Source organism: Brevundimonas fluminis (assembly GCF_003934285.1).
In the GTDB taxonomy this organism is placed as follows: Bacteria; Pseudomonadota; Alphaproteobacteria; order Caulobacterales; family Caulobacteraceae; genus Brevundimonas; species Brevundimonas fluminis.
Genome location: NZ_RQWJ01000004.1, coordinates 106,550 through 162,084, shown reverse-complemented (window position 1 = coordinate 162,084; position 55,535 = coordinate 106,550). Strand labels below are relative to the sequence as shown.

General features: G+C 69.8%; 52 protein-coding genes and 1 tRNA gene (2 of these 53 running past the window's edge). 19 read left to right on the top strand and 34 right to left on the bottom strand.

Annotated elements, in window-relative coordinates:
• On the top strand, positions 1 to 1,366 hold the 3' portion of the coding sequence (gene glnA / locus EFJ44_RS09640; protein WP_125257010.1) for a type I glutamate--ammonia ligase. 41 nt of this gene lie to the left of the window's left edge; only the last 1,366 of its 1,407 coding nucleotides appear in the window; its start codon lies off the left edge, out of view; its stop codon occupies positions 1,364 to 1,366.
• Positions 1,367 to 1,440: 74 nt separating this feature from the next.
• Here the strand turns inward: glnA and EFJ44_RS09635 are convergent, their stop codons facing one another.
• The 5 genes from EFJ44_RS09635 to clpX all read right to left on the bottom strand — a co-directional run bounded on the left by EFJ44_RS09635 (position 1,441) and on the right by clpX (position 6,081).
• A complete protein-coding gene (locus tag EFJ44_RS09635) occupies positions 1,441 to 1,695 on the bottom strand; it encodes a hypothetical protein (protein ID WP_125257009.1) in 255 nt (84 codons plus the stop codon).
• A gap of 64 nt (positions 1,696 to 1,759) precedes the next feature.
• Positions 1,760 to 3,409 carry a CTP synthase gene (locus EFJ44_RS09630; protein ID WP_125257008.1) on the bottom strand — a complete coding sequence of 550 codons (1,650 nt, stop codon included), beginning with the start codon at positions 3,407 to 3,409 and terminating at the stop codon, positions 1,760 to 1,762.
• A gap of 91 nt (positions 3,410 to 3,500) precedes the next feature.
• The gene (gene secG, locus EFJ44_RS09625) at positions 3,501 to 3,935 is read right to left on the bottom strand and encodes a preprotein translocase subunit SecG (protein WP_241209744.1); all 435 of its coding nucleotides are present in this window, start codon (positions 3,933 to 3,935) and stop codon (positions 3,501 to 3,503) included.
• A gap of 79 nt (positions 3,936 to 4,014) precedes the next feature.
• A complete protein-coding gene (gene tpiA, locus EFJ44_RS09620; RefSeq protein ID WP_125257006.1) occupies positions 4,015 to 4,764 on the bottom strand; it encodes a triose-phosphate isomerase in 750 nt (249 codons plus the stop codon).
• 48 nt (positions 4,765 to 4,812) lie between these two features.
• The gene (gene clpX, locus EFJ44_RS09615; protein WP_125257005.1) at positions 4,813 to 6,081 is read right to left on the bottom strand and encodes an ATP-dependent Clp protease ATP-binding subunit ClpX; all 1,269 of its coding nucleotides are present in this window, start codon (positions 6,079 to 6,081) and stop codon (positions 4,813 to 4,815) included.
• Between the two features lie 191 nt (positions 6,082 to 6,272).
• Here clpX and EFJ44_RS09610 point away from each other — a divergent pair, with 191 nt between their 5' ends.
• Positions 6,273 to 6,917, top strand: coding sequence for an HAD-IB family hydrolase (locus tag EFJ44_RS09610; protein ID WP_125257004.1), 645 nt, complete (start codon positions 6,273 to 6,275; stop codon positions 6,915 to 6,917).
• Positions 6,918 to 6,923: 6 nt separating this feature from the next.
• On the opposite strand, the gene EFJ44_RS09605 is transcribed toward EFJ44_RS09610, so the two are convergent.
• From EFJ44_RS09605 to tig, 4 genes are all read right to left on the bottom strand, one after another.
• A complete protein-coding gene (locus tag EFJ44_RS09605; RefSeq protein WP_125257003.1) occupies positions 6,924 to 7,874 on the bottom strand; it encodes a hypothetical protein in 951 nt (316 codons plus the stop codon).
• Between the two features lie 52 nt (positions 7,875 to 7,926).
• Entirely contained in the window at positions 7,927 to 8,568 is a 642-nt protein-coding gene (locus EFJ44_RS09600) for an ATP-dependent Clp protease proteolytic subunit (RefSeq protein WP_125257002.1), read from the bottom strand.
• A gap of 101 nt (positions 8,569 to 8,669) precedes the next feature.
• Complete coding sequence (locus EFJ44_RS09595; RefSeq protein WP_125257001.1) at positions 8,670 to 9,593, bottom strand: hypothetical protein; 924 nt, start codon at positions 9,591 to 9,593, stop codon at positions 8,670 to 8,672.
• Positions 9,594 to 9,677: 84 nt separating this feature from the next.
• Entirely contained in the window at positions 9,678 to 11,021 is a 1,344-nt protein-coding gene (gene tig / locus EFJ44_RS09590; protein ID WP_125257000.1) for a trigger factor, read from the bottom strand.
• A gap of 191 nt (positions 11,022 to 11,212) precedes the next feature.
• On the opposite strand from tig, the gene EFJ44_RS09585 reads away from it, so the two are divergent.
• The 4 genes from EFJ44_RS09585 to EFJ44_RS09575 all read left to right on the top strand — a co-directional run bounded on the left by EFJ44_RS09585 (position 11,213) and on the right by EFJ44_RS09575 (position 12,873).
• On the top strand, positions 11,213 to 11,578 hold the full coding sequence (locus EFJ44_RS09585) for a hypothetical protein (protein ID WP_125256999.1): 366 nt from the start codon (positions 11,213 to 11,215) through the stop codon (positions 11,576 to 11,578).
• Between the two features lie 52 nt (positions 11,579 to 11,630).
• Complete coding sequence (locus EFJ44_RS09580; protein WP_125256998.1) at positions 11,631 to 12,302, top strand: MBL fold metallo-hydrolase; 672 nt, start codon at positions 11,631 to 11,633, stop codon at positions 12,300 to 12,302.
• An 82-nt stretch (positions 12,303 to 12,384) separates the two neighbouring features.
• On the top strand, positions 12,385 to 12,528 hold the full coding sequence (locus EFJ44_RS13860) for a hypothetical protein (protein ID WP_164511898.1): 144 nt from the start codon (positions 12,385 to 12,387) through the stop codon (positions 12,526 to 12,528).
• Positions 12,529 to 12,648: 120 nt separating this feature from the next.
• Positions 12,649 to 12,873, top strand: a complete 225-nt coding sequence (locus tag EFJ44_RS09575) for a con-10 family general stress protein (protein WP_241209743.1) — start codon at positions 12,649 to 12,651, stop codon at positions 12,871 to 12,873.
• Positions 12,874 to 12,876: 3 nt separating this feature from the next.
• Here the strand turns inward: EFJ44_RS09575 and egtB are convergent, their stop codons facing one another.
• The 6 genes from egtB to EFJ44_RS09545 all read right to left on the bottom strand — a co-directional run bounded on the left by egtB (position 12,877) and on the right by EFJ44_RS09545 (position 18,510).
• Positions 12,877 to 15,030, bottom strand: coding sequence for an ergothioneine biosynthesis protein EgtB (gene egtB, locus EFJ44_RS09570; RefSeq protein ID WP_125256996.1), 2,154 nt, complete (start codon positions 15,028 to 15,030; stop codon positions 12,877 to 12,879).
• Positions 15,031 to 15,156: 126 nt separating this feature from the next.
• On the bottom strand, positions 15,157 to 16,368 hold the full coding sequence (locus EFJ44_RS09565) for an acyl-CoA dehydrogenase family protein (RefSeq protein WP_125256995.1): 1,212 nt from the start codon (positions 16,366 to 16,368) through the stop codon (positions 15,157 to 15,159).
• A gap of 79 nt (positions 16,369 to 16,447) precedes the next feature.
• Positions 16,448 to 16,753, bottom strand: coding sequence for an SCP2 sterol-binding domain-containing protein (locus EFJ44_RS09560; protein ID WP_125256994.1), 306 nt, complete (start codon positions 16,751 to 16,753; stop codon positions 16,448 to 16,450).
• Positions 16,754 to 16,826: 73 nt separating this feature from the next.
• The gene (gene tatC, locus EFJ44_RS09555) at positions 16,827 to 17,711 is read right to left on the bottom strand and encodes a twin-arginine translocase subunit TatC (protein WP_125256993.1); all 885 of its coding nucleotides are present in this window, start codon (positions 17,709 to 17,711) and stop codon (positions 16,827 to 16,829) included.
• Positions 17,708 to 18,262 carry a Sec-independent protein translocase protein TatB gene (tatB, locus tag EFJ44_RS14100; protein ID WP_125256992.1) on the bottom strand — a complete coding sequence of 185 codons (555 nt, stop codon included), beginning with the start codon at positions 18,260 to 18,262 and terminating at the stop codon, positions 17,708 to 17,710. Before tatB ends, tatC begins: the two co-directional genes overlap by 4 nt.
• A 29-nt stretch (positions 18,263 to 18,291) precedes the next feature.
• Positions 18,292 to 18,510 carry a twin-arginine translocase TatA/TatE family subunit gene (locus EFJ44_RS09545; protein WP_125256991.1) on the bottom strand — a complete coding sequence of 73 codons (219 nt, stop codon included), beginning with the start codon at positions 18,508 to 18,510 and terminating at the stop codon, positions 18,292 to 18,294.
• Between the two features lie 104 nt (positions 18,511 to 18,614).
• Here EFJ44_RS09545 and rnhA point away from each other — a divergent pair, with 104 nt between their 5' ends.
• Positions 18,615 to 19,055 (top strand): ribonuclease HI, encoded by a 441-nt coding sequence (gene rnhA / locus EFJ44_RS09540; RefSeq protein WP_125256990.1) that lies wholly within the window; start codon positions 18,615 to 18,617, stop codon positions 19,053 to 19,055.
• Here the strand turns inward: rnhA and EFJ44_RS09535 are convergent.
• The 4 genes from EFJ44_RS09535 to EFJ44_RS09520 all read right to left on the bottom strand — a co-directional run bounded on the left by EFJ44_RS09535 (position 19,052) and on the right by EFJ44_RS09520 (position 21,381).
• Positions 19,052 to 19,420 (bottom strand): hypothetical protein, encoded by a 369-nt coding sequence (locus EFJ44_RS09535; RefSeq protein WP_125256989.1) that lies wholly within the window; start codon positions 19,418 to 19,420, stop codon positions 19,052 to 19,054. The two genes, rnhA and EFJ44_RS09535, sit on opposite strands and share 4 nt — an antisense overlap.
• Positions 19,417 to 19,875: an NfeD family protein gene (locus EFJ44_RS09530; protein ID WP_125256988.1), complete on the bottom strand. Its 459-nt coding sequence runs from the start codon at positions 19,873 to 19,875 to the stop codon at positions 19,417 to 19,419. Before EFJ44_RS09530 ends, EFJ44_RS09535 begins: the two co-directional genes overlap by 4 nt.
• Before the next feature lie 4 nt (positions 19,876 to 19,879).
• Entirely contained in the window at positions 19,880 to 20,887 is a 1,008-nt protein-coding gene (locus tag EFJ44_RS09525) for an SPFH domain-containing protein (protein ID WP_164511906.1), read from the bottom strand.
• 77 nt (positions 20,888 to 20,964) lie between these two features.
• Positions 20,965 to 21,381: an NUDIX hydrolase gene (locus EFJ44_RS09520; protein WP_125256986.1), complete on the bottom strand. Its 417-nt coding sequence runs from the start codon at positions 21,379 to 21,381 to the stop codon at positions 20,965 to 20,967.
• Positions 21,382 to 21,436: 55 nt separating this feature from the next.
• Here EFJ44_RS09520 and EFJ44_RS09515 point away from each other — a divergent pair, with 55 nt between their 5' ends.
• The 3 genes from EFJ44_RS09515 (at position 21,437) to EFJ44_RS09505 (ending at position 24,670) form a co-directional block, all read left to right on the top strand.
• Positions 21,437 to 22,885 (top strand): FAD-binding oxidoreductase, encoded by a 1,449-nt coding sequence (locus EFJ44_RS09515; RefSeq protein ID WP_125256985.1) that lies wholly within the window; start codon positions 21,437 to 21,439, stop codon positions 22,883 to 22,885.
• Between the two features lie 78 nt (positions 22,886 to 22,963).
• Positions 22,964 to 23,731 carry a peroxide stress protein YaaA gene (gene yaaA, locus EFJ44_RS09510; protein ID WP_125256984.1) on the top strand — a complete coding sequence of 256 codons (768 nt, stop codon included), beginning with the start codon at positions 22,964 to 22,966 and terminating at the stop codon, positions 23,729 to 23,731.
• 150 nt (positions 23,732 to 23,881) lie between these two features.
• On the top strand, positions 23,882 to 24,670 hold the full coding sequence (locus tag EFJ44_RS09505) for a 3-hydroxybutyrate dehydrogenase (protein WP_125257451.1): 789 nt from the start codon (positions 23,882 to 23,884) through the stop codon (positions 24,668 to 24,670).
• A gap of 442 nt (positions 24,671 to 25,112) precedes the next feature.
• Here the strand turns inward: EFJ44_RS09505 and EFJ44_RS09500 are convergent, their stop codons facing one another.
• On the bottom strand, positions 25,113 to 26,030 hold the full coding sequence (locus tag EFJ44_RS09500) for an L-threonylcarbamoyladenylate synthase (protein ID WP_125256983.1): 918 nt from the start codon (positions 26,028 to 26,030) through the stop codon (positions 25,113 to 25,115).
• Positions 26,027 to 26,578: a cytochrome b gene (locus tag EFJ44_RS09495; protein WP_125256982.1), complete on the bottom strand. Its 552-nt coding sequence runs from the start codon at positions 26,576 to 26,578 to the stop codon at positions 26,027 to 26,029. Before EFJ44_RS09495 ends, EFJ44_RS09500 begins: the two co-directional genes overlap by 4 nt.
• Before the next feature lie 84 nt (positions 26,579 to 26,662).
• Here EFJ44_RS09495 and EFJ44_RS09490 point away from each other — a divergent pair, with 84 nt between their 5' ends.
• Both EFJ44_RS09490 and EFJ44_RS09485 read left to right on the top strand, forming a co-directional pair.
• Positions 26,663 to 28,447, top strand: a complete 1,785-nt coding sequence (locus EFJ44_RS09490) for an acyl-CoA dehydrogenase (protein WP_125256981.1) — start codon at positions 26,663 to 26,665, stop codon at positions 28,445 to 28,447.
• A gap of 88 nt (positions 28,448 to 28,535) precedes the next feature.
• Positions 28,536 to 28,988 carry a hypothetical protein gene (locus tag EFJ44_RS09485; protein ID WP_125256980.1) on the top strand — a complete coding sequence of 151 codons (453 nt, stop codon included), beginning with the start codon at positions 28,536 to 28,538 and terminating at the stop codon, positions 28,986 to 28,988.
• A gap of 20 nt (positions 28,989 to 29,008) precedes the next feature.
• Here the strand turns inward: EFJ44_RS09485 and EFJ44_RS09480 are convergent, their stop codons facing one another.
• Complete coding sequence (locus EFJ44_RS09480) at positions 29,009 to 31,294, bottom strand: glycoside hydrolase family 3 N-terminal domain-containing protein (protein ID WP_125256979.1); 2,286 nt, start codon at positions 31,292 to 31,294, stop codon at positions 29,009 to 29,011.
• Positions 31,295 to 31,375: 81 nt separating this feature from the next.
• Positions 31,376 to 31,975, bottom strand: a complete 600-nt coding sequence (locus EFJ44_RS09475; RefSeq protein WP_125256978.1) for an ATP-binding protein — start codon at positions 31,973 to 31,975, stop codon at positions 31,376 to 31,378.
• Between the two features lie 138 nt (positions 31,976 to 32,113).
• Between EFJ44_RS09475 and EFJ44_RS09470 the strand changes: the two genes are divergently transcribed.
• Positions 32,114 to 32,569, top strand: coding sequence for a response regulator (locus EFJ44_RS09470; protein ID WP_125256977.1), 456 nt, complete (start codon positions 32,114 to 32,116; stop codon positions 32,567 to 32,569).
• On the opposite strand, the gene gor is transcribed toward EFJ44_RS09470, so the two are convergent.
• Together gor and rpiA are read right to left on the bottom strand one after the other, a co-directional pair.
• Positions 32,566 to 33,951, bottom strand: a complete 1,386-nt coding sequence (gene gor / locus EFJ44_RS09465; RefSeq protein WP_125256976.1) for a glutathione-disulfide reductase — start codon at positions 33,949 to 33,951, stop codon at positions 32,566 to 32,568. The genes EFJ44_RS09470 and gor overlap by 4 nt on opposite strands.
• A 433-nt stretch (positions 33,952 to 34,384) precedes the next feature.
• Positions 34,385 to 35,068, bottom strand: coding sequence for a ribose-5-phosphate isomerase RpiA (gene rpiA, locus EFJ44_RS09460; protein ID WP_125256975.1), 684 nt, complete (start codon positions 35,066 to 35,068; stop codon positions 34,385 to 34,387).
• Positions 35,069 to 35,134: 66 nt separating this feature from the next.
• On the opposite strand from rpiA, the gene EFJ44_RS09455 reads away from it, so the two are divergent.
• Positions 35,135 to 35,665: a hypothetical protein gene (locus tag EFJ44_RS09455; protein ID WP_125256974.1), complete on the top strand. Its 531-nt coding sequence runs from the start codon at positions 35,135 to 35,137 to the stop codon at positions 35,663 to 35,665.
• Between the two features lie 6 nt (positions 35,666 to 35,671).
• Here EFJ44_RS09455 and glmU read toward each other — a convergent pair whose 3' ends face one another.
• On the bottom strand, positions 35,672 to 37,009 hold the full coding sequence (gene glmU, locus EFJ44_RS09450) for a bifunctional UDP-N-acetylglucosamine diphosphorylase/glucosamine-1-phosphate N-acetyltransferase GlmU (RefSeq protein WP_125256973.1): 1,338 nt from the start codon (positions 37,007 to 37,009) through the stop codon (positions 35,672 to 35,674).
• Between the two features lie 65 nt (positions 37,010 to 37,074).
• Between glmU and EFJ44_RS09445 the strand changes: the two genes are divergently transcribed.
• From EFJ44_RS09445 to EFJ44_RS09430, 4 genes are all read left to right on the top strand, one after another.
• A complete protein-coding gene (locus EFJ44_RS09445; RefSeq protein ID WP_125256972.1) occupies positions 37,075 to 37,797 on the top strand; it encodes an HAD-IA family hydrolase in 723 nt (240 codons plus the stop codon).
• A gap of 8 nt (positions 37,798 to 37,805) precedes the next feature.
• A tRNA-Val gene (locus EFJ44_RS09440) sits at positions 37,806 to 37,880 on the top strand.
• Between the two features lie 88 nt (positions 37,881 to 37,968).
• Positions 37,969 to 39,882 carry a DEAD/DEAH box helicase gene (locus tag EFJ44_RS09435; RefSeq protein ID WP_125257450.1) on the top strand — a complete coding sequence of 638 codons (1,914 nt, stop codon included), beginning with the start codon at positions 37,969 to 37,971 and terminating at the stop codon, positions 39,880 to 39,882.
• 66 nt (positions 39,883 to 39,948) lie between these two features.
• Complete coding sequence (locus EFJ44_RS09430) at positions 39,949 to 41,034, top strand: ABC transporter ATP-binding protein (RefSeq protein WP_125256971.1); 1,086 nt, start codon at positions 39,949 to 39,951, stop codon at positions 41,032 to 41,034.
• 36 nt (positions 41,035 to 41,070) lie between these two features.
• Here EFJ44_RS09430 and EFJ44_RS09425 read toward each other — a convergent pair whose 3' ends face one another.
• From EFJ44_RS09425 to EFJ44_RS09390, 8 genes are all read right to left on the bottom strand, one after another.
• Positions 41,071 to 44,286, bottom strand: coding sequence for a discoidin domain-containing protein (locus tag EFJ44_RS09425; RefSeq protein ID WP_125256970.1), 3,216 nt, complete (start codon positions 44,284 to 44,286; stop codon positions 41,071 to 41,073).
• A 46-nt stretch (positions 44,287 to 44,332) separates the two neighbouring features.
• Positions 44,333 to 45,160, bottom strand: a complete 828-nt coding sequence (locus EFJ44_RS09420) for a carbohydrate ABC transporter permease (RefSeq protein WP_125256969.1) — start codon at positions 45,158 to 45,160, stop codon at positions 44,333 to 44,335.
• Positions 45,157 to 46,095, bottom strand: a complete 939-nt coding sequence (locus EFJ44_RS09415; RefSeq protein WP_125256968.1) for a carbohydrate ABC transporter permease — start codon at positions 46,093 to 46,095, stop codon at positions 45,157 to 45,159. The genes EFJ44_RS09420 and EFJ44_RS09415 overlap by 4 nt, the downstream gene beginning before the upstream one ends.
• Positions 46,092 to 47,357, bottom strand: coding sequence for a sugar ABC transporter substrate-binding protein (locus EFJ44_RS09410; RefSeq protein WP_125256967.1), 1,266 nt, complete (start codon positions 47,355 to 47,357; stop codon positions 46,092 to 46,094). The genes EFJ44_RS09415 and EFJ44_RS09410 overlap by 4 nt, the downstream gene beginning before the upstream one ends.
• The gene (locus EFJ44_RS09405; protein ID WP_125256966.1) at positions 47,354 to 48,781 is read right to left on the bottom strand and encodes a glucoamylase family protein; all 1,428 of its coding nucleotides are present in this window, start codon (positions 48,779 to 48,781) and stop codon (positions 47,354 to 47,356) included. Before EFJ44_RS09405 ends, EFJ44_RS09410 begins: the two co-directional genes overlap by 4 nt.
• A 96-nt stretch (positions 48,782 to 48,877) precedes the next feature.
• On the bottom strand, positions 48,878 to 51,877 hold the full coding sequence (locus tag EFJ44_RS09400) for a TonB-dependent receptor (protein ID WP_241209742.1): 3,000 nt from the start codon (positions 51,875 to 51,877) through the stop codon (positions 48,878 to 48,880).
• Between the two features lies 1 nt (position 51,878).
• Positions 51,879 to 52,940 carry a LacI family DNA-binding transcriptional regulator gene (locus EFJ44_RS09395; protein WP_125256964.1) on the bottom strand — a complete coding sequence of 354 codons (1,062 nt, stop codon included), beginning with the start codon at positions 52,938 to 52,940 and terminating at the stop codon, positions 51,879 to 51,881.
• Between the two features lie 214 nt (positions 52,941 to 53,154).
• The gene (locus EFJ44_RS09390) at positions 53,155 to 54,675 is read right to left on the bottom strand and encodes a carboxylesterase/lipase family protein (protein ID WP_241209741.1); all 1,521 of its coding nucleotides are present in this window, start codon (positions 54,673 to 54,675) and stop codon (positions 53,155 to 53,157) included.
• A gap of 110 nt (positions 54,676 to 54,785) precedes the next feature.
• On the opposite strand from EFJ44_RS09390, the gene EFJ44_RS09385 reads away from it, so the two are divergent.
• Positions 54,786 to 55,535, top strand: the beginning of a protein-coding gene (locus EFJ44_RS09385; protein WP_241209740.1) for a sensor histidine kinase. Its footprint extends 762 nt past the window's final position; only the first 750 of its 1,512 coding nucleotides appear in the window; it begins with the start codon at positions 54,786 to 54,788; its stop codon lies off the right edge, out of view.

Below are 55,535 nucleotides of genomic sequence, written 5' to 3'. Positions count from 1 at the left end.
CGTCCAGTACGTCGACCTCCGCTTCACCGACACCAAGGGCCGGATGCAGCACGTCACGTTCGACGTCGATCTGGTCGACGAGGAATTCCTCGAGGACGGCACGATGTTCGACGGGTCGTCGATCGCGGGCTGGAAGGCCATCAACGAGTCCGACATGCTGCTGAAGCCGGACCTGAACGGCTTCTGGATCGACCCCTTCTACCAACAGACGACGCTGTTCCTGTTCTGCGACGTGCTGAACCCCGACACCGGCGAGCCCTATAACCGCGACAGCCGCTCGATGGCCAAGAAGGCGCTGGCGTACGTCCAGTCCTCGGGCGTCGGCGACACGGTCTTCTTCGGGCCGGAAGCCGAGTTCTTCATCTTCGACGACGTGCGCTGGTCCACCGCCCCGCACGAGACCGGCTACGCCTACGACTCCATCGAGCTGCCGGCCAACACGGGCGCCGAATACTCCGAAGGCAACATGGGCCATCGGCCGACGCACAAGGGCGGCTACTTCCCGGTCAATCCGACCGACAGCGCCCAGGACCTGCGCGGCGAGATGCTGTCCGTCATGCGCGATCTGGGCATGCAGCCCGAGAAGCACCACCACGAGGTCGCGCCGGCCCAGCACGAGCTCGGCCTGAAGTTCAGCGACCTGCTGACCATGGCCGACCGCCTGCAGCTCTACAAATACGTCATCCACAACGTCGCCGCCGCCTACGGCAAGTCGGCCACCTTCATGGCCAAGCCGACCTTCGGCGACAACGGCTCGGGCATGCACGTGCACCAGTCGATCTGGCGCGACGGCAAGCCGCTGTTCGCCGGCGACAAATACGCCGGCCTGTCGGACATGTGCCTGTGGTACATCGGCGGCATCATCAAGCACGCCAAGGCCATCAACGCCTTCGCCAACTCCACCACCAACTCCTACAAGCGGCTGGTGCCCGGCTATGAAGCCCCCGTGAAGCTGGCCTATTCGGCCCGCAACCGATCGGCCTCGATCCGCATCCCCTGGGTCAACTCGCCGAAGGCCAAGCGCATCGAGGCGCGTTTCCCGGACCCGATGGGCAACCCCTATCTGACTTTCGTCGCCCTGCTGATGGCGGGGCTCGACGGCATCGAGAACCGGATCGATCCGGGCGCCGCCGCCGACAAGAACCTCTACGACCTGCCGCCCGAAGAACGCGGCAACATCCCCGAGGTCTGCGGCTCGCTGCGCGAGGCGCTCGAGAATCTCGACAAGGACCGCGCCTTCCTCAAGAAGGGCGGCGTCATGGACGACGACTTCATCGACAGCTACATCGAGCTGAAGATGGAGGAGGTGATGCGCCTCCAGCTGCATCCCCACCCCGTCGAGTTCGACATGTACTACAGCTGCTGATCGGCGGCTGGGTCCATGAAAGGAAGGCCCCGGGCGGGGAACCGCCCGGGGCCTTCTTCATTTTGCCGGGGCGATCAGCGGTTGGTCGTCTCGACCTCGATGCCGTCGCGGCCGGCGCGCACCGTGGTGCTGTCGCCCTCGCGCTCGACGACCACCGGAGGCGCCGGGGTTTCGACGACCACCGGCGGCGCCTGCTTCTCGACGACGACCGGCGCGGGCGTCTCGACCACGGTCGTGGTTTCGGCCGGTTCCTCGGCGGCGGGCTGGCACGCGGCGGCCATCAGGGCGGCGCCGCCGACGGCGGCCAGGGTCAGGATCGAACGGGCCATCTGGGCCTCCTCGGGTGAATGGTCGAGCTGAAACGGCCAAGCCGTCCCGCCGTTCCGTTCCGCCCTAAACCAGGCGGCTCTGCACGACCGCCGCGCCGATGAAGCTGGCGAACAGGGGATGCGGCGCGAACGGCCGGCTCTTCAGCTCCGGGTGGTACTGCACGCCGATGAACCAGGGATGGTCCGTCCGCTCCACCGTCTCGGGCAGCACGCCGTCCGGCGACAGGCCGGCGAACACCAGCCCCTTCGCCTCGATCGCCTCGCGATAGTTGATGTTGACCTCATAGCGGTGGCGGTGCCGCTCGCTGATGGTCGTGGCGCCGTAGGCCTCGGCGATCTTCGACCCCGGCTTCAGCACCGAGTCATAGGCGCCCAATCGCATCGTCCCGCCCAGGTCTCCCCCGGCCATGCGCTGGACCCGCTCGTTGCCCTGGGTCCACTCGGTCATCAGGCCGACCACGGGCTCGTCCGTCGGGCCGAACTCCGTCGAGGAGGCCCTGGGGAAGCCGGCCAGGTTCCGCGCCGCCTCGATCACCGCCATCTGCATGCCGAAGCAGATGCCGAAATAGGGGATGGCGTTCTCGCGCGCGAACCGCGCCGCCTCGATCTTGCCCTCAGAGCCCCGCTCGCCAAAGCCGCCGGGCACCAGGATGGCGTGGGCGCCCTGAAGGCGCGCGTTGCAGGCTTCGCGATCGCCCTCGAAGGTCTCGGATTCGACCCAGTCGATGTTGACCTTGACCCGGTTCGCCACGCCGCCGTGGTGCAACGCCTCGATCAGGGATTTGTAGGCGTCCTTCAACACCGTGTACTTGCCGACCACGGCCACGGTCACCTCGCCGTCGGGGCGCAGGCGACGGTCGACGATCTCCCCCCACCCGGTCAGGTCAGGCTCCGGCGCGTCGGTCAGGCCGAAGTGCGCCAGCACTTCCCGGTCCAGCCCCTCGCGGTGATAGTCCAGCGGCACGGCGTAGATGTCGGCCGAGTCCATGGCCTGGATGACGCCGCTTTCGCGCACGTTGCAGAACAGGCCGATCTTCCGCTTTTCCTCCGGCGGGATCGGGTATTCGCAGCGGCACAGCAGGATGTCGGGCTGGATGCCGATCGACCGCAGCTCCTTCACGGAATGCTGCGTCGGCTTGGTCTTCATCTCGCCGGCCGTCGGGATGAACGGCAGGAGCGTCAGGTGCACGAAGCACGACTGTCCGCGCGGCAGGTCCTGCCCCAGCTGGCGGATGGCCTCGAAGAACGGCAGGCCCTCGATGTCGCCGACGGTGCCGCCGATCTCGACGAGCACGAAGTCGACGTCCTGGCCGTCGTCGGTCAGGGCCTTGGACAGGCAGAACTGCTTGATCTGGTCGGTGACGTGCGGAATGACCTGCACGGTCGCGCCGAGGTAGTCCCCGCGGCGCTCCTTCTCCAGAATCGTCTGGTAGATCCGGCCCGTGGTGATGTTGTCGGACTTCGCCGCCGACACGCCGGTGAACCGCTCATAGTGGCCCAGGTCGAGATCGGTCTCGGCGCCGTCGTCGGTGACGAAGACCTCGCCGTGCTGATACGGGCTCATCGTGCCCGGATCCACGTTCAGATAGGGATCGAGCTTGCGCAGGCGGACCTTGTATCCGCGCGCCTGCAAAAGGGCGCCCAGCGCCGCCGAAGCGAGCCCCTTCCCGAGGGAAGAAACCACGCCGCCCGTGATGAAGACATACCTGGCCACGGGGGACCAACCTACTGCTGATTCGGTCCGCCGGGCGGCGGAGACTTTGAGGGCGGGAGAGGAAGGCGGGGATGAATCTCCCCGTTCACTCTCAGTTGGCCGGGGCCGGGTTGGCCGGCGTGGTGGCCGGGGCCGGAGCGGCCAGATCGGCTTCCAGATCGCCCAGCGACGGCGTGGCGGACGGCGCGGCCGGGGTCGCGGCGGCGGCCGGGGCGCCCTCGACGCCCGCTTCCGCGGCCGGGGCCGTCGGCGCGGCCAGGGCGCCCACGGCGTCGGCGTCGATGATCGAGCCCGTGCCGCGGCTCATGTTGCCGACGATCGTCAGGCTGATGGCGCAGATGATGCCCAGCGCGGCCAGCCACCACGTCGTCGTGGTCAGCAGGTTGCCCGCGCCGCGCGCCGTCATCATGCCCGACGGCCCCCCGCCCATGCCGAGGGCGCCGCCCTCGGAGCGCTGCAGCAGCACCACCGCCGTCAGCGACAGCGAGATCAGGATCATGGCGACGAGGAGAATGGTCTGGAGCATGGCCGCATTCAGATGTGGCGCAGGGGTGCGCCGATCAAGCGGGGGCTGTTAGCACCCTTGTCGACCTGCGGCAAACGGATCACGCCGCGCGGACGATCCCCAGGAAATCCGCAGCCTTCAGCGACGCCCCGCCGACCAGCGCCCCGCCCACTTCCGGCACGGCCAGGATGTCCCGGGCATTGTCCGGCTTGACCGAGCCGCCGTACAGGATGGGAGCGGTCTCGCCGCCCTGCCCCAGCCTCTCGACCATGGCGGCGCGCACCGCGCGGTGCACCTCCTCGATCTGTTCAAGGGTCGGCGTCAGGCCCGTGCCTATGGCCCAGACGGGCTCGTAGGCGACGGCGAAGGCCGCCGTTCCCGCAGAATCCGGCAGCGAGCCCAGCACCTGCGCCCGCACCACCTCGACCGCCTTGCCGGCCTCGCGCTGATCCAGCGTCTCCCCGACGCAGACGATCGGCTCCAGCCCCGCGGCGATCGCCGCCTCGGTCTTGGCCGCGACGTCGGCGTCGGTCTCTCCGAATCCCTGGCGCCGCTCGGAATGGCCGACGATCACCAGGCCCGCGCCGGCGTCCTTGAGCATGGGCGCAGACACCGAGCCCGTGAACGCCCCCGAAGCCTTCGCATGACAGTCCTGCCCGCCGATCTCAACCGCCCCGCCTCTCAGCGCCCAGGCCATCTGCGCGATCAGGGTCGCGGGCGGACAAAGGGCGACCCGGTGCGCCGACGGTTCGCCGTCCAACGCCTCTCGCAGGGCCTTGGCCTCCGCCAGAGAGGCGGACAGCCCGTTCATCTTCCAGTTCCCGGCGATCAGCTTCACGGATTGTTTCATGGCGACGCTTCTAGCGCCGCCGTCGTCCGTCTCACAAGTCCGCGGGCGTCAGGCCGCGCCGTCGGCCTTCTTCTTGCCGGCCTCGGAATAGATCAGCAGCGGCTGCGCCTTGCCCTCGATCACCTCGGCGTTGACCACGACCTCCTCGACCCCCTCGAAGGTCGGCAGCTCGAACATGGTCTCCAGAAGGATGCCTTCCAGGATCGACCGCAGGCCGCGCGCGCCGGTCTTGCGGGTGATCGCCTTCTTGGCGACCGCCGACAGGGCGTCGTCGGTGAACGTCAGCTCGACGTTCTCCATCTCGAACAGGCGCTTGTACTGCTTGACGAGGGCGTTCTTGGGCTCGGTCAGGATCTTGACCAGGGCGACCTCGTCCAGATCCTCCAGCGTGGCCAGCACCGGCAGACGGCCGATGAATTCCGGGATCAGGCCGAAGCGCATCAGGTCGTCCGGCTCGACCTGCTTCAGGATGTCGCCCGTGCGGCGCTCGTCCACTTCCTTGACCTTGGCGCCGAAGCCGATCGAGGCCCCCTCGCCGCGCGCCGAGATCACCTTCTCCAGCCCCGCGAAGGCGCCGCCGACGATGAACAGGATGTTGGCCGTGTCGACCTGCAGGAACTCCTGCTGCGGATGCTTGCGGCCGCCCTGCGGGGGCACCGAGGCGACGGTGCCCTCCATGATCTTCAGAAGCGCCTGCTGCACGCCCTCGCCGGACACGTCGCGCGTGATCGACGGGTTGTCCGACTTGCGCGAAATCTTGTCGATCTCGTCGATGTAGACGATGCCGCGCTGCGCCCGCTCGACGTTGTAGTCGCTGGCCTGCAGCAGCTTCAGGATGATGTTCTCGACGTCCTCGCCGACGTAGCCGGCCTCGGTCAGCGTCGTGGCGTCGGCCATGGTGAAGGGCACGTCGATGATGCGCGCCAGCGTCTGCGCCAGCAGCGTCTTGCCCGAGCCGGTCGGCCCGATCAGCATGATGTTCGACTTGGCCAGTTCGACGTCGTTGGACTTCGTCGCGTGGTTCAGACGCTTGTAGTGGTTGTGGACCGCGACGCTCAGCACCTTCTTGGCGTGGGCCTGGCCGATCACGTAGTCGTCGAGGACCTCGCGGATCTCCTTCGGCGTCGGAACGCCGTCCTTGGCCTTCACGAAGCCGATCTTGTGCTCCTCGCGGATGATGTCCATGCACAGCTCGACGCACTCGTCGCAGATGAACACGGTCGGTCCGGCGATCAGCTTGCGCACCTCGTGCTGGCTCTTGCCGCAGAAGCTGCAGTAGAGCGTGCTCTTGGCGTCGGTTCCGGCGGCTTTGGTCATCGACCCTTCTCACTCTCGCGTCCGTCCCGCTTGGGACTCAACGCGTCTCCTGCGCGTTTGATTCCCGAACGATGGGCGCGAAGGTCTTCAAAAAATGACAATCACCCATCCCGAACCGGGTCACAACCCCCGCGAAGGGGCCGACTCGGAAGGAAGGGCGATCAGGATGGCATGCGGGATCACGGTGGCGAATGTCTGACATGGGGACGGAGCAAGGAACGCGCCAGTCGGTCGAGGGGCGCCCCGTCGTGGCCTTCGACTTCGACGGCACCCTGACGGTCCGTGACAGCTTCACCGCCTTCCTGCGTTGGCGGGCGGGCCGGCGCGGCTGGGCCGCCGGTCTGGCCCGGATGACGCCGGATCTGGCCGCCTATGTTCGCGATCGGGACCGCGGCGCGCTGAAGGCCGCCTCCGTGCGGCGCTTTCTGCTCGGCGTCCCGAAACAGGATCTGGAGCGCGACGCCGAGGACTTCGCCGCCGAGGTCTGGGATCGCTTCATGCGCCCCGACGCCGTCCGGACATGGAACGACTGGGGTGAGCGCGGGGCCCGGCGGGTCATCGTCACGGCCAGCCCCGACCTGACCGTCGCCCCCTTCGCCCGACGCCTCGGCGCGGAGATGCTGCTGGGCACCCGGCTGGCCTTCGACGGCCGGGACCGGGTCGCCGGCGCCTTCGCCACGCCCAACTGCCGCGGCGAGGAGAAGGTGCGTCGTCTCAACGCCGTCTTCGGCCCCGACCTGCGTCTGGCCGCGGCCTACGGCGACACCTCGGGCGACCGCGAAATGCTGCGGATCGCGGACGTGGCGGGGTTCCGCGTCTTCACCGGCCGGCCCTGACGGTCCTCAGCGGTCCTCGGCCCCCGCGGTGTAGGCGTCGAGGATGGCGCGGCTCAGGGCCGACGCCTGGGCGTTGCGGCCCACATGGCCGTGCCGCACCGCGTAGAGCCCCTCCAGATAGGCCGCGTCCCACGGCGACAGGCCGGGAACGCCCCTCCCCTCCGGTTCGAACAGGTTCAGGATGGAGTCGAACCGGCGCAGGTCCGCGTCGGGATCCACCTGGGCCAGCGCGACGAAGCCGACGTAGTCGGCCAGCTGCTCCAGGGTCGCGCCGCCCAGCTGGTCCACGTCGACGATGACGAACGACCGCTTCATCACATCCCGCAGCGGCTCCCGCAGCCGCGACGCGAAGTTCCGCCGGACCTGCGGGGCGTGATGCTCCTCCATCAGCCGGTTCGGCTCGGTGGAGGGCCGTATGCTGTGCATTCCGGGAAGCCGCACCGCGATCTGCCCCGTCTCGTCGTCGACCGGCACGCTGACGTGCCACCAGCGCACCGGCGCGTCTCCGGTCTGGAAGGCCGCCAGATCGTCGCGGCCCCGATCCATGCCCGAACCGCCGACGATGAACAGCTTCGGCCGGCGCGACACCAGTTCCCGCGCGAACCCGGCCCCGTCGGTCGTGCCGATGATCAGGACGGACGGGTGGCACGGCGGCTCGTGGGCGCGCAGGCCCAGCGAACGGACCAGGTCGGACACGTGGTCGACCAGGTACTGCGCCACCTCCGGCGTGAAATTGGCGGCGCCCACGCAAACGCCGTCGTCCCAGCGGGCCGCGCCCCGGTCCCCCGCCGGGGCCGCCACCTCGTCGACGAAGGCCCGCGCAGCCTGATCCAGACGCCGACCTTCGACGACCAGATCCTCGACGCGATAGACCTCATCGGACTGCTGGGCCGCCGCTGCCGTGACCGACAGAGCCAGAACGGCGCCGGCAAGTCCGGCGATGATCGTATTGCGCATGGTGGGCCTCCCACACGCATGAGGCGCGCGGGCGGCCCGTTCGTCAACTGCGTCAGACGGTCTTCACGCCGTCGCCGTCGGCCTGTTCGCGACGGTCGTAGACGTGGTCGACGATGCCCCAGGCCTTGGCCTCCTCGGCCGACATGAAGTGGTCGCGGTCCAGCGTCTTCTCGACCTCTTCATAGGTCCGACCGGTGTGATGGACGTAGATCTCGTTCAGGCGGCGCTTGGTGTAGCGGATGTCCTCGGCGTGGCGCTCGATGTCCGAGGCCTGGCCGCGGAACCCGCCCGAGGGCTGGTGCACCATGATGCGCGCGTTCGGCAGCGCCACCCGCTGGCCCGCGGCGCCGGCCGTCAGGATCAGCGAGCCCGCCGACGCCGCCATCCCCATCACCACCGTCGAGACCGGGCTCTTGATGTACTGCATGGTGTCGTAGATCGCGAGCGCCGACGACACCTGACCGCCGGGGCTGTTGATGTACATGCTGATCTCCTTCTTCGGGTTCTCCGACTCCAGGAACAGCAACTGGGCGCAGATCAGGCTGGCCATGCCGTCCTCGAACGGTCCGGTCAGGAAGATGATCCGCTCGCGCAGCAGACGCGAGAAGATGTCGAAGGCCCGCTCGCCCCGGCTGGACTGCTCCACCACCATGGGGACCAGGTTCATGTTCATCAGGTCGATCGGATCGCGCATTCGGGGCCTTCTCGGGATGCGGGGCGCGACTCAGCGCACGCCCTCTCGGACACCAGGATATCGCGTCCCGCAGGCCACCGCGCAAGGCGGCCGCCGTGCCGTCACTGCGGCGACGACTGTCGCATCGTCCGGGCGACCTCGTCGGCCACGCCGTTCGCCACGGCGCGGCGATCCGTCCGCATCGGCGCGCCCGGTCGATACAGGGCGCGCAGATAGGCCATGTCCCAGTCGCTGAAGCCGGGGCTGGAGGCCGGATCCTCGAACACGTTCAGCACGCTGGCCTGCCGCGAGACGTCGCCGCGGGGATCGACCTGCGCCAGGGCCACGAAAGCCAGATAGTCGGCCAGTTGCTGCGGGCTCACGTCGTTCACCCGGTTCACGTCGACGATCACGTAGATGCGCGCCAGATCGTCACGGACCTGGCTGTTCAGGCGCGAGGCCGAGGTGCTGAAGATGTAGGGCGCCGCCGGATTTCCGTCGGCGTCCACGTCTCCCGGCAGGCGCGTCGCCCGCTGCCCGGTTTCCGAGTCGATCGGAACGCTGGTGGTCCACCACCGCACAGGGCGGTCGCCGTCCAGAAAGTCGTCGCGGAAGTCGGAACTCAGGTGATAGGTCCTGCCGCCCAGCCGGAAGCCCCGGGGATCTGCCTCCACCATGGCGCCCGCGACGGCGCGCGGGTCGTCGGTGAAGACGACGATGACGTTGGGGCGGCATCCGACGTCGCCCGACCGGACGCCCAGATCTTCGGCGACGGCCGAGATGTGATCGATCAACGGTTGCGCCGCCTCGGGGCGAAGGTTGACCGCGCCGACGCAGATCGCCCGGTTCCAGCGCGCCAGGCCCCGGCCGCGCGGCGCCTCGCCGACGTTCTCGACGAACTCCTCCGCGACGGTCGTCAGCGGACGGCCGTCCACGATGATGTCGTCCACCCGGGTCGCCGGCGGATCCTGCGGCGGTGGATCCTGCACCGGAGGATCCTGCTGAACGGCCGTGACGAGGGCCAGGGACATGACGGCGGCCAGCATGGAGGGCGCTCCTGAACACGCCCGGATCGGGCGCGATCAGCTTGCCTCAGACAACCTTCGCTGGAAAGCCCCGCCGAACGGCGGTCAGCCCTCGTCCTCGTCCTTCAGCAGGTCTTCTTTGCTGATCGGCGCGTCCTTGACCTCGGCCTGGCCGAAGATCAGCTCGCACACCTTCTCCTCGTAGACCGGCGCGCGCATCTGCGCGGCGGCGTTCGGGTTCTGGCGATAGAAGTCCAGCACCTGACGCTCCTGGCCCGGATAGTTGCGGGCCTCGGCCATGATCGCGTTGTTCAGCTCCTGATCCGTGACCTGCACGTTGTTGGCGCGGCCGATCTCGGCCAGCACCAGACCCAGGCGGACGCGGCGCTCGGCGATCTTGCGGTATTCCTTCTCCAGCGCCTTTTCGGTCTTCTTGGCGTCGGCCTCGTCGAGGCGTCCGGCCTCCTTGTCGGCCTTCACCTGGCGCCAGATCGCGTCGAACTCCTGCTCCACCATCTTCGGAGGCAGGTCGAAGCTGTGCTTGGCGTCCAGCTGGTCCAGCAGGCCGCGCTTCAGCTTGAAGCGGGCGGCGTTGGCATACTGCTGGTTCAGGTTCTGGCGCAGCAGGTCCTTCAGCTTGTCCAGCGATTCCAGCCCCAGCCGCTTGGCGAACTCGTCGTCGATCTTCGCCTCCGCCTCGGCCTTGATGGCCTTGACGGTGACGTCGAACGTCGCGGCCTTCCCGGCCAGATGCGCGGCGCCGTAGTTCTCGGGGAAGGTGACGTTCAGCGTCTTCTCGTCGCCGACCTTCACGCCCTTCAGTTGCTCCTCGAAGCCGGGGATGAAGCGGTTGGAGCCGATCACCAGGTCGGCGTCGGTGGCCGAGCCGCCCTCGAAGACCTCTCCGTCGACCTTGCCGACGAAGTCGATGGTGACCTGGTCGCCCTCGGCGGCCTTCACCGTCTTGCCGGTCTTGTCCTCATAGGTCTTGGCCTGACCGGCCAGATCCTTCAGCGCCTCGTCCAGATCGGCGTCGGTCGCTTCATAGACCGGGCGCTCCAGCTTCAGCGTCTTGGGGTCCACCGGCGTGAAGTCCGGCATGACCTCCAGCGACATCTCATAGGTCAGGTCCTCCTGACCGGCGACGACCTTGTCCATGTCGCTGACCAGCTTCATCTCGGCCGGGGCGGCCGGACGCAGCTTGGCCTCGTCCAGCGCCTTCTGGCTGGAGGTGTTCAGGGCGTCGTTGACGATCTCGCCCATCAGGTCGCGGCCGTAGGTCTTCTTGACGTGCGCGGCGGGCACCTTGCCGGGACGGAAGCCCTTCAGCTTCATCTGCGGCGAGACTTCCTTGATCTTCGCGTCCAGCTTCTCGTTCAGCTCGGCGGCGGGGATGGTCACCGCGATCGTGCGGCTGAGACCTTCGTTCGACTTTTCGACGACTTGCATGGGCGGGACGATCTGACGCTCTGGGGCGCGGACGGACGGGCGGACGCGCGATGGGAAAAGCAAGAAGGGCCGCCCTTGGCCAGGGCGGCGCCTCGAAGCCCGCCCTTATGTCGAGACGGGGCGCAAAGGTCAACGCGGGCGGCGTCCGATCCCGGCTTTGCAATCCGGCGCCCCGATGCGATCCTCGCGCCGTGAACACCTCGTCCGATCCCGCCTTCGCCGCGATCCAGTTGCTGGTCATGTTCGGCGTCGTGCTGTGGTGGGCCTACGTGGCCGGCGTAGTGTTCGCGGCCGTCGTCGTCGTCCGAAGCCGGACCTGGCTCCGCGCCACGGCCTGGTGGTCGTTGCGCGCCCAGATCGCCCCGCTCGCCGCCCTGGCCGTGCTCGCCTTGATCTGCGTCCTGCAGCTCGCCCTCGACCGCGCCCTCATCTCGGAGGGCGCGGGCGCGGCGCTCGTCATGACATCTCTCGCGGCAGGTCCGATCCTGAGCCTCTGGTTGATCGGAGCCCTCCTCGTCGGCCGCCTCCGCGCGGCCCCGGCGAAGCCGTCGACCTGAGCACGCCCTCGACGGCTATCCCCGGGCCGGACGGCCGACTATCTCTCCGCTCATGACCGACGCCCCCTCCCCCCTCGGCCTGTTCGTCGCGCCGGTGACGGCCTTCCAGCAGAACTGCACGACCGTATGGTGCACGAAGACGAACCGGGCCGCCGTCATCGATCCCGGCGGCGGCGTCGATCCGATCCTCGCCGAGGTCGCCCGACGCCGCCTCACGCTGGACCAGATCTGGATCACCCACGGGCACCTCGACCACGCCGGCGGCGCCGCCGAGATGGCGGAGAAGTCCGGCGCGCCCATCATCGGCCCGCATCCCGAGGATCAGTTCTGGATCGACGGCATCCCGGCCCAGGCGGCACAGTACGGGCTGGAGCCGATGCGCAGCTTCACCCCGACCCGCTGGCTGGCCGACGGCGACGTCCTGACGCTGGGCGAAACCACCTGGGAGGTGTTCCACACCCCCGGCCACACGCCCGGCCACGTGATCTTCTTCTGCCGCGCCGCGCGCTTCGCCCAGGTCGGCGACGTCCTGTTCCAGGGCTCCATCGGCCGCACCGACTTCCCGCGCGGCGACCTGCGGACCCTGATCGACTCGGTCACGACCAAGCTCTGGCCCTTGGGCGACGACGTCCAGTTCGTCCCCGGGCACGGACCCGGCTCCACTTTCGGGGCAGAACGTCGCACCAATCCCTTCGTGTCGGATCAGGCGCTGGGGCGGACGTAACCGCCTTCTCCCCCCGGGGGACAAAGGCATCGAACCGGGTCCGCCGCGCGTTGGCCTCCTGACCCAGCGTCAGGAGCACGTCATGCACGACCCCATGCCCGAACCCGTCTCGCCCCCCGAGGTGCCGGACACCACCCCTCCGGGTCCCGAGATCGATCCGCCGCCGCCGTCGCCGGACGGCCCGCCCATGCCCGAACCGGGAAACCCGGGCCGACCGGCGGCGTGAGTGATTCGCCCAAAAGTCAGCGGTTTGCGGCTCGCGCGCCTGTGACCGGAGGCGGGGAACGGAAGCCCCGCACACGGATTGTGACTGCAACGCAACGCCACAGTGAGGATGGACCGCCCCATGTCCCTTCAGCCCCCCAAAGCGTCCGGTGTCTCCAAGCGGGGCTTCGCCTCCATGGACCCCGAGCGTCAGCGTGAGATCGCCCGCAAGGGCGGAGCCAGCGTGCCCAGCGAGAAGCGCAGCTTCTCGCAGGACCGCAGCCTGGCCGCCAAGGCCGGTCGCAAGGGCGGCGAGGCCTCCCACGGCAGCCGCAAACCCGGCGAACCCGCCACCCGCGTGAACTGAGGCTCAGGCCGCCAGCAGGGCCAGGGCGACGGACGGGTCGGGGCTCACGTCCAGTCGTTCCAGCGTCCAGCCGGCGGCCGACGCCGTCTCGCGCAGGCTCGCTTCGGTGAACTTGCGCGAGCTCTCGGTGTGGATCGTTTCCCCGGCGTCGAAGCCGAACGCGCGGCCGCCGACGTGAACCGTCTGCGGCCGCGTCGACTCCAGATGCATCTCCACGGCCGACCGCGCGGGATTCCAGATCGCGCGATGGCGGAACGCCGCCAGGTCGAAATCCGACTTCAGCTCGCGGTTCGCCCGGGCCAGCAGGTTCAGATTGAACGCCGCCGTCACGCCCTCGGGATCGTCATAGGCGCGCTCCAGCACCTCGACGTCCTTGACCAGATCGACGCCCAGCACGAACAGGGCGTCCGGCCCCAACAGGTCGCGCGCGCCCTTCAGGAACCGCACCGCCTCGTCCGGCTCCAGATTTCCGATCGTCGAGCCGGGAAACAGGCCCACGCGCCGCCCTTCCGGCAGATCGGCCGGCAACGTCAGCGGCGACAGGAAGTCTCCCGCCACGGTCCGGATGACCAGATCGGGGTACGCCGTCTCCAGCCGCGCCTTCGCCTCCCTGAGCGCGTCCGGGCTGATGTCGATCGCGACGTAGGCGGCCAGGTCGTGGGCGGCGTCCAGCACCTTGCGCGTCTTCTCGCTGGCGCCCGACCCGAACTCCACCAGCACCGCGCCCGGCCCGAAGCTCTCGGCCAGCCGCGGCGCGGTCCGTTCCAGCAGGGCCGCCTCCTGCCGCGTCGGGTAATAGGCCTCCAGCCGCGTGATGTCCTCGAACAGCTCGCTGCCGCGCGCGTCGTAGAACCACTTGGGCGAGGTCGCCTTGCGCGGCCGGCTCAGCCCCTCGATCATCGCCTCCCGGAACGCCTGGGTCTGGACCGGTTCCAGCGGCCGCTCCGCCAGGGCGGGCTCGTCCGCCAGACGCACGCCCGAGAAGGCCCATCGGGCCGACGGCGGGAAGAAGTTGCGGTACGTCGCGCGCTCATGCCCCGCCGGCGTCGCCCAGGACGACCCGCGCAACACCTGCTGCCCGCTCATGAACTTGCCGTTGTATTCCGAAGCCGTCCCCGGAGTGGGCCGGAAGCGCGGGTACGCCAGGTAGGCGCTGGCGGTCCACTGCCACACCTCGCCGAAGCCGTCCGACAGCAGTCCCGCCTGGGCCGCGACCTCCCACTCAGCCTCGCTCGGCAAGCGTTTGCCCGCCCACCGCGCGAAGGCGTCCGCCTCGTAGAAGCTCACATGGCGCACCGGCTCCGACGGGTCCACCGCCCGGCGGCCGGCCAGCGTCATCGTCGTCCACAGACCGTCCGCCTCGCGTCGCCAGTACAGCGGCGCGCTCCAGCCCTCGGCCCTCACCGTGGCCCAGCCGTCGGACAGCCACAGCTCGGGCCGCTCATAGCCGCCGTCCTCGATGAAGGTGAGCCAGCGCCCGTTCGTCGCCAGCCCGCGCGAGACGGCGAAGGGCTCGACGAAGACCTGATGCCGCGGCTTCTCGTTGTCGAAGGCGAACCCGGCGTCTCCCGCCCCGATCTCGACCAGCCCGCCTTCGACGCGCGCGAAGCCCTGTCCCGCCTCGGGCGCCGCCGCCTGCCGCGGCTCCGCCTCATAGGCCGCCGGCTCCAGCGGAGACCGGCTCATCAGGTGCAGCAGGTCCATCAGGAACAGCTCGCAGTGCTGCTCCTCGTGCGCCAGTCCCAGCTCGAAAAGATACCGCTCGTGCTCGTCGCGCAGACCGTCGGCCAGCAGGCTCTCCATCCGGCGGTCCACCTCGGCGCGATAGGTCATGATCTGGTCCAGCGACGGCCGCGTCATCAGCCCGCGCTCCGGCCGCGCCACCCGCTCGCCCAGCGCCTCGTAATAGCTGTTCAGGATCAGCGTCAGCTCCGCGTCGACCGGCGCATAGCCCTCACGACGGCCCAGCAGCATCGTCTCGAAGAACCAGCTGACGTGACCCAGATGCCATTTGCCCGGGCTGGCGTCGGGCATGGACTGCGCCTGCAGATCCTCCGCGGTCAGCCCCGCCGCCAGCGCCGGCATCCGCCCACGCACCTCGCGATAGCGTGCGGCGTCGTCCGCCGCGGGACAGGCGGTCTTCGGTGACGCTTTCATGAGGTGCTCCCGTGGCGCGCGCCGCCGCCCCGATGTCGACCGCTTCACACAGAACACCTCGGGTCGCCGTCCGTTGCCTTCAAGGCCGCGGAAACGGCACAGCTGCCACCGGGCGTCAGCAGTCCGTCACCGGACCGGCTTCCCGCCGTGCTTCGCATACTCCAGCCGCGCGATGGTCCGGTTGTGCACCTCGTCCGGCCCGTCGGCGATGCGGAGGGTGCGCACCGTGGCGTACAGCTCCGCCAGCGGGAAGTCGCCCGACACGCCCGCCCCACCGAACGCCTGGATGGCGTCGTCGATGACTTTCAGCGCCATGCGCGGCGCGGCGACCTTGATCTGGGCGATCTCCGACTTGGCGTTCTTGGCCCCCGCCTCGTCCATCATCCAGGCCGCCTTCAGCACCAGCAGCCGGCACATCTCGATGTTGGTCCGCGCCTCGGCGACGCGCTGCTCCCAGACGGAGTGCTCGGCGATGGCCTTCCTGAACGCCGTGCGCGACAGCAGCCGCTCGACCATCAGGTCCAGCGCCCGCTCCGCCGCGCCGATCACGCGCATGCAGTGGTGGATGCGCCCCGGCCCCAGCCGCCCCTGGGCGATCTCGAATCCCCGGCCCTCGCCGGCGATCAGGTTCGCAACCGGCACCCGCACGTTCTCCAGCACCACCTCGGCGTGGCCGATCGGCAGCTCCTGATAGCCGAACACGGAAAGCATCCGCTCGACGCGGAAGCCGGGCGTGTCGACGGGCACCAGGATCTGGCTCTGCTGCTGGTGCGTCGCCGCCCCGAAGTCGGTCTTGCCCATGACGATGGTGATGGCGACGTTCGGGTGCGCCATGTTGGTCGACCACCACTTGCGGCCGTTGATGACGTAGTGGTCGCCGTCGCGCTCGATGCGCGTCTCGATGTTGGTCGCGTCCGAACTGGCCACCGCAGGCTCGGTCATCAAAAAGGCCGAGCGGATTTCGCCCGCCATCAAGGGCTTCAGCCACCGCGCCTGCTGTTCGGCGTTCCCATAGAGGTGCAGCACCTCCATGTTGCCGGTGTCCGGCGCGTTGCAGTTGAACACCTCGGCCGACCACAGCCGCCGCCCCATCATCTCGGCCAGCGGCGCGTATTCCAGATTGGTCAGCCCGGCCCCGTGCTCGCCCGGCAGGAACATGTTCCACAGCCCCGCCTCGCGCGCCTCGGCCTTCATCGCCTCCATGACCGGCGGCTGGCGCTTCGGGTTTTCGTGGACCTGCGCCCAGTACTCCGCCTCGCGCGGGATCACGTTCGTCTCGAGGAAGCGCGCCACGCGCTCCTGCCAGCGCAGACCGCGGTCGGAATGACGAAAGTCCATGGAAAGGCTCCGGCTCAAAAGGAAACGGCGCGACGTTTCTGGAGCGCCGCGCCGTCGTCGTCTTCGATCTGCGTCAATCTCAGCGCTTCAGCAGCGGCGCCAGACGCTGGGCGATCATCATGTCGCCGGCCACCTTCAGCTTGCCCTGCATGAAGGCCATCATCGGGTCCAGCCGGCCTTCCGACAGGGCCATGAAGTCGTCCCACGACATCGACACCGTGGCGTCGGCCGGCTTGTCCTCGTTGGTCACCGAATTCGGGACCGAGGCGCCGTCGATGTAGATCTTGCCGACGTCGCCCAGGTCGATCTTCACGGTCTTGCCCAGACCGGAGTTGTCGCCCACGGCGCCGCGGATGTGTTCGGTGACGGAAGCCAGGTCGGCCATGGTCGTCTCTCCCTGAGAACAAGTTGGCGTCCGGCCTAGCGCGCCCCCGGGGCGGCGCCAAGATCACGCGGGGTCAAGTTGCGGCGAGCGCGTCGGCGTCGTCCGCCTTCTTCCGCCGCAGCTCGATCAGCCGCACGCACCAGATCGAGATTTCGTAGAGCAGCACCAGCGGCACGGCCAGCATCAGCTGGCTGATCGGATCCGGCGGCGTCACCACGGCGGCGACCACCACGACGGCCACGATGGCGTACCGCCGCCCCTCGGCCATGAACTTCGACGAGATCAGCCCGGCGAGCCCCAGAAGCGTCATCACCACGGGCAGCTGGAAGCACAGGCCGAACGCCAGCAGCAGCGCCGTCACCAGGTTCAGGTACTCCGAAATCTTCGGCAGCAGCGCCACCGACACGCCGTCGCCCACCACCTGCTGGCCCAGCGAGAACCACATGACGAACGGCAGCATGACGAAATAGACCAGCGCGCCACCCAGCAGGAACAGCACAGGCGCGGCCAGCAGGAAAGGCAGGAAGGCGCCCTTCTCGTTGCGGTACAGGCCGGGCGCGACGAACCGGTAAAGCTGGAAGGCCAGCACCGGAAAGGCCAGCACCACGGCGCCGAAACCGGCGATCTTCATCTTGGTGAACAGCTGCTCCAGCGGGGCCGTGGCGATGAGCTGCACCACCTCCTGCCCCCCGTCCGGAACGGGCTTCAGACCGGCGGTCACCGCGATCAGATCGAAGGGGTTCACGTGGTGCCCCTGCGCCGCGTGCATGGCGGCCGCGGCCTGGAACGGCTGGATCAGGATCAGCTGGATCTGCGCGGCGAAGAAGAAGCAGACGATGAAGGCCGCGATGAAGGCCACCACGCACACCAGCAGTCGCCCGCGCAGCTCGACCAGATGGTCCATCAGGGGCGCGCGCGACGCCTCGATCTCGGCCTCGTCGCGTTCGTCGCGGGTCACAGGTCCACCGCCTTCTTCCGGGTGACCTTCGGCTTGGCGGCCGGTGCCTTGACCTTGTCGGGAGCCGGCTTCGTCGCCGCCTTGGGGCGAGCCTTGCCGACCGACGCGACGGCTTTCGTCGCCTTCGTGCGAGGCGTCGCCGCCTTCGTTTCCACCGGCGCGACCTCAACCGCCTCCATGGGCGTCGGCCCCGGATCGGCGAACTCCTCCGGCCCCGTCAGCAACGGCTGGGGCGCGGGCGCGGGCGATTCCACCGGGCGGTTCAGGTCGGCGTTGATCTCGCGGAAGGTCGCCTCGGCCTCGGCGCCCAGCGGCACCATCTGGGTGCGGCGCAGCGCGTCGACCTCCTTGCGCAGTTCGTCCAGCTCGGACTGGCGCGCCATCTCGTCGAAGCTGGCGCGGAAATCGTTGGCCATGGCGCGCGCGCGGGCCATGGCCTTGCCCAGCTTGCGCATCATCACGGGCAGGTCTTTCGGTCCCACGACCAGCAGGGCCACGAGTCCGATCACCAGAATTTCAAAGCCGCCGATGCCGGGGCCTAGGCCACCCATCCGTCAGGGTCTCCGACGCAGGTTGGCGGTCAGCGGTTCAGCTGGTCTTTTTCGGCGTCCGTGCGCGGCAGCGAGCTCACGCCCTCGGCGGGGCCGTCCTTCTTGTCGTCGTCCTTCAGGCCGTCCTTGAAGGCGCGGATGCCCTTGGCGGCGTCGCCCATCAGGCCCGACAGCTTGCCGCGCCCGCCGAACAGAAGGGCGATCACGGCGATCACGATCACCCAGTGCCAGATGCTCATCGCGCCCACGGCGTACTCTCCTCATGCGGACCGGTTCGTCGGCCTGATCTTCTAGCGCCGCATATAGGCGCTCCGGTGGCGCCAAGCCAAGCGGACCTGTAGTCACGGCGCCAATGAGTCACGTCATCATCCACACCGACGGCGCCTGCAAGGGCAATCCCGGGCCCGGCGGCTGGGGCGCGGTCCTGCAGACCGGCGCCGGCCACGAGAAGGAGCTGTGGGGCGGAGAACCGCTGACCACCAACAACCGCATGGAGCTGACGGCCGCCATCATGGCGCTGGAGGCGCTGAACCGCCCCTGCCGCGTCGATTTGCACACCGACAGCCGCTACGTCATGGACGGCATCACCAAATGGATGCCCGGCTGGAAGTCGCGCGGCTGGCTGACCGCCGACAGGAAGCCGGTCAAGAACGACGACCTGTGGAAACGTCTCGACGCCGCCCGCGCCCGGCACCAGGTCAAGTGGCACTGGGTCAAGGGCCACGCCGGGCATGAGTTGAACGAACGCGCCGACGCTTTGTCGAACAGGTGGATCGAGGAACGCCGGGGCTAGGGCTGGGCGTAAAGGCCGTAGGTCCAGCCGCCGTCGGCGTCGCGCTTCAGCGTGATCCAGCTCGCTTCGATGCAGAGCGCGGCGGTTAGCTCGCCGGTCGTCGATTCGGGCAGCTGGACCAACCGGTCACGAAACGCGTCGGAAGGTCCGCGCCCGGCCACGATCTTCTGCAGGATCCACTCGCCGTCGGTGTGGTACTCCACGCCGGCCCCATCTCGGCCGGTGCAGCCGTCGTCATCACACCGAACCGACGCGAACCGGGCGTCGTCCCGCGTCAGCCGCTCGTCGAACGCGATGTCGCCGAAAGCGTCGGCCTGCGCCAGCGGCACGCAGGCCAGCGCCCCGGCGAGCGCCAGGCCGATCACCCCGCCCGCACCTTCAGCGTCGCACCCGACGCATCGGCCACCACCACGCTCTGGCCCGGCAGGGGGGCATCGCCGTCGATCTCGGCCGCCCATTCGGCGCCCGAGACGAAGACCCGCCCGCGGCCGTCGACGAACGGCTGAACCACCTGGGCCCGCTGACCGACCAGCCGGCTGGTGCGGTCGTTGACGTCGGCGACCTCACCCGGATTGACGCGCTGGATCAGCCGTCGCGACAGCAGGGTCGCCGCGGCGGTCAGCAGGGCGAAGACGGCGATCTCCGCCGTCAGGCCCAGCCTCAGGCCCAGCGCCGTCAGCACGGCCACCACGCCGGCGGCCACCGCCGGCCACAGCAGCCACTCGCTCGAGATGGCGGCCTCGACCGCCAGCAGGGCCACGCCGATCGCCAGCCAGATCCACCACGGCTGCGAGGCGTGAAGGCTCAGGATCGCGTCCATCGTCCTACTCCGTCACGGGAACCGAGCCGGCGGGGCGGCGCGGCGGGCGCGGGGGCGCGGGGGGCGCGCTGCGCGGCGCGGGCGGCGGGGTCGATCCGCCCGACTGCTGCCGGCCGGCCAGGCCCACCAGTTCGCCGATGCCGGCGATGGAGCCGACCAGCGCCCCCATCTCGGCGGGCACGATGACCGTCTTCTGCTGCGGGCTGTTGGCCAACTGGGCGAAGGCCTCGACGTACTTCTGCGCCACGAAATAGTTGATCGCGTTCACGTCGCCGCGGGCGATGGCTTCAGACACCATGGCCGTGGCGCGGGCCTCGGCCTCGGCTTCGCGCTCGCGCGCCTCGGCGTCGCGGAAGGCGGCTTCCTTGCGGCCCTCGGCCTGCAGGATCGCCGACTGCTTGGCGCCCTCGGCTCGGGCGATGGCCGCCTGTTTCTCGCCCTCGGCCTCGGTGATCACCGCACGGCGCTCGCGCTCCGCCTTCATCTGCCGCGCCATGGCGTTTGTGATGTCCACCGGCGGCGTGAGATCCTTGATCTCGATGCGGTTGACCTTCACGCCCCACGGCTCGGTCGCCGCGTCGATGACCGTCAGCAGGCGCGAGTTGATGTTGTCCCGCTGGAACAGAACCTCGTCCAGGTCCATCGAGCCGACCACGGTCCGCAGGTTGGTCGAGCACAGCTGGGTGATGGCGTACGGCAGGTCTTCGACCCGATAGGCCGCCGCCGCCGCGCTCATCACCTGGATGAAGACGATGGCGTCCACCTTCACCATGGCGTTGTCCTTGGTGATGACCTCCTGCGTCGGGACGTCCAGAACCTGCTCCATCATGTTCATCCGACGGCCGATTCTCTCGACGAACGGCGTCAGCAGATGGATCCCGGGGGCCAGGGTCTTGGTGTATTTCCCGAAGCGCTCGACCGTGAACTCGCGCCCCTGCGGCACGATCTTCACCACGCTGAACAACAGCACGATCGCGAAGGCGACCAGCACCAGAACGAAAATCGTAGGCAGTTCCATCGACGTCCTCCTATGGCCTCGAAGGCTAGGGCGCCCGCGACCGCCGTTCCATCGAAACCGGACGGCGAAGATTACATCGGCGTAAGAAACCGCGCGGCGGCCAGCCGGATCACACGCCGGGTCTCGTCCCAGTCCACCCGTGCGCAGGCTTCCTCGACCGGCACGAACTCCGCCTCGGAGGCGTCGTCGCCCGCGACCGGCTCGCCCGCGACCCACCGCGCCGCATAGTCGATCAGCACATAGTGCCGCCCGTGCTCCGGAAACACGCCGTCGACCACGTCGACCAGCCCCAGCAGCTCGGCCTCGACCCCCGTCTCCTCGCGCAGCTCGCGCAGGCCGGTCTCCTCCAGCCGCTCGCCGGGTTCGACCCGTCCGCCCGGCAGGCTCCACTGCCCCCGCCGCGGCTCGCGGCCCCGCCGGATCAGCAGCACCTCCGCCCCGCGGAAGCAGATCACGCCGACGGCGGGCACGGGGGCTGACAGGGTCATGCTCCGGCGTAACTCGCCCCTTCCCACCCCGGCAAGCCTTTGGGACAAAGGGCGCATGGACAGCGCCCTTCCCCGCCCGCCCGATCGCCTCAAGGCCGCCCTCGACGGCCTCGCCGAAGGCCTCGCCGAACTCAAGGCCGCGTTGGGCCCCGGCGGCTGGACCGACGACCCGCAGGAGATCGCGCCCTGGCTGGAGGAATGGCGCGGCCGGTGGCACGGCCACACCCCGCTGATGCTCACGCCTCGTTCCACCGAAGAGGTGGCGAAAGCGGTGAGGATCTGCGCCGCCCGTCGCATCCCGATCGTGCCCCAGGGCGGCGCCACGGGTCTGGTGGGCGGTCAGGTCCCCTTCGGCGAGGTCCTGCTGTCGCTCCGCAAGATGCGCGCGATCCGCGCCGTCTCCCCCTTGGACGACGCCCTGACCGTCGAGGCCGGCGTGACGCTGAAGGAGGCCCAGGACGCGGCATTGGCCGCCGGCCGCCGTTTCCCCCTGTCGCTCGCCGCCGAAGGCACCGCCACCATCGGCGGAGTCGTCTCCACCAACGCCGGCGGCGTCCAGGTCCTGCGCTACGGCATGATGCGGGATCTGGTCCTCGGCATCGAGGCCGTCATGCCCGACGGCCGCGTCTTCGACGGGCTGAAGACCCTGCGCAAGGACAACACCGGCTACGATCTGAAGCAGCTCCTGATCGGCGCCGAGGGCACACTGGGCGTCGTCACCGCGGCCACCCTGAAGCTGGTCCCCCTCCTCCGCTCCCGCGCGACGGCCATGGCCGGCCTGTCCCGCGCCGCCGACGCCGTCGAACTCCTCGCCCGCGCCAGGGCCGAGACCGGCGGCGGGGTCGAGGCCTTCGAACTGATGCGCCGCGTCGGCGTGGAGATGGCCGTCCGCAACGTTCCCGGCGTGCGCGAGCCGCTGGAGACCGTCACCCCCTGGATCGTCCTGATCGAACTGGCGTCCGGCGAGGACGGCGCCGCCGAGGCCGCCCTCCAGCGCCTGCTCGAATCCGCCTTCGACCAGGGCCTGATCCTCGACGCCGCCGTGGCCACGAACGAGGCCCAGCGCGCCGCCTTCTGGAAGCTGCGCGAGGAGCAGTCCGCCGCCCAGAAGCCCGAGGGGCCCGGCTGGAAGCACGACGTCTCCGTCCCCGTCTCGCGCATCGCCGAGTTCATCGACGCCGCCGAGACCGCCGTCCTCGCCTTCGAGCCCGGCGCCCGCATCAGCGCCTTCGGCCACGTCGGCGACGGCAACCTGCACTACGACGTCATGCGGCCCTTGGACGCGGACCCCGCCGCCTTCATGGCGCGCCAGCCGCAGGGGTCGAAAGTCGTCCACGACCTCGTCGCCGCCTTCGACGGCTCGATCAGCGCGGAGCACGGTCTGGGCCGCCTCAAGACCGACGAGGCGCGCCGCTACAAGTCCGACGTGGAGCAGGACGCCATGCGCGCGATCCGCGCCGCGCTGGATCCGCATCGCATCATGAATCCCGCGGTGCTGTTCTAGGCCGCCGGTTCAAATCGTCGCCGAAGCGGCCTATCTGGCGCCCACCCCGTCCGATCGGGCGTTCCCGGGAGACCGCCTTTGCTGTTCGTCCTGTCTCCGGCCAAGCGGCTGGATTTCACCGAAGCCCCCGCCGGTCTGCCCGCCACGCGTCACCGGTTCGGGGACGACCTGAAGAGCCTGTCGGTCACCGCGCGGCGCCAGACCCAGGCCGAGCTTCGCCGCCTCATGGGGATCTCCGACGATCTGGCGAAGCTGAACCAGCAGCGCTTCAAGGCCTTCGACCCGGAGTCCGATCAGGGCCTGCAGGCCGTCCTGGCCTTCGCCGGCGACGTCTACCAGGGCCTCGACGCCCGCTCCCTGTCCGCCGCCGACCTGGCGTGGGCCCAGGATCGCCTGCGCATCCTGTCCGGCCTCTACGGCCTGCTGCGCCCGCTCGACCGCATCCAGCCCTATCGGCTGGAGATGGGCACGCGGCTCAAGACCCGCCGCGGCTCCAGCCTCTACGACTTCTGGGGCGACCGCATCTCGAAGCAGCTGAACGCCGACGCCGAGGGGCACGCCGATTCCACGCTCATCAACCTCGCCAGTCAAGAATACTTCGGCGCCGTCGACGCCCGGGCGCTGAAGATTCCCGTCGTCACCTGCCACTTCCGCGAGGGCGCCAAGGACGGCGGCGGCGAGACGCGCATCGTCTCCTTCTTCGCCAAGAAGGCCCGCGGCGCCATGGCCCGCTTCGCCGTGGAGAACCGCGTCGACCGCGCCGAGGGCCTCAAGGACTTCACGACCGACGGCTATGCCTTCGACAGGACCGGTTCGACGGATTCGGACTGGATATTCACCCGCTAGGGAATATTCTGGCCGGGTCGCCTTCGCGGGTGCGAAGCGATAGTCTGGGGCAAGACGCCGTGAACGGCGCGCAGGAGACGAGACGACATGCTGCATTGGCCCAAGCGCGGCGCCGCGCCCGGAGAGTCGGCTACGGCCGCCCCCCGCGACATGAACGACCTGTCGGGCCAGGTGGCGGTCATCACCGGCTCGACCTCAGGCATCGGTCTGGCGCTGGCCCGCGCCGTGGCCGCGCGCGGCGGCGACGTGGTCCTCAACGGCCTCGGCGACCCGTCCGAAATCGAGCGCACCCGCGCCGGCATCGAGGCCGCCTGCGGCGTCCGCGTCCGCTACCACGCCGCCGACATGCGCCGGGGCGAGGAGGTCGCCGACCTCGTCGCCTTCGCCAAACACGAGCTCGGCCGCCTCGACGTCCTGGTCAACAACGCCGGCGTCCAGCACGTCGAGGCGATCGAGAAATTCCCCTCGGAGAAGTGGGACCAGATCATCGCCGTCAACCTCTCCTCGGCCTTCTACGCCATCCGCGCCGCGGTCCCGATCATGAAGGCCCAGGGCCGCGGCCGCATCGTCAACGTCGCCTCCGCCCACGGCCTGCGCGCCAGCCCGTTCAAGTCCGCCTACGTCGCCGCCAAGCACGGCGTCATCGGCCTGACCAAGACCGTGGCGCTGGAGACCGCGCGCGACGGGATCACCTGCAACGCCATCTGCCCCGGCTTCGTCGAGACCCCCATCGTCGAGCGGCAGATCGCCGATCAGGCCCGCACCCACGGCATTTCGAAGGACCGCGTGGTCGAGGAGGTCATCCTCGCCAAACAGCCCACCAAGCGCTTCGTCACCTCCGACGAGCTGACCGGCCTGTTCCTCTACCTCGTCAGCGACCTGGGCGCGTCGGCCACCGGCGGCAGCTTCTCCATCGACGGCGGCTGGACCGCGCAATAGCCGCGCCCGTCTCGCCGAAAGCGGACGCGCCGAAGGTCTGTGAAGGGTGGAAAGCGGACATCAGGGCCGATACCTTCACCCCATGGAAGAGCGCCTCCGCTGGATCAGATATATCAAGGCCCTACGTGAAGAGCACGGCGTGAGCATACATGAGGCTCATGTGATCGCTGCAGCCCGGCCAGAGTGGCGGCGATGGGTGGAACGGCAGATCAACTCAGATTCCGAATGTCGCAGGATGGCGCTTCGCCACATCAAAAATGCTGGCCGCGCCGCCTTGCTCGCGAGAGATGGTGAAACCCTGAGGGTCCGCAACGGGTCGAATGCTGACCTGAGGACGGCGGCGCGCATCAGATGAAAAGCCCGCTGACGGCGGCCGAGAACTGTCGGCGACGGCGAGCGCAAGCGGCGCCAAGGTTGGGACTTCATGCGCGCCGGCAGCCCCCTAGCCGACGTGGCCCGCCGCACGGCGAAGCCGGTCATGGATCGCCTCGCCAAGTCCTTCGCGCGGAACCGGGGCCACCACGATCGCCGAGGGCCGCTCGCGGTCGGCCTCGCGCAGCAGGCGGAACAGGTTCGCCGCCGCCTCGCGCAGATCGCCGGTCGGGCTGAGGCTCCAGCGCGCCTCCCCCACGCCCGGACCAAACCCCAGCAAGATTTCGCCCGGCCCTGCTTCCGCCGTCTCGATCCTCACAGGGGCGTCGGGGGCGTAGTGCAGCGCGACCCTTCCGGGTGATCGCCGCCCCTCGCCCGCCTCGCTCAGCGACCCTACGACCGCCTCGATCTCCGCGCGCGTCACCGCGCCGGGCCGCAGCAGGGCCACCTTGCCGTCCAGGACGGAGACGACCGTGCTCTCCAGACCGACCGCGCACGGCCCGCCGTCCACCGCCTCGGCGACGGCGTGGCCGGTCTCCTCGACCGCGTCGGCGAAGGTGGTCGGGCTGGGCCGTCCCGACCGGTTGGCCGACGGCGCCACCACCGCCCCGCCGAAGGCCGCGATCACCGCCCGCGCCTTCGCATGGCCCGGCACGCGCACGGCGACGCTGTCCAGTCCGGCCCGCGCCAGCTCGCAGACGCCGCCGCCCTCGCGCGCCGGGGCCACGATCGTCAGGGGACCCGGCCAGAAGGCCTCCGCCAGCCCCCGGGCCGTGGCGTCGAAGACCGCGACCCGCTCCGCCTGCGCGGCGTCGGCGACGTGGGCGATCAGGGGGTTGAAGCGCGGCCGGTCCTTGGCTTCGAAGACCTTCGCGACGGCCTCCGCGTTCGCCGCGTCGGCGCCGAGCCCATAGACCGTCTCGGTCGGCAGGATGATGAGGTCGCCGGCCTTCAGCGCGGCCGCGGCCCGCGCCGTCGGATCGCTCATGGTCGCCGCGGGATCGCCGGGATCATCCGGCGCAGAACGTCGTCCCGATCCATGAAATGGTGTTTCAGCGCCCCCGCCACATGCAGGAACAGCAGCACGTACAGCAGCTTGGGCAGCGCCTCGTGCACGTCCATCAGGCTCCGCGCCAGCTCGCGCCCGCCGCCGATCGGGAGAAGGGGAAAATCGAACAGACCATACCACTCGAACCCGCGCCCGGACGCCGACCCGGCCAGCCAGCCCGTCAGCGGCAGCGCCAGCAGCACGACGTAGAACAGCACGTGCGTCGTCCGCGCCGCGATCTTCTGCCACCGCGGGGTGGAGGCCGGCAGCGGAATGGCCGGATTGGCCACGCGCCACCCCAGACGCGCCAGCGTCAGGATCAGGATCGTCGCCCCGCCGGACTTGTGCAGCATCATCCAGAAGCCGCGCTCCGGCCCGCTGACCCCTTCGGCGATCGAGATCAGCACGATCTGCCCGACCACCAGCAGGGCCGTCAGCCAGTGCAGGGTCAGCGACACGTTGGAATAGCGATGACGCGGTTCGCTCATGGGCCTTCCCTTCCGTCGCGGCGCCGGGGCACCTTGGGGCATGCGCCGCGTCGCGCCAAGACGCGGAGATCAAATGAGGCTTGCATGACCTATCGCGCCCCCGTCCGCGACCTGATCTTCACGTTGAAGGCCGTGGCCGGCATCGACCGCGTCGCCGCCACCGGGGGCTTCCCGGATTATGACGACGACCTGCTCCCGGCCGTGCTGGAGGCGGCGGGCGAGTTCTCGCAGGACGTGCTGGTGCCCTTGAACCGTCCGGGCGACCTGAACGGGGCGAAGTACGCCGACGGATCGGTGACCGCCGCGCCCGGATTCGCGGACGCCTACCGTCAGTTCGCCGCCGGCGGCTGGACCGGCCTGTCCGCAGCGCCCGAGCACGGCGGGCAGGGTTTGCCCAAGGCGCTGGAGCTGGCGGCCTATGAGACCGTGCACGCCGCCAACATGGCCTTCGGCCTGTGCCCCATGCTGTCGCTCGCCGCCGTCGAGGCGCTGCAGGAGCACGGCACGGAGGATCAGAAGGCGACCTGGCTTCCGAAGCTGGTCTCCGGCGAATGGACCGGGGCCATGGTCCTGACCGAACCCCACGCCGGCACCGATCTGGGTGCACTCACGTCGACCGCGACGCCGAACGGCGACGGGACCTACGCGCTGACCGGCCAAAAGATCTTCATCACCTGGGGCGACCACGACGCCGCCGACAACATCGTCCACATGGTCCTCGCGCGCCTGCCCGACGCCCCGCCCGGGCCCAAGGGGATCAGCCTCTTCCTCGCGTCGAAATTCCTCGTGAAGCCCGACGGGTCGTTGGGCGACCGCAACGCCTTCCGCGCCGTCGGCGTCGAGCACAAGCTGGGCATCCACGCCTCGCCGACCTGCGTCATGAGTTACGAGGGCGCGACCGCCGAACTGGTCGGCCGACCCAATGAGGGCCTGTCCCACATGTTCGTCATGATGAACGCCGCGCGGCTGGCCGTCGGCGTCGAGGGCGTCGGCATCGCCGAGCGCGCGTACCAGGGCGCGCTGGCCTATGCCCAGGACCGCCGTCAGGGGCGCAGCGTCCTGACCGGCGAAGCGAACGCCCCGATCGTCGACCACCCCGACGTCCGCCGCATGCTGTCGGTCATGAAGGCGAAGATCGCGGCCGCCCGGGCCATCTGCCTGTCGTGCGGCGTGGCCGCCGATCTGGCGCGTCACGCGCCCACGGTCGAGGAGCGGGTCGCCTGGAAGCGTCGGGAGGACCTGCTCACGCCCATCGCCAAGGCGTGGTCGACCGACGTGGGCGTCGAGGTCGCGTCGGCGGCCGTGCAGGTCCACGGCGGCATGGGGTTCATCGAGGAGACCGGCGCCGCACAGCACTATCGCGACGCCCGGATCGCCCCGATCTACGAGGGGACCAACGGCGTTCAGGCCATGGATCTCGTCGGGCGCAAGCTGTCCCAGGACGGCGGCGAGGCGGCGCGGGCGATCATCGCCGAGATGAAGGCCGATCTCGCCCGACTGCCGCGCCTGTACTCCGGCAAGCCGGTCGAGCGGCTGGCCGCCGCCGTCGAGGCGGTCGAGGACGCCACCCTGTGGCTGCTCGACGCGAAGGCCGATCCCGTGCGCGCCGCCGACGTTCTGGCGGGGGCGGACGCCTATCTGAAGCTGATGGGCGACGTGATCGGCGGGTGGATGCTGGCGCGCGGCGCGCTGGAGGCCCGGGCCGAGCTGGACGCCGGACAGGGCGACCCGGTTTTCCTCGAGGGCCGGATCGCCCTCTACGAGGTCTACGCCGCCAACGTCCTCGGGCATGCCTCCAGCCGGCTGGCCGCGATCGGTCAGGGCGCCGCCCTGCTGCAGCGGATGTCCGTCGCGGTGCTGGCGGGATGACTGTGCGTCAGGAACCGTGGGGAAATTCGTCTCGACGCGCCGGCCGGGCTGCGCGATCCTCGCGTCACCGTTCTGGAGGGAACTGACCATGCTGAAATCGACGTTCGTGGGCGCCGCAGCCCTGATGCTGACCGCCGGCGCCGCCGCCGCGGACGAGTGGGAGGCGATCGCCATCTCCGACAGCGCCGTGATGGCGGTGGACTGGAGCTCCATGCGCATCAACGGCAGCGTGCGCCAGATCAACACCGCCCTGGTCGCGGTGCGGCCGGAGCCGGGTCAGTTCGACTGGGCCACCTCCCTGATCGACATCGACTGCTCGCAGATGCGCTACAAGACCGTGCGCTCCAGCTTCTTCTACATCGACGGCAGCTCGGCGTCGGACGACTTCGTCGGCGACGGCAGCTGGACCGCGATCAACCCCGGCGCCCTGATGGACGACGTCCGCGGTCAGGTCTGTGCCGCCTCGACGGGCAAGCAGGGCTATTTCGACGATCCCCTGACCTTCGCCGTCAACGCCCGGCGGGTGATGCAGGACCAGTAAGGATCCCGGTCGGTGCGGCGTCAGCGGACCAGGGCGAACCCGGCCGCGACGCCGCTCTGCGCGTCCGGCGCCAGCCAGACGTCGAACCGCCCGGGCTCGACGGTCCAGCGGTTCTCCGGCCCCATGTATTCCAGCGTCTTCCGGTCGAGCGTGAACGCGACGCGCCGTGTCTGACCCGGCTCCAGCCGAACCTTGCGGAAACCCTTCAGTTCCCGCACCGGTCGCGTCAGCCGCGCAACGCGGTCGCGGACGTAAAGCTGGACGGTCTCCTCGACCGGCCGAACACCGACGTTCGACACCTCGACCGAGATCTCGATGCGGCCGTCCCACGACAGGGTCGAGGCCTCGACTTCCGTCGCGCCATAGGTCACGGGCCCATATCCCAGCCCATGCCCGAACGGAAACGCCGCGCTGTGGGGGGCCTCGCGGAACTGGGTCCGGTACTCCTCCCGAGGCGGCGCCGGGTCCGCCGGCCGCCCCGTCGGCTTGTGATCGTAGTGGAAGGGCTGCTGACCCGAGACGTGCGGAAAGCTGACGGGAAGACGGCCGGACGGCGAATGATCGCCGAACAGCAGGTCGGCCAGGGCGGGCCCGTGCTGGCTGCCGAGAAACCAGGTGACCAGGATGGCGTCGGCGTCCCGGATCGCGCCCTCCAGCGCCAGGGCCCGCCCGGTCCGAAGCAGTACGACGGTCGGCTTTCCTGCGGTCTTCACCGCTTCCGCCAAGGCCTGCTGCGGCGCCGGCACGACGATCTCGGCCCGCGACTGGGCCTCCGCCGACATGGGCGTCGACTCGCCCACCGCCAGGATCACCACGTCGGCCGACCGCGCCGCCGCGACCGCGGCGTCGATGCCGCCCTCGATCGGAGCCTCCGGGTCCGACCCGCGCACGAAGGTCAGGGCCGCGCCCGGCGCCAGGGCGGCGCGCAGGCCGGCTTCCAGCGACACGGCCTTGGTCCGGTCGCCCCAGATGGTCCACGGCCCGAACACGTCGTCGTCGGACGCCGGTCCGATCACGGCGATGCGCTTGCCGCTCCTCGGCAGGGGAAGCACGCCGCCGTCGTTCTTCAGCATCACCACCGACTTGCGCGCCGCCTCCCGGGAAAGCGCATGATGCTCCGGAGCGTTGACCTCGCGGCGCTCGGCGTCCGGGTCCGAGCCCTTGTAGGGATCGTCGAACAGGCCCAGCGCGGCCTTCACGTTCAGCACCCGCCGCACCGAGCGGTCGACGACCGACATCGGCACGTCGCCTTTCGCGACCAGATCCGGGATGTGGGCGTTGTAGAGGCCCGAGACCATGCTCATGTCGACGCCGGCCAGAAGCGCGATCCGTGCGGCGTCCCGCCCGTCCTCGGCGAAGCCGTGGGCGATCAGCTCCTCTTCGGACGTATAGTCGGAGACGACGTATCCCTCGAACCCCCACTCGTCGCGCAGGATGTCGGTCAACAGCCATCCGTTGCCGGTGGCGGGCACGCCGTTGACCTCGTTGAAGGCGCTCATGGTCGACAGGGCGCCCGCGTCGAACCCGGCCTTGAACGGCGGCAGATAGACGCCGCGCAGCCGCTGCTCGGACATGTCGGTGGTATTGTAGTCCAGCCCCGCCTCGGCCGCCCCGTAGGCCGCGAAATGTTTCGGGGTGGCGAGGAGGGCGTTCTTCGCCGTCAGGTCGGGGCCCTGGAATCCGCGCACGCGCGCCGCCGCCAGAACCGATCCCAGGAAGACGTCCTCCCCCGCCCCCTCCACGACGCGGCCCCAGCGCTGGTCCCGGGCGACGTCGACCATCGGTGCATAGGTCTGATGGATGCCCGACGCCGCCGACTCCCGCGCCGCCGCCCGCGCGGTGCGTTCGGCCAGCCCGGCGTCCCACGCCGCCGCCTCGGCCAGCGGCACGGGGAAGACGGTGTAGAGGCCATGGATGACGTCGGCCGCGAAGAGCAGCGGGATTCCCAGCCGGCTCTCCTTCAGGGCGATGTCCTGGATCGTCCGGGCGCCGGCCGCGCCGACGCCGTTGAAGAGGGATCCGACCTGACCTTTGCGGATCATGTCGGCGACGCGGGCCGGATCGCCGTCCTTGTCGACCGGATTGACCTCCTGCGGGCGGAAGCGGAACGGATCGTTGAAGAGGCTGAGCTGTCCCGCCTTCTCCTCGATCGTCATTCGGGCGATCAGGGCGTCGATGCGTGACGCGTGACGCACGCGGGCGTCCTGGGCGGCGGCGGAGCGCACCGAGACCATGAAGCTGGCCGCCAGCAGGCCCGCGCCGCCCAGCAGGGCGCGGCGGGAGGGCGAGGGCGTGCGGAGGGTCATGGCGATCCCGGTGCTGAGAGGACGACGCTCCGACTTAGGGCAAGCCGGGCCGCCGTGGGGATCACACCGGGTTTCGACCGCTCAGTTCAGGCGCTCCGCGCCCGAGGGCAGTCCGATGCGGACGGCGAAGCCGGCGCCCGGCGAGGTCTCGAGCGTCATCGTCCCGTCGTGCGCCGCCACGAGACCCTCGATCAGGGACAGGCCGTCGCCCTTGCGCGGTTCGGCGGCCCCCGCGCCGGTGTCGCGCACGACCAGGCTGAGGCCCGAGCGCGTGGCCGAGAAGGCGACGGCGACCGCTCCGCTCCCGCCGTCGACGAAGGCGTGGCGGGTCACATTGGTCAGGAGTTCGTGCAGGATCACAGCCAGCGGCAGCCGTTGGACCTCAGGCAGGTCCCCGACGCGGCCGCGGACTTCGAGGCGCAGGCCCCGGGCCTCCAGGCTGCGGCGCCAGAAGGCGAGGGCCTCCTCGACGTAGGCGTCGAAGGGGTCGCCCTGACCGTGGCGTTCGCTCATCAGGCCGACGGCGGCGGCCATGTCGCTGATCCAGCCCAGATGCCGCCGGGAGTCCGGATCCTCGACCGTGCGCAGGCGAATCGAGACCAGCGTTTGCAGGAACCGGCAACAGGCGTCGGGGCCCGCGGCGCCCGATCCCATGGTGCCCGAGAGCGACATTTCCGCCATTACTGAACTCCGACGCCCTGATTCCCCGATTTTTTTTAGCCGACGCCGAACCTTGCCGCCATCACGACGTTGCAAGTGTCCGGTCGCCGACACTTTATGGCGTAGGTGACGCGGGCAGTTGCGGGGGGACCACGAACAGTGACCGGCGTCGAGGGGCTAAGGGTCATGATCGTCGAGGATCAGGCCCTGCTGGCCATGGAGCTCGAACTGATCCTGCTCGACGCGGGCTGCGAGGTGGTGGGCGTCGCCGTGGACACCCGCGGCGCCTTCGCCGTGGCGGAGCGCGAGAAGCCCGATCTGGCTCTGGTCGACGTCAACCTGATGGACGGAATGACGGGGCCGCAGATCGCGCACCGTCTGGTCGCGGAGCACGGCGCGGCGGTCATCTTCCTGACCGCCAATCCGGAACAGATCCCGGACGGCTTCTCCGGCGCCCTCGGGGCCGTGTGCAAACCCTTCGACGAACAGACGATCCGGGGCGTGGTGACCTTCGCGCGCCAGTTCATCTCCACGCGGACCGTGGGGGCCGCCCCGCGCCGGTTCAGGCTGGCCCCCTGGCTGACCACGCCGCCGCCCGACGTGGCGCCGCACTAGCCGAGCGTGGTCTCCTGCGGCCGCACCGGCTCGCGCATCGTCACCAGCTCCTCGGCCACGGTCGGATGGACGGCGCAGGTCGCGTCCCACTGGGCCTTGGTCAGGCCGGCCTTCACCGCGATCGCCGCGACCTGGATGATCTCCGGCGCGTCGGGACCGACGATGTGGACCCCGACGACGCGCCGACTCTCCTTGTCCACGACCAGTTTCATCAGCATGCGTTCGTCGGATCCCGTGAAGGCGTACTTCATGGGGCGGAAGCGGGTCATGTAGACGTCGACCCCGCCGCCGCAGGCCCGACGCGCCTCGGCTTCCGACAGGCCGACCGTTCCGACCGGCGGCTGGCTGAAGACGGCGGTGGCGACGGCCTCGTAGTCGAACTTCATCGGCCGGTCGCGGAAGACGGTGGAATGAAAGGCCACGGCTTCGCGGATGGCCACGGGCGTCAGGTTCATGCGGTCCGTGACGTCGCCGATGGCCCAGATGTTCTCCGCCGTCGTGCGCGAGAACTCGTCGACCTTGACGGCGCCGTCGTCGGTCAGTTCGACCCCGGCCGTCTCAAGGCCCAGATCCTTGACGTACGGGATGCGCCCGGTGGCGAACATGACCACGTCGGTCTCAAGCGCCATCCCGTTCTCAAGGTGATTGACGACGCCGGTGGCCTTCTTCTCCAGCCGGTCGTGCTGGCAGCCGAGGATGACCTTCACGCCCCGCTTCTCGATCTCGGCGGCGAGATGGGCGCGGACGTCGTCGTCGAAGCCGCGCAGGATGTTGGGCCCGCGGTAGATCAGCGTCGTCTCGACGCCCAGACCGGCGAAGATGCCGGCGAACTCCACCGCGATGTACCCGCCGCCGGCGATCAGGATGCGCTTCGGCAGTTCGGGCAGGTGGAAGGCCTGTTCGGACGTGATGGCGTGCTCCACGCCCGGCAGTCGCGGCGGGACCCAGGGACGGCCGCCGGTGGCGATCAGGATCCGCTCGGCGGTGTAGGTCCGGTCCTTGCCGACGATCTCGACGGTGTGCGCGTCCTTCAGGACGGCGCGGCCATGGATCAGCTCGGCGCCCGCCTTGCCCAGGTTGGCGGCGTAGATGCCCGACAGGCGGGCGATCTCGACGTCCTTGGCCTCGATGAATCTGGGCCAGTCGAAGGTCGGCTCCGGGACCGTCCAGCCATAGCCTTCGGCGATCTGGAACTGGTGGGCGAAGTCCGAGGCCATGACCATGAACTTCTTCGGCACGCAGCCGCGGATCACGCAGGTGCCGCCGGTCCGATGTTCCTCGGCCACCGCGACGCGCTTGCCGTCCAGTGCGGCCAGCCGCGCGGCGCGCACGCCGCCCGAACCGGCGCCGATGACGAAGAGGTCGTAGTCGTAGGCGGTCATGCGCGGGCTCCGGTGCTGAAGCGGTCGAGGTAGGCGTGGGGACCCCGGCGGGCAAGCGGAGGCGCCTCCCGACGGAAGTCGGCAGGTGGAAAGGGCGGGCGGAGCGCCGGGCGCGGAGCCCGGATGCTGTGGGGGTTCACCGTTTCGGCTTCGCGTGACGCTCCGCGCGGTCCGTCTGATCGAAAGCCGTCCGGAATGACCCGCAGGTCACCGCATGGGGCCGCTGCTTCGCGACTGACGGACGCGCCTTCGGCGGGCGGGCGGGAGACTTGCGAACCCCGGCACAAAGGGCGAAGGTTCCGGGCGAGCGTTGATCGGATTGGGAAATCCGGCGCGGGCTGACGCAACCGGGCGGGGTCGGCCGCCACGTCGTCCCTCTCCCGACGGAGATTGGACACTTCGCTTGCCGGTCAGTCCCAGAAGGCGCCCCGACTCAGGGAAGGCGCGTCTCCACGCCCGCATCCGTGCCGATGATCGCCTCGTCGGCGAGGTCGAGGAACAGGCCGTGCTCGACGACCCCGGTGACCAGTTTCAGGTCGTCGGCGAGACGGGCGGGGTCGTGGATGACGCCGCATTTGGCGTCGTAGATGACGTTGCCGCCGTCGGTGCGGACCATGCCGCGGTCCGCGACGCGGAATCGGCCCGGGAAGGCGACGTCGTGATCGGTCAGGACGTCGGAGATGCGGGCCCCCGTGGTCTTGTACCCGAAGGCGACGACCTCGATCGGCAGGGGAAAGGCGCCCAGGTGCGGCACGACCTTGGCGGCGTCGGCGATGACGAGGCAGGTGGACGAGGCCTCCCACACCAACTTCTCGCGCAGCAGGGCCGCGCCGCCGCCCTTGATCAGGGCCAGGCCGGGGCCGATCTCATCGGCGCCGTCGACGGTCAGGTCGATGCGCGAGACGTCCTCCAGCGTGACCAGCGGCAGGCCCAGCTCGCGGGCCAGATCGGCGGTGGCCTCGGACGTCGGGACGCAGCGCAGGTTCGGCAGGTTCCGCGCGGCCAGCGCCTTGACGAACCAGGCGGCGGTGGAGCCGGTGCCGAGGCCGACGATCATGCCCGCCTCGACGCGGAGGGCGGCGGCTTCGCCGGCACGGCGTTTCTGGAGGTCGGACATCTGGGCTCTCTTGCAGTGGCCGCGGATCGGTGGTCGGCTGCCCCGGCTTTATCGGGGGAACGATCGATGGGAAAGCGTGGCGCTGCCCTCATTTCAGCGACGGCGGCCGCCCTGGCGTGCGGCGCGTGCGAAACGGTCTTCGTGCAGCCGGCGGACACCGCCGACGCCGCCCGGGTCAGCTTTGCGCGGGATCCTGAACTGGGCACGTATGGCACCGGACAGATACTGTCGTGGTCATCCGGCGTCGCGTGCAGTGAGGTCCTGAAGATCGCCGCTTTCGACCCCATGTCGAAGGTCTTCGCCGGTCAGACCTCGTCGACCTTCAGGTTGCCGGGCGGCCAGCGCACGCATCTTCTGGCGGAAATCTACGGGCAGCCGCGCGCCGCCTACACCGTCGTCACGGGGTGCACCAATCTGATCAGCTTCACGCCCCGGTCGGGGGGGAGTTACGTCCTGGCGCAGCGCTTCAACGCTGGCGACTGCACGACGGGCGTGGTCGATCAGGCGACCGGCGCACCGCCGGCCGATCTCGTCGTGCACGGCCTGGCGCCGGACTGCGGGCGCATCCCGAACGGCTACTACGCCGTTCCCGACTGAGCCCGCTCAGCCCTTCGCCGCCTTCTTCGCGCGCATCGTCTCCATGAAGCGGGCGGCCCAGCCGGGCTTCGCGGTCTGCGGCGCCCGGGCGAGCACGAGGTCGCCGGGGGCGACGTCGGCGGTCACGACGGAGCCGGAGCCGACCATGGCGCCGGCGCCGATGACCACGGGGGCGACGAGCGAGGTGTTGGAGCCGACGAAGGCCCCCTGCCCCACCTCGGTCCTGTATTTGAAGAAGCCGTCGTAGTTGCAGAAGATGGTGCCCGCGCCGATGTTGGCGCCGGCGCCGACCGCGCCGTCGCCCAGATAGGACAGGTGATTGGCCTTGGCGCCCGCGCCCATGGTCACGTTCTTCACCTCGACGAAATTGCCGACCTTGGCCTTCTCCCCCAGCTTCGCGCCGGGGCGCAGGCGGGCATAGGGGCCGGCCTCGGCGCCCGGGCCCACCTCGGCGCCCTCGACGTGGCTGAAGGCCCTGATCTTCGCCCCGGCCCGCACCACGGCGCCCGGGCCGAAGACGACGTAGGGTTCGATCACCGCGCCGGGCTCGACCGAGGTGTCCCAGCTGACGAAGACGGTGTCGGGGGCGGGCATGCGGACGCCCGACGCCAGCAGGTCGTCGCGACGGACCTTCTGGAACAGGGCCTCGGCCCGGGCCAGTTCGCCCTGGGCGTTGACGCCCATGACGGCGTCTTCGGGCGCGAAGACGGCGCGGGTGGGTTCGCCGCGCTCGCGGGCCAGGGCCACGACGTCGGTCAGATAGTATTCGCCCCTAGCGTTGTCGTTGCGGACCTCGGCCAGCAGTTCGAAGAGCAGGCGCGAGGGCGCGGCCATGACGCCGGAGTTGCAGGCGGTGACCTTCAGCTGGTCGGGCGAGGCCTCCTTGTGCTCGACGATCGCCTCAAGCCCGCCGTCGGCGTCGATCAACAGGCGGCCGTAGCCGGTGGCGTCCCGGGCCTCGAAACCCACCACGGTCAGGGCGTCGCCGAAGACGGGCTCGATGTCCGAGGCCTTCAGCAGGGGCACGTCGCCGTAGGTGACGACCACCTGACCGTCGAAGTCGGCCATCAGCTCGCGCGCGGCCAGCACGGCGTGGCCGGTGCCGAGCGGCGGATCCTGGACGGCGACGGACGCGGTTCCGAGGCGCCTCTCGACGTGGGCGCGGACCTCCGGACTGTGATCGCCGACGACGACGATCACGCGCTCGCAGCCCAGACCCTCGGCGGCGTCGATGGCGTGGTCCAGCATGGCGCGGCCGCCGACGGGGTGCAGCACCTTGGGCAGGCCGGACTTCATCCGGGTGCCCTGGCCGGCGGCGAGGATGATGGCGGCGCGACGGGTCATGCGGGCTCCGGATTCGGCGACTTGCCGCGTTTTACGGCGGCGCGGACTCAAATAGAACCGGGCGCATGAAAGACCTGAGCGGCTGGACCATCGCCTTCGACCTGGACGGGACGCTGGTCGAGACGGCGCCCGACCTGATCGGGACGCTGAACCGGCTTCTGGCCCTGCGCGGCCTGCCGCCCCGGCCGGTGGAAGCGGCGCGGCATCTGGTGGGGCACGGGGCCACAGCCCTGCTGAAGGACGGGTTCCGGGAGGCAGGCGCGAACTGGGACGAGGCGGAGCAGCCGGCGCTGCTGGCGGCGTTTCTCGAGGACTATCTGGCGCGCATCTGCGACCACAGCCACGTCTATCCGGGGGTGGAGGCGGCGCTGGACCGGCTGGCGACCCGCGGCGCGATCCTGTGCGTGGCGACGAACAAGCCGACGCACCTGTCGCTGGCGCTGTTCGAGCGGCTGGGGCTGACGGACCGGTTCGCGGCGATCTGCGGGGCGGACGCGGTGTCGGCGCGGAAGCCGGACCCCGCGCACATCCGCGAGACGGTGCTGAAGGCAGGGGGCGATCCGGGCCGCGCGGTCATGGTCGGCGATTCGATCACCGACGTGTCGGCGGCGCGGGCGACGGGCGTGCCGGTGATCGTGACCACCTTCGGCTACACCGAAATCCCCGCGGCGGATCTGGGCGGAGATGCGCTGATCGACGGCTTCGACGTGCTGGAGGCGGCGGTGGACGGGATCGTGGCGGCGAGACTTGCTTCCCCGATTTCACCGGGCTATGTCCCCGCCTCCTGAAACGGCCCGGATGCGTAGCTCAGCGGGAGAGCACCTCGTTCACACCGAGGGGGTCACAGGTTCAATCCCTGTCGCATCCACCATTTCGCCGTTATCTCCCAATACTGGCCGCCGTCCGCCGATTTCGCGCCGACCGTTCGCGCGCCGCTCGTGCTTCTGGACCGCTTGACCATGCCCTTCCCCACCAGCCATCCCGCGCTCGACCGCGCCCTGTCCGAACGCGGCTATGACGAGCCGACGGCCGTCCAGTCCGCCGTGCTGGAGGCCGAGGAAGGCCGCGACCTGCTGGTCTCGGCGCAGACGGGGTCGGGCAAGACCGTCGCTTTCGGGTTGGCGCTGGCCCCCACCCTGCTGGGCGAGGCCGAGCGGTTCGCCGACAACGCGGCGCCCGAGGCCCTGATCATCGCCCCGACGCGGGAACTGGCGCTGCAGGTGTCGAAGGAGCTGGAGTGGCTGTACGCCAAGGCCGGGGCGCGGATCGCCACCTGCGTCGGCGGCATGGACCCGCGGGCGGAGCGGCGCGTGCTGGAGCGCGGCGCGGCCATCGTCGTGGGCACGCCGGGGCGTCTGAAGGATCACGTCGAGCGCGGCGGGCTGGACCTGTCGCGGCTGAAGGCCGTGGTGCTGGACGAGGCCGACGAGATGCTGGACATGGGGTTCAGCGAGGACCTGACCTTCATCCTGGACCAGGCGCCGGCGGAGCGGCGGACGCTGCTGTTCTCGGCCACGATCGCGCGCGAGATCGCGCAGTTGGCCAGGACCTATCAACGCGACGCGATCCGCATCGACACGACGTCGAAGACGGTCGCCCACGGCGACATCGCCTACAAGGCCATCCGCGTCGCGCCGCATGAGATCGAGCACGGCGTGGTCAACGTGCTGCGCTGGTTCGAGAGCCCGGGCGCCCTGGTGTTCGCCAACACGCGCGAGCGGGTGAAGCACCTGACGGCGAGCCTGCGGGAGCGCGGCTTTCAGGTCGTGGGCCTGTCGGGCGAGCTGACGCAGTCGCTGCGGTCGGAAGCCTTGCAGGCGCTGCGCGACGGCCACGCGCGAGTGTGCGTGGCCACCGACGTGGCGGCGCGCGGGCTGGACCTGCCGGACCTGGGGCTGGTGATCCACGCCGAGATCCCGGTGAACAAGGCCACCCTGCTGCACCGTTCCGGCCGGACCGGCCGCGCGGGCAAGAAGGGCACCTCGGTGCTGATGGTCAGCCACACGCGCCGCCGCAAGGTCGAGCTGATGCTGCGCTCGGCCAACATCGAGGCGGAATGGTCGGGCCCGCCGTCGGCCGACGAGATCCGGGCCAAGGATCAGGAGCGGATGCTGACCGATCCGGTGCTGACGGCGCCGGCGGACGAGGACTCGCTGGAGATGGGCCGCAAGCTGCTGGAGCGGTCGAGCCCCGAGCAGGTGGCGGCCGCCCTGATCCGGCTGTACCGCGAGAAGCTGCCCCCGCCGGAGGACGTGCAGGACGACGCGCGCATGGCGCGGACCATGGAAGGCGAGCGCGGGCGGCGCGAGCGCGAGCCGGTCGACTTCGCCCAGGGCGGCGACATGAGCTGGTTCCGCATCAACGTGGGCCGCGAGAAGAACGCCGATCCGAAATGGCTGCTGCCGCTGATCTGCCGCCTGGGACACGTGACCAAACGCGACGTCGGCTCGATCAAGATCTTCGACCGCGAGACCAAGTTCGAGATCACGCAGGAGGCCGAGGCGAAGTTCCGCGCGGCCATCGCCAGGGCCGCCGACGAGGACGTGTCGATCAGCGACGCGGTGGCCCCCGCGCCGGGCGAGAAGACCGCGCGGCCCAAGGCCTTCGCCAAGCCGCGCCGCGACTTCGACGGGCCGAAGAAGCCATGGACGCCGCGTCCGGAACGGACGGCGGAGGCGGCGATCGCGCCTGCGGACGGCGACAAGCCCAGGTGGATCAAGCGGACCAAGGACGACCCGACGCCCGCCGGCAAGAAGCCCTGGGTCGAGAAGCCGCGCGGCGAGAAGAAGCCTTGGGCCGGCAAGCCGGGCGCCAAGCCGTTCCGGGCCAAGACCGGCGGGAAGGCGTTCAAGGGCAGGCCGAAGCGGGCGTGAGGATTGCCCTTCGCCTGTAACCGTTTACGCTGACGCCAAACAAGAAACCGGCGTGGGTGGAGACGGATGGCGGACGTTCGGCTGAGCGGCGTGAGGAAGAGCTTCGGCGCCGTCGAGGTGCTGAAGGGCATCGACCTTGAGATCGCCGACGGCGAGTTCGTGGTGTTCGTCGGACCGTCGGGCTGCGGCAAGTCCACCCTGCTGCGCACCATCGCCGGGCTGGAGGCGCTGGACGGCGGGTCGATCGACATCGGCGGGCGCGACGTGACCGGCCTGTCGCCGTCGGACCGCGGCATCGCCATGGTGTTCCAGTCCTATGCCCTCTATCCGCACATGACGGTGCGCGAGAACATGGGCTTCGCCCTGTCGCTGGCGAAGATGGACAAGGGCGAGGTCAGGCGCCGCGTCGACGCGGCCGCCGAGGTGTTGAACATCACCGACTATCTGGACCGCAAGCCCAAGGCCCTGTCGGGCGGGCAGCGCCAGCGCGTCGCCATCGGCCGGGCCATCGTCCGCGAGCCGGACGTGTTCCTGTTCGACGAGCCGCTGTCGAACCTGGACGCGGCCCTGCGCGTGCGGATGCGGTATGAGTTCGCGTCGCTGCACCAGCGGCTGGGGACGACGATGATCTACGTCACCCACGATCAGGTGGAGGCCATGACCCTGGCCGACCGGATCGTCGTGCTGAACGGCGGCAGGATCGAACAGGTCGGCGCGCCGATGGAGCTGTACGAGCGCCCGGCCAACCGCTTCGTCGCCGAGTTCATCGGCAGTCCGAAGATGAACCTGATACCGGCCGAGGTGGTCGAGGCCGGGGGCGGACAGGTGACGGTGCGGACGGCGTCGGGGGCGGTCATGCCGGCGGCGGTGAAGGCCAACGGCGCCAAGGCCGGCGACCGGGTCACCCTGGGCGTGCGCCCCGAGCACCTGTCGACCCGGGGGCCCGGCGGCGCGCTGACCGCGAAGACCACCTTCGTCGAGACCCTGGGCCACGCCACCTACGCCTATCTGGACGGCGGCGACGGCGAGACGCTGACGGCGCAACTGGACGGGGCCGAGCGGCCGTCTCAGGGTCAGAGCCTGACGCTGAAGGCGCCGGCGGAGAAGGTGCAACTGTTCGACGCGGAAGGGCGGGCCTTCGAGCGGGCATAGTGCCCGTTTCCCTCCCCTTCAGGGGAGGGAAAGACGCTACCGCATCTCCACGCGCCGCGCGTTCGCCGGAATTCTCAGCACCTGCCCATCCCATTCCGCCGCGCGGCCGTCGATGCGGACGCGGGCGGGGACGGGGTGCTCCTCGGGCCAGTGGAGCTCGAAGCCGCCGGACGGTGAGGCGGCGCCGGTGAAGGACAGCGTCCAGGCGGCGCCGTCGCGCTTCAGGCGCCAGCTGAGCAGGCCGTGGGCGGTGCGCAGGTCGCGCACGCCGACGCCGGTGTCGGATGTCATCCAGTCGTACGGCAGGCCGGCGGCCAGCACCAGAACGCCGTCGTCGACGCGCTCATAGACCAGCAGGTCGATGGCCGAGCGGATGTAGTCCGAGCTGATCCAGGCGTGCGGCATGTCGCCGATGAAGCGCGGCTCGCGCTCATGATGGCCGACGACCTCGGCCCAGCCGTTCCAGGCGACGGGGCGCATGTCGGCGAAGTAGAAGTCGAGCGCGCGCAGGGCCGCGTCGCGGCGACCGAGACGAATCAGGGCCCCGACGTTGCGCAGTTCGTAGGGGGTGTAGTCGCGCCACGTCATGCGGTTCTCCTGACGCGCCGTGAAGTTGTCCCACCATTTGTCGAAGGTATTGGTCAGGAGGGTCTGGGGCAGCTCGTCGATGAAGCCGCCGGGCGACAGGCCGATGGTGGTCGAGGTGGCGTCGAAGTCGCCCCGGTCTGCGGCGCCGGCGATCCAGTCGATGTCGTGGAAGGCGGCGGTCGCCGTGATGGAGGCCATGACGTCGGTTTGGAACTCCGTCCCCGCCGCGCGGATGCGGGCCGCCGCGTCGGCGTCGCCCAGCACGTCGGCGATGAAGGCGGCGTCGCGGTAGCCGATCAGGCCCCAGAAGTCGTCCCAGTAGCTGTAGGCCGGATTGTCGGAATAGCCCTCGTGGCTGATGGTCGGCGGCAGCAGGCCGAACAGGTGGGCGGTCTCGGACGTCCGGAACTCCGCCGTGCGCGTGGTGGCGCGCAGGCCGTCCATGTAGGCGATGGCCTTCTGCACCTGCGGCCAGACACGCTCCAGCGCAGCGCGGTCGCGGGTGTGGCGATAGTTCTCGGCGGCCAGGAAGATGAACTCGCCGTGGCTGTCGTTCTCGGGCACCGGGTCGGAGCCGCGGGCGTCGACGCAGCACGGCACCTTGCCGTCCTCGAAGACGTAGGGGGCGTACCAGTCCAGATAGGCGGCCGAGACGTCGGCGTGGCCGAGGCGGTTCAGCCCCTCGGCCATCATGGCGCCGTCGCGGATCCACGAGCGGTTGTAGCTGCGCGTGCCCGGCTGGATGATCGGCCCCTGACGCGACATCAGCATGTGGGCCAGCGAGGATTTGGCCACGTCCTCGATCCGCTGGGCCTGGGGCGGCAGGATCAGGTCGAAGCGGTCCATCTTGCCGCGCCATTCTGCGGCGACGGCGTCCTCGGCCCTGTCAAGAACCGCCTCCACCGAGGCCGTCGGCTGGAGGTCCGGAGTCGGGCCGGCGAGCCGGGCGAGAAAGCCGAAGGTGCGCGTCTCGCCGGGCTGCAGGGTGACGTCGTACAGAAGCGCGCCGGCCATCAGACCCGAGGCGTCGGATTCCACGATCCGTTGCGCGGGCGCGCGGCGGGCGGAGGCGTCGGCGATCAGGGCCTGCGGATCGGCGCCGGCCTGAAAGGTCGAGGCGGACACCGCGTCCGGGATGACGAGGGCCGAGACGCGGACGGCGTCGTTGAGCACGAGCGTCGCGCCGTTCCAGTCGAACTGCTCGATCGGGCCGACCCCGCCGGGGATGGCGAGGAACTGGATCGGGCCGTTCACCTGATACGGACGCGCGGCCAGCGCCAGCGTCAGGGCGCGAGGCCGGGGCGAGGTGTTGGTGAGGTCGTAGCGGCCCCACAGTCCTGCGGCCTCGGGCGTGCCTTCGGCGAAGCTGGTGATCGCCAGGGTCCAGTCGTCGGACGCCCAGGTCACCGTCGGAATGGGCAGGTCGCCGTCGCGCAGGGACTGGGTGATGCCGACGTCGGCCCAGGTGATCAGGCGGCCGTTGTCGACGACGAAGGGCTCGATGGACGGACCGGCGCGGCGCAGCTCGATGGCGCCGTCCTCGGACATCAGACCGCTCTCGCCGCCGCCGTCCACGCCGACCAGGGTCCAGTAGGGCTGCTCGCCGACGAAGCCGCGGGGGTACAGGCCGCGCAGGTTCTCCTCCGCCACCGCCATGACGAACTTCGTCGGCGTCTCGCCGAACGACAGGGGTTCGATCTCGACCGAGGTCAGGGCATAGGCGTTCGTCGCCGCCTGACCGAGCCGCTGGCCGGCGCCGGCCTGGCCGACGACGCCCGACTGGTCGAGCGGGGTCCGCATGTCGATCCGCAGCCAGCGGGCCGAGGCCTCGGGCGTGCGCAGCCAGTCGGCTCCGCCGTCGCCGTCCGTCACGCGGGTCAGCTCGCGCCATTCGCGGCCGTCGGAGGAGGCGTGCACCACATAGCCGGAGGCGGCGTGACGATCGGCCCATCGCAGGGTCAGTCCGCCGAACTCGCGCTCATAGCCGAGGTCCAGCGTCAGGGACTGGGACGCGCCCGGCTGCGACCGCCAGAAGGTCCCCGGGTCGTCGTCGACGGCGCGGGCGGCGACGTTCAGGCCGTCGACGCTGGTCGCCTCGGCTTCCGGACGCGGGGGGACGCCCGGCTCGGGCGGCAGCTCGCGGATCTCGAGCTGATCGACCTCCAGCGTGCCCGCGCCGCCCTGCCCCGCCGTGACCACGAACTCGATGCGTTCGGCGCCGCGGAAGGTGCGGTCGGGATCGGGGCCCCAGGCCCAGGTGATCTGGCGCTTCTTGATGGTGAAGCGGGTCCATTCGGACGGCGCCTGGAAGTTCTCGATGCGGCGCCAGTGGACGTTGCGGCCCGTGGCGTCGACGAATTTGATCTCCAGCGTGTTGGGCCGCATGTCGCCGCGGGCCCAGAAGCTGATCTCGAAATTCTCCGGCACGTCCAGGTCGATGGCGCGGGCGGCGAAGGCGTAGCCCGAGCGGCCGTTGAAGTCGTAGCTGAGCCGCATGGCCCGCCCCTCGCGCCCGTCCACGGGGGCGACGGCGGAGGAGACGTCGGTGGAGGCGTCGGCCGTCCACGGCGACAGGTCCTCGAAGGCGTCGAGGACGCGGGGGTCCTGGGCGTGGGCGGAACCCGCGATCAGGATCGAGGCCAACAGGACGAGGACAGAACGCATCAGCTTACTCCGCGCAATCCTCCCCCGTCGGAGGAGGACTGGTGACCTACCCCTTCACGCTGCCCGCGAGCATGCCGCGGATGTAGTAGCGTTGCAGGGCGAGGAAGAGGATCAGCACCGGGGCGACGGTGAGGACGGCGCCGGCCATCATCATCTCGGCGTCCTGCACGTGCTCTCGCGACATGGCCGCCAGGGCCACCGGCAGGGTGTAGTTCGACTGGTCCGTCAGGACGATCAGCGGCCACAGGAAGTCGTTCCAGCTGCCAAGGAAGACGAACAGGGCGAGGGTCACGACGATGGGCTGCAGCGTCGGCAGCACCACGCGGCGGAAGATCTGGCCCTCGGTCGCGCCGTCGACCCGCGCGGCCTCCAGCATCTCGTCCGGAATGCTGAGGGCGTACTGACGCACCAGAAACAGGCCGAATATCGAAGCCAGCCAGGGCACCAGGGCCCCCGCATAGGTGTTCACCAGCCCCATGGACTTCAACATCAGGAAGAGCGGCAGGGTGCCGATCTGGGCGGGCACCACGAGCGCGGCGACCAGCAGCTGGAACAGGCGATCGCGGCCGGCGAAGCGCAGCTTGGCGAAGGCGTAGCCGGCGGGGACGGTGAACAGCAGGGCCAGGATCGTCGCCAGGGTGGCGAGGATCAGGCTGTTGAGCATGTAGCGGCCCATGCCCTGGGTCACGAACAGGTCGCGATAGTGCTCCAGCGTCGGCTTCGACGGCCAGAGCGGCGGCGGGAAGGTGGCGGCCTCGCCCTGGCTCATGAAGCTGACGGAGACCATCCAGACCAGCGGGAACAGGACGACGACGACCAGCAGGACGACGGCCAGGTTGGCGAGCACCGCCTTAAGGTCGAAGCGCCGGCTCATTCGTAGGCCCCCAGACGGCGGGCGACGGCCAGCTGGACCAGGGTGACGGCGAGGATGCAGAGAAAGAGGATGAAGGCGACCGCCGAGGCGGACCCCAGGTTCCACCATTTGAAGCCCTCTTCGTACATGAAGTAGAGCACCGTCACGGTCGACTGGGCCGGGCCGCCCTGGGTCATGACGTAGGGTTCGGCGAACAGCTGGAAGAAGCTGGCCACCGAGATGATCGAGACGAGCAGCAGGGTCGGGGCGATGGCCGGCAGGGTGACGTGCCGGAAGCGCGTCCAGGCCCGGGCCCCGTCGATGCGCGCGGCCTCGTGCAGCTCGTCCGGCACGGTCTGAAGGACGGCCAGAAAGATCAGCATGTTGTAGCCGAAGGTCTTCCAGACGACGAAGATCAGGATGGCCGGGATGGAGGTCGCGGGGCTGCCCAGCCAGTCGACGGCGGGCAGGCCCACGCCGGTCAGGGCCCAGTTGATCAGGCCGTAGCGGGTGTGCAGCAGGTAGTTCCACAGCACCGCCGTGGCGACCAGGGTGGTGACGAAGGGCGCGAAGAAGGCGACGCGCCAGACCGGCCGCCATTTGATGATGCGGGCGTTGAGCAGCAGGGCGGCGGCCAGCGAGGCGGCGATCGAGGCCGGCACGCCGATCAGGGCGAACAGGCCCGTGTTCTTCATGGCCCCCCAGAACAGCGGATTGCTGAACAGGTTCACGTAGTTGTCCAGCCCGACGAAGCGCAGGTTGCGCAGGTCGGCCAGGGCGTAGATGTCGAAGTCGGTCAGGCTGAGCAGCAGGGCCGCGAAGACCGGCACGGCGAAGAAGACGGCGATGGCGATCAGCGCCGGGGCGACGAAGCCCCAGGCCGCACGCGAGCGGGTGCGCGGGTTCGCGGCAGGGCGACGCGGCTCGGCGGCGATGGTGGCCTCGACGGCGGTCATGCCCTGCCCTGCTCCTTCATCCAGCGCCGCTTGGCCAGCAGGCGGTCGGCGCGGCGGTCGATCTCGGCGCCAGCGGCCTCGGGCGTGAACTCGCCGCGGACCATGCGCTCGGCCACGATCTGCATCTCGGTGACGATCCGTTCCCACTCCGGCGCCTTGGGCACGGGCTTCGCGCGCTCGAGCTGGCCCTTGAAGGCCGTTATGGCGGGATCGGCGACGACGGCGGGATCGGCCCAGGCGCTGGGCCGGCTGGGCAGGTCGCCGGTGATGCGGTTGAATTCCACCTGGACCGCCGGATCCATGAGGAAGCGCACCAGCTTCCACGCCGCCTCCTGATTGGGCGACGAGCGGTAGACGACCAGAGACGAGCCGCCGGGGGCCGAGGCGCCGGGGCCGCGCGGGCCGGGCACGCCGGCGGTGTTCCATCGGGTGGTGGGCGACAGGCGGTCGCGGAACTCGCCGATCGTCCACGGGCCGGAGAAGTGGAAGCTGAACCAGCCGCGGTCGAACTCGGTCCAGACGTTGGAGATCTGGGTCGAGGAGGCGACGGGGGCGAGGCCCTCGTCGAACAGGCTCTTGTAGAAGGCGAGCGCCGCGACGAACGACGGGCTGGAGAAATTGCCGCGCGTGTCGTCGTCGCGCAGCAGGGGCTCTTCGCCCTGAAGTCCCAAGGTCAGAAGCTGCTCGAACTCGTTGAGCGGCAACAGGATCGCGTAGCGGTCCGGACCCACGAGCCGCTTGACCGCGTGCATCGAGGCCTTCCAGTCGGCCCAGGTCGTGGGCACGGCGTCGTAGCCGGCCTGGGCCAGCAGGTCGGTGCGCACGAACAGCAGACGGGTGTCGACGTACCAGGGCACGCCGACGAGGCGGCCGTTCACCCGGTTGGTGTCCAGCACCGCGGGGAACTGATCCGTCAGCAGGTCGGAGGCGGAAGCCGGAAGCTCGCTGATGGCGCCGATGGCCGACATCTCGGACACCCAGGTGTTGCCGACCTGGCTGAGGTCCGGCAGCGAGGAGCCCGCGTAGGCGGTCAGCAGCTTCTGATGCGCGGCGGTCCACGGCAGGGCCTGGACGTCGACGGTCATGCCGGGATTCTGCGCCTCGAAGCGCGGCAGGATCTTCGGGACGTTGGTCGCCTCATTGCCCATGGCCCAGAAGGTCAGGCGCGTGCCCTGCCCGCTTCGGCCGCAGCCGGCCAGACCCGCGGCGGCGCCGGCGACGAGGCCCAGCGCGGCGCGACGGTCGGGCCGGATCAGGCTCATGCGCGGTCCAGCCAGCCGCCGGTGAACCCGGCGCGCTTCAGACCGCGGATCAGGTTGGGCTCGGACCGCATGCGCTTCCAGACGGCGTCGGAGCGGCCGTTCTCGATCTGGATGACGATGGGACCCTGATCGATGCCCAGATAGTCGCCGTCGACCCAGCCCACGCCCGGCACGATCGAGCCGTGCAGCAGCGGGCCGTCGCGGTGAGTGAGCGTCGGATTGAAGCTGTCGAGGAAGCCGTACTGCGTCCAGATGCCGGCGCCGTAGCGGGACTTCAGGGCCTTGAAGCAGGCGGTCACCTCGGCCGGGGCGAAGGGATAGCTGCCCAGCGCCGCGGTGGGAGCCAGGGTGCCGTCGTCGCGCTCGCCGGGACCGCGCGCCGAATAGGAGTGGAACTCGCGCTCGCGGCCGTCGATCACCTGTTTGAAGTCGCCGGGGCCGTCGCAGGCGGTGATGCCCCAGACCTGGTCGTCGTAGCCGACCCAACCCTTCGGGTTGCGGACCGCATAGCCCTTCTGCGCCGCGACGGCGCGGACGCTGTTCTGGAAGTAGTCGAAACCCGGAATCTCGGCCTGGACCCCGCGCATCCACGCGTCGTGGATGCCGCGGAAGTCGACGTACATGTGGCTGTACTGGTGGCCGAACATCGGGCCGAAATGCAGGTGCTTCGGACCCCACTCCGCATGGAAGCTGCGCTCGTAGACGCTGCACCACTCGGTCCAGACGTCGGCCGACACCGGATGAGCGTCGCTGCCGATGGCCAGCAGCAGGACCAGCATGCCTTCGTTGTAGACGTGCCAGTCGGCGGGGATGAAGCCGGTCTCCGGGTGCCAGCCCATGGTGATGCGGCGCGGCCGGACCTCGGCCCAGTCCCATTCGACGCGGTCGTAGATGGCCTGCACCTTGGTGCGGATCTCGGCTTCTTCGGGGTGGTCGGCGTCGAACCACTGCTTGGCGTACAGCATGCCGCCCAGCAGCAGGGTGGTGTCGACCGTCGACAGCTCGGTCGTGCCGAAGCGGTGGCCGGTCTTCATGTCGAGGAAGTGGTAGAAGAAGCCCTTGTGGCCGGTCATGCCGGTCGCGGCGGGGCCCTGCGGCGCGTCGTGGAAGAAGCGGATGGTGGCGAGGGTGCGGTCGCGCGCCTCTTCCCGGCTCATCCAGCCGCGCTCGACGCCGATGGGCCAGCAGGTCAGGGCGAAGCCGACGGCGGCGACCGAGGCGAACGACGGCGTGGGCCAGCGGTCCGGGGTCAGGCCGTTCTGCCGGTTCTGGGTCTCGGCGAACCAGCGGAAGGTGCGGAACTGGAGGTCGGTCAGCTCGGGATCCACGCCGGCGGCCATGCCCGGCAGCGACAGGGTCGAACACCCTGAGCCCGCGAGGGCGGCGGCGGAACCCACGGACAGGAGAAGCTGGCGACGGTCCATGGGCAAATCCTCTTACGCGACTGACGAAAACTCAAAAGAAAATGGGCCGCCGCGACGATTGGGGCGTCGCGGCGGCCCGGCAGGCTCAGGAGACGCTTACCAGCGGTAGCGCAGACCGACCTGGAAGCTGCGGGTCGGGAACGCCTGCGACCGGGGGTCGCCGTAGTCCGCCGAGCACAGGCACTGTTCGAAGCCGTTGTAGTTCTTCGTGTCGAGCACGTTGATGGCGTCGAAGGTGGCCTCCACCGCCTGACCGTCCCACAGCTCGAAGGTCTTGGTCAGACGCAGGTCCAGCTGGCGGAAGGCCCAGGCGTTCGGGATGATGAAGCTGTACTTCTCGGGACGACCGGCGTTCCAGCAGATGTCCGGGTTGGACGGGTCGGGCCGCACGGCGGTCGGGCAGACGAACTGGGTGAAGGGGGTGCCCGAACCCAGGGTCAGGATGCCCGACAGGCGGAAATCGTACGGCAGGTCGACCATGCCCGAGGCGACGACGCGGTGGCGCTCGTCGAAGGACGAGGGATACCACGGCGTCTGCTCCGGCGAGTTGTAGTCGAAGTCGAAGCCCGCCATGCCGTTGTCGCGGCTGCCGTTCTGCTGGGCGTCCATGAAGGTGTAGGACAGGTTGAAGCCCCAGCCGTCCTGGGCGTTGTAGGGCTTGTCCAGCTTGACGTAGACCGCCTCATACTCCCGCTCGCGCCCGTGGGCCGAGAAGAAGATCAGGTTGCGGAACTCGCAGTAGCCGACCGAGCACGGGGTCGGGCCGCCGAAGCGGTTGCCCGTCTCCGATCCCGCGTTGGCGATGTACCAGGCGAACTCGTCCTTGGTGCGGCCGGCCGCCAGGATGACCTCGGCCTGCCAGTCGCCGAACTTCTGGCGGACGCCGAGGTTGTACTGGTCGGTGTAGGGGATCGGGGCGTTGTTGTTGACGAGGAAGACCTCGCCCGCGCCCGGCGCCGCGGCCAGCAGGGGATCGAGACCGGCGGCGGTCAGATAGGCCGGATCCCAGGCCACGGTGTCGACGCCGCCACGCGGGCCGCCCGCCACGGAGAAGAAGATCTCCTTGTTGAACTGCAGCGGCTTGAAGCGCTCATCGAAGGCGAAGTTGAAGCCGATGCGGTCGTAGTACCGGCCCGCGCCGCCGAAGATGACGGTGCTTTCGTCGTCGAAGACGTCGTAGCTGAAGCCGACGCGCGGCTGCCAGGCGTCGGCGAAGGCGTCGCGGTTTCCGTCCGAAATGTAGTCCGCCGGATTGAAGTACGACGGGAAGTCGTAGCCCGGCAGCGCCTGGATGGCGTTCAGCATGTTCCGGATGTTGGTCGGCGTCACGTAGTCGTTGTTGACCGCGTTGTCCTCATAGTCCCAGCGCAGGCCGAGGTTGATTTCCAGCTGAGGCGTGATCTGCCAGTCGTCCTGGATGTACAGGCCGATGACGTTGTTCTCGACGTCCGCGGCCGGCACGCCCGACCCGAGGAAGACGGAGACGGGGATGTCGCGGCTGCCGTTGATCTCCGGGCGGGCCTCCACGTCGTAGCGGAACTGCGGATTCCGGCCGAACTGCTTGTTCACGTACATCGTCTGCATCGAGTACTTGGCGCCCAGCTTGATCGTGTGGGATCCCATCCACTCGATGTCCGTGAACGTCAGGTCGTTCTTGAACGTCAGGTTTTCCTGCTCGATGTACTGGTTGTCCGACCGGCCGCCGGTGTTGAACACCGTGCGGTCGCGGTTGAAGGCGTTGTACTGGAAGCCCGGCGCGGCGTTGTCGTCACGGAAAACGATGTACTCGCGGCCGTACTCGCTGAAGTTCAAGGCGGTCGGGTTGTAGACGTACTGGAAGTAGTCGACCGTGGCTTCGTTGAAGAAGCCGTCGCCGCTCCACTGGTGCTTCAACACCACCGAACGGACGTCCGTGTTGACCTGCTGGGCGCGGTCGTAGGACGTGGTGCCGCCGAAGTCGCGGATGTCGTTTTCGTCGCGGAAGGTGCCGCTCAGTTCGACGCGATGGTCGGGATTCACCTGCCAGGACAGCTTGCCGAACAGCAGGTCCTGCTCGAACGGCGAGGCGAAGGTGCCGAAGTCGCTGGCGAACAGGGCTCCATAGGTCGCGTCGTTGGAGAAGACGGTGCTGGACCGGGTCTCGTCCTTGCGCTCATAGGCGAGGAAGTAGTGCAGCGTGTCCTCGATGATCGGGCCGCCGACCGAGAAGCCGTACTGGATGTTCTCCAGCGGAGCCTTGGGATCGCCGCGCTGTTCGGCGAAAGTGTCCTGGGCGATCCAGCTCTCGTCCTGGTAGGTGACGAAGACGTCGCCCGAAAACTCGTTCGTGCCCGAGCGGGTCACGGCCGTGATGATGGCCGAGCCGGCCTGTTCGTACTCGGCCTTGAAGTTCTGGGTGATGACCCGGAACTCCTGCACGCCCGCCTGCGGGAACGGGTTGCCGCGGCTGTCGTCCTGACCGGCCACACCGCCGTCGATGATGGTCGACTTCTGGTTCTGGCCGTCGATGAAGACGTTGATCTGCTGGGCCGGGGCCCCGCCGGCGGAGATCGTGCGCTCTTCAGGGTTCTGCGACAGGCGCAGGCCCGGGGCCAGGGCGGCGAAGTTCAGGAAGTTGCGGTTGATCTGGGGCAGGTTGTTGATCTGCGCCTGGCTGACGTTGGTCGCCACTTCCGGCGTGCGGACCTCGAACAGGCGGCGACCGACCACGACGATGTCGTCGACCTGGGTCGCGCCCTCGACGCCCACGCCCGCGCCGGCCCCGCCGACGTCCAGATCGAGGGTGCCGACCTGACCGAGGGCCAGGGTGACGACGTCGGTCGTCGTCTCGCCGTCCGCCGAGGTCGCCGTGATCTCATAGGTGCCGGGACGCAGGCCGGGGATCACGTAGCCGCCGTCGGCCGCGATGCGTCCCCGGGAGGTGAAGCCGGTGGCCACGTCGCGGGCCGTGACGGTTCCGCCGGTCTCGGCCTGACCCTCGTCGGTGACGGTGCCGCGCAGCGTGGCGCTGGACACCTGGGCGGCGGCCGTGCCGGCCATGCCGAGCGAGACGGCGACGGCGAGGGCGGAAGCCGCCCCGAGATAGCGCTTGTTCATCCTAGACATCCTGATGGTCCCCCTGAGCGGAATGATGCGCGACCGGCGTCCGCTCGTTCGCCGCGCGTGTTTTCGCGTCCGGGCCCGAGGTGGAGCCGCGGATCACGAGTTCGGGCCGGACGATCTGGCGTCCGGCGTCCGGTTGGCCGTCGATCTGGGCGAGCAGGCGCGTCAGCGCGCTGCGGCCGATCTCGGCGATGTCGATGCGAAGCGTGGTCAGGGCCGGCCGCACCAGCGAGGCCAGCGGCACGTCGTCGAAGCCGACGACGGCGACGTCCTCGGGGCAGCGCAGGCCCGCGTCCTGAAGGGCCAGCATGACGCCCAGCGCCATCATGTCGTTGCCGGCGAATACCGCGTCCACGCCGTCGCCCCGTGCCAGATCCAGCCCGGCGCGGCGTCCCGACGCCATGTCGAAGTCGCCCTCGATCACCCGGGCGTCGAGGCCGGCGCCGGCCATGGCTTCCAGATAGCCGGACAGGCGCGCCTCGGCCTCGAGGTTGTCGGTCGGGCCGGCGACGTGAGCGATGCGGGTCCGGCCCAGAGAGATCAGGTGCTCCACGGCGGCGACGGAGCCCCCGCGGTTGTCGACGACGATCGACGGCCCGTCGGCCCCGGCGGCGCCGTCGTTCAGGCGCACCACCGGCAGGCCCCCCGTCACCGCCGCGGTCGCCTGGCCGACCTCGGCATGGGGCGACATCAGGATCAGGCCGTCGACCCGGCCCCGCATGGACCGGACGGCGGCGGCCGCGGCCTCCGCCTCGTCGTGAGAGCTGGAGACGATCAGGTGGTACCCACGCTCGCGCGCCGCCAGGTCGACGCCGCGGATCAGTTCCGAGAAGAACTCGCCGTACAGGTCCGGCAGGATGACGCCGACGGTGTGGCTGCGGCTGGTCGACAGGCTGCGGGCGCCGGAGTGCGGCACGTACTGCAGGGCCTCGACGGCCTCCATCACCTTCTTGCGCGTCGCGTCGGTGACCGGGCCCGCGCCGTTCAGCACGCGCGACACCGACGCCACCGAGACCTCGGCGCGCCGGGCGACGTCGCGGATGTTGGCCGGCTTCAAGCCGCCGCTCCGGACGCGCGCTGATGTGACGGGACGATGCCCAAGACGTTTCCGCTCCCTGCCTCCGCGCGGTGCCGGCCCCTTGTCGAGGTCCGTCCGCGCCGAATGTGTAAACGGTTACATGACACACCCTCAATGCGCCCCGCAAGGGCCGCAGTTTGGTCACAGCGCGGTCTGTGCCCATGGCGTCACAGCCGGCGACGCCCGAGGCGGGTCATCGGCTGCGGGCGTAGAAGGCCTCGATCAGGTCCAGTCGCGGCGCGTTGGGCATCGGCCGGGCGACCGGGCCCTGGTTGGTGAATTCCAGAAGGAAATCCGCCTGCTCCCGGAAGTCGGGCCACGCCGGCCGTCCTGCCCCGTTCGGATCTCCGGCGCGGGCGAAGGCGGTCCAGTACGCGGCCATGTCGGCCGAGGCGCGGCGGTCGCGGTCTCCCAGCGGGCGCCCGACGGTGTGCAGGGTCTCGAAGACGTAGGGCCGCTCCGAGGCGTGGGTCGCGCCGCCGCTGGGCTCGGGATTCGAATCGGGCACGACGTCGAACCTGTAGAGCCACGTCGGATGACCCGCGCGGGAATGAAGCCGCGCCAGGAGCCGCACGGGCTCGTTGAAGATGAGGTCGCTGACGACGTGCTGATCGTACCCCTCGGCCCCGCCATAGGCCTCCAGCAGGGCGTCGTGCTCCGCCTCCGTCATCGCGTCGTCGGCCCGGCCGTAGGCGCCCGCGTCGGTCGGGCGGATCCACCAGAACTCGGCGCTGTTGGTTCCGAGCAGCAGCGGCACGGGGGCCTGCCGCCCCGCCTCAAAGGCCTCCATCACGTCCTCGGTCAGAACGCGGCCGTCGACGATCAGGTTGTCGGAATAGAAGGCCGGCATGGGCGCGAGCAGCTTCTCCGCCGGCACGGCGCGCAGAGCTGCGGCGTCGGCGTCGGCGGGCAGGCCGGCGCCCCGGGCCCAGGTCCGGCCCAGAGACCGGGCCGAGGGGCGGCCCGGGCGATCCAGAGCAAGTTCGGCGGAGACCTGGCGTCCCAGGCCGGACTGCACCGCCGCCCTGTGGAACAGGCCGCGCGCGCCCGGCGCGATCATCAACTGGGTCACTGCGACGCCGCCCGCGGACTCGCCGAAGATGGTCACGTTCGCCGGATCGCCCCCGAAGTTCGCGACGTTGTCGCGCACCCACTCCAGCGCCGCGATCTGATCCATGACGCCGTAGTTCCCGGCGGGCTGGTCGGCCGCGCGGTCGGCGGCGAGGGCCGGATGGTCGAAGAAGCCGAGGCGGCCGAGCCGGTAGTTGATCGTCACCACCACGACGCCGCGCCGGGCCAGCGCCGATCCGTCGTACAGCGCCGCCGTGCCGGATCCGTTGTTGTAGCCGCCGCCGTGAATCCAGACCATGACGGGCAGGTCGCGCGCGCCGTCCGGCGACCAGACGTTCAACGTCAGGCAGTCCTCGCTCATCGGCAGCGGGCCGACGCCCGGATCGCCGTTGGCGGGGGGCTGCACGCAGATCGCGCCGTAGTCGGCCGCGTCGCGGGGCGTGGTCCAGGCTTCCGGCGGCCGCGGGGGCGTCCAGCGCAGAGGCCCGACCGGGGGCGCGGCGTAGGGCAGACCCTTGAAGCTGGACACGCCGTCCGCTCTCACGCCGGCGATGGGACCCGAACCCGTGGCCGCCACCGGACGGTCGGGATCCTGCGGGGCGAGCACGAGCATGGCGGCGGTCATCACGGCGAGGAGGGACATCCGCGCATGCTTGCGACGCGCGCCGGCCCCGGACAATGCAGAAATAGTTTCATCACCTGCGGAACCCGGATCAAATCACGGCGTTTGAAGGCCCGCATGCGGGGGGCATCTTGAGGCATCTGGAGCTGAACGGCGAGCTTGCGCGCGACATCGCGCTGGCGTTCGACGCCTCGCCCAACCCTTACATGCTGCTCACGCCCGAGTTGCGCTACGCAGGCATGAACCAGGCCTATCTGGACGTGCTGGGGCGCCGGCGCGAGGACCTGATCGGCAAGGCCATCTTCGAGGTCTACGACGGCGGCGGCGAGGACGACGCGGCGCGGGCCAACGCCGAGCGGCTGCGGGAATCGCTGCAGCGGGTGATCGAGACGGGCGAACGCGATCACCTGGCCCTGATCCACTATCCGATCGAGCTCGTCGACGCCGACGGGACCCGGCGCATCGAGGACCGCTGGTGGAGCGCCACCCACGCGCCGGTGCGCAATCAGGCCGGCGAGGTCGTCTACATCCTGCAGCACACGCAAGACGTCACCGAGGTGGAGCGCCTCCGTCGCCGGGTGGCCGGCGCCGAGGACCAAGCCAGCGTCGGCGAGCTGCTGAGCGGCAACATCCTGGCCCGGGCGGAACACGTGCAGGAGGACAACCGCCGCCTGCAGAGCGAGCGGAACCGCCTGCTGGACATCTTCCTGCAGGCGCCGGGCTTCATCGCCGTGCTGACCGGCCCCGACCACGTGTTCCAGATGCACAACCGCGCCTATGCCGATCTGGTCGGCCGCGACGATCTGGACGGCAAGCCGCTGCGTGTGGCCTTGCCGGAGATCCCCGACCAGGGCTTCCTGAACCTGCTCGACGAGGTCAGG

Bases quoted from the DNA above. Each gene is read 5' to 3' on its own strand.
- rpiA (WP_125256975.1), bottom strand. From the start codon at position 35,068: ATGTCCGACCTCCAGAAACGCCGTGCCGGCGAAGCCGCCGCCCTCCGC.
- EFJ44_RS09410 (WP_125256967.1), bottom strand. From the start codon at position 47,357: ATGAGCCTGATCCGGCCCGACCGTCGCGCCGCGCTGGGCCTCGTCGCC.
- EFJ44_RS09475 (WP_125256978.1), bottom strand. From the start codon at position 31,975: ATGGCGGAAATGTCGCTCTCGGGCACCATGGGATCGGGCGCCGCGGGC.
- EFJ44_RS09455 (WP_125256974.1), top strand. From the start codon at position 35,135: ATGGGAAAGCGTGGCGCTGCCCTCATTTCAGCGACGGCGGCCGCCCTG.
- EFJ44_RS09515 (WP_125256985.1), top strand. From the start codon at position 21,437: ATGGACAGCGCCCTTCCCCGCCCGCCCGATCGCCTCAAGGCCGCCCTC.
- EFJ44_RS09565 (WP_125256995.1), bottom strand. From the start codon at position 16,368: ATGGACTTTCGTCATTCCGACCGCGGTCTGCGCTGGCAGGAGCGCGTG.
- gor (WP_125256976.1), bottom strand. From the start codon at position 33,951: ATGACCGCCTACGACTACGACCTCTTCGTCATCGGCGCCGGTTCGGGC.
- EFJ44_RS09420 (WP_125256969.1), bottom strand. From the start codon at position 45,160: ATGAGCCGGCGCTTCGACCTTAAGGCGGTGCTCGCCAACCTGGCCGTC.
- EFJ44_RS09595 (WP_125257001.1), bottom strand. From the start codon at position 9,593: ATGCTGGCCGCCGTCATGTCCCTGGCCCTCGTCACGGCCGTTCAGCAG.
- EFJ44_RS13860 (WP_164511898.1), top strand. From the start codon at position 12,385: ATGCACGACCCCATGCCCGAACCCGTCTCGCCCCCCGAGGTGCCGGAC.
- EFJ44_RS09425 (WP_125256970.1), bottom strand. From the start codon at position 44,286: ATGCGTTCTGTCCTCGTCCTGTTGGCCTCGATCCTGATCGCGGGTTCC.
- egtB (WP_125256996.1), bottom strand. From the start codon at position 15,030: ATGAAAGCGTCACCGAAGACCGCCTGTCCCGCGGCGGACGACGCCGCA.
- EFJ44_RS09390 (WP_241209741.1), bottom strand. From the start codon at position 54,675: ATGTCCCTCCTCGCCGTGATGACCGCCGCCATGCTCGTGCTCGCCCCG.
- EFJ44_RS09505 (WP_125257451.1), top strand. From the start codon at position 23,882: ATGAACGACCTGTCGGGCCAGGTGGCGGTCATCACCGGCTCGACCTCA.
- EFJ44_RS09480 (WP_125256979.1), bottom strand. From the start codon at position 31,294: ATGACCCTCCGCACGCCCTCGCCCTCCCGCCGCGCCCTGCTGGGCGGC.
- tpiA (WP_125257006.1), bottom strand. From the start codon at position 4,764: ATGAAACAATCCGTGAAGCTGATCGCCGGGAACTGGAAGATGAACGGG.
- EFJ44_RS09560 (WP_125256994.1), bottom strand. From the start codon at position 16,753: ATGGCCGACCTGGCTTCCGTCACCGAACACATCCGCGGCGCCGTGGGC.
- EFJ44_RS09530 (WP_125256988.1), bottom strand. From the start codon at position 19,875: ATGGACGCGATCCTGAGCCTTCACGCCTCGCAGCCGTGGTGGATCTGG.
- EFJ44_RS09415 (WP_125256968.1), bottom strand. From the start codon at position 46,095: ATGACCGCCGTCGAGGCCACCATCGCCGCCGAGCCGCGTCGCCCTGCC.
- EFJ44_RS09405 (WP_125256966.1), bottom strand. From the start codon at position 48,781: ATGGACCGTCGCCAGCTTCTCCTGTCCGTGGGTTCCGCCGCCGCCCTC.
- tig (WP_125257000.1), bottom strand. From the start codon at position 11,021: ATGCAAGTCGTCGAAAAGTCGAACGAAGGTCTCAGCCGCACGATCGCG.
- EFJ44_RS09495 (WP_125256982.1), bottom strand. From the start codon at position 26,578: ATGAGCGAACCGCGTCATCGCTATTCCAACGTGTCGCTGACCCTGCAC.
- clpX (WP_125257005.1), bottom strand. From the start codon at position 6,081: ATGACCAAAGCCGCCGGAACCGACGCCAAGAGCACGCTCTACTGCAGC.
- EFJ44_RS09400 (WP_241209742.1), bottom strand. From the start codon at position 51,877: ATGAACAAGCGCTATCTCGGGGCGGCTTCCGCCCTCGCCGTCGCCGTC.
- EFJ44_RS09635 (WP_125257009.1), bottom strand. From the start codon at position 1,695: ATGGCCCGTTCGATCCTGACCCTGGCCGCCGTCGGCGGCGCCGCCCTG.
- EFJ44_RS09430 (WP_125256971.1), top strand. From the start codon at position 39,949: ATGGCGGACGTTCGGCTGAGCGGCGTGAGGAAGAGCTTCGGCGCCGTC.
- EFJ44_RS09500 (WP_125256983.1), bottom strand. From the start codon at position 26,030: ATGAGCGATCCGACGGCGCGGGCCGCGGCCGCGCTGAAGGCCGGCGAC.
- EFJ44_RS09520 (WP_125256986.1), bottom strand. From the start codon at position 21,381: ATGACCCTGTCAGCCCCCGTGCCCGCCGTCGGCGTGATCTGCTTCCGC.
- tatB (WP_125256992.1), bottom strand. From the start codon at position 18,262: ATGGGTGGCCTAGGCCCCGGCATCGGCGGCTTTGAAATTCTGGTGATC.
- rnhA (WP_125256990.1), top strand. From the start codon at position 18,615: ATGAGTCACGTCATCATCCACACCGACGGCGCCTGCAAGGGCAATCCC.
- secG (WP_241209744.1), bottom strand. From the start codon at position 3,935: ATGCTCCAGACCATTCTCCTCGTCGCCATGATCCTGATCTCGCTGTCG.
- EFJ44_RS09575 (WP_241209743.1), top strand. From the start codon at position 12,649: ATGTCCCTTCAGCCCCCCAAAGCGTCCGGTGTCTCCAAGCGGGGCTTC.
- EFJ44_RS09485 (WP_125256980.1), top strand. From the start codon at position 28,536: ATGCTGAAATCGACGTTCGTGGGCGCCGCAGCCCTGATGCTGACCGCC.
- EFJ44_RS09435 (WP_125257450.1), top strand. From the start codon at position 37,969: ATGCCCTTCCCCACCAGCCATCCCGCGCTCGACCGCGCCCTGTCCGAA.
- EFJ44_RS09580 (WP_125256998.1), top strand. From the start codon at position 11,631: ATGACCGACGCCCCCTCCCCCCTCGGCCTGTTCGTCGCGCCGGTGACG.
- EFJ44_RS09600 (WP_125257002.1), bottom strand. From the start codon at position 8,568: ATGCGCGATCCGATCGACCTGATGAACATGAACCTGGTCCCCATGGTG.
- glmU (WP_125256973.1), bottom strand. From the start codon at position 37,009: ATGACCCGTCGCGCCGCCATCATCCTCGCCGCCGGCCAGGGCACCCGG.
- EFJ44_RS09445 (WP_125256972.1), top strand. From the start codon at position 37,075: ATGAAAGACCTGAGCGGCTGGACCATCGCCTTCGACCTGGACGGGACG.
- EFJ44_RS09605 (WP_125257003.1), bottom strand. From the start codon at position 7,874: ATGCGCAATACGATCATCGCCGGACTTGCCGGCGCCGTTCTGGCTCTG.
- EFJ44_RS09490 (WP_125256981.1), top strand. From the start codon at position 26,663: ATGACCTATCGCGCCCCCGTCCGCGACCTGATCTTCACGTTGAAGGCC.
- EFJ44_RS09610 (WP_125257004.1), top strand. From the start codon at position 6,273: ATGTCTGACATGGGGACGGAGCAAGGAACGCGCCAGTCGGTCGAGGGG.